The organism is Rhizobium sp. 16-488-2b (assembly GCF_017741815.1).
GTDB lineage: Bacteria > Pseudomonadota > Alphaproteobacteria > Rhizobiales > Rhizobiaceae > Rhizobium.
In genome coordinates this window covers 446,832-494,537 of record NZ_JAGHMF010000007.1, presented here as the reverse complement: position 1 = coordinate 494,537, position 47,706 = coordinate 446,832, and the positions used below count along the sequence as shown (strand labels likewise).

The 47,706-nt window shown below is 62.2% G+C and carries 43 protein-coding genes and 1 tRNA gene (1 of these 44 cut by a window edge); 15 read left to right on the top strand and 29 right to left on the bottom strand.

The annotated features are described in order from the left end of the window. The first annotated feature begins 379 nt into the window (after positions 1–379). The 7 genes from J5286_RS08700 (at position 380) to J5286_RS08670 (ending at position 7,343) form a co-directional block, all read left to right on the top strand. Positions 380–850, top strand: coding sequence for a hypothetical protein (locus J5286_RS08700; protein WP_209189951.1), 471 nt, complete (start codon positions 380–382; stop codon positions 848–850). Between the two features lie 113 nt (positions 851–963). Continuing rightward, positions 964–1,167, top strand: a complete 204-nt coding sequence (locus J5286_RS08695; protein WP_209189950.1) for a hypothetical protein — start codon at positions 964–966, stop codon at positions 1,165–1,167. Between the two features lie 470 nt (positions 1,168–1,637). Further along, positions 1,638–1,850 (top strand): cold-shock protein, encoded by a 213-nt coding sequence (locus J5286_RS08690; protein ID WP_018900054.1) that lies wholly within the window; start codon positions 1,638–1,640, stop codon positions 1,848–1,850. 219 nt (positions 1,851–2,069) lie between these two features. Continuing rightward, the gene (map, locus tag J5286_RS08685; RefSeq protein WP_018900055.1) at positions 2,070–2,906 is read left to right on the top strand and encodes a type I methionyl aminopeptidase; all 837 of its coding nucleotides are present in this window, start codon (positions 2,070–2,072) and stop codon (positions 2,904–2,906) included. Positions 2,907–2,913: 7 nt separating this feature from the next. Beyond that, positions 2,914–3,723, top strand: coding sequence for a RadC family protein (gene radC, locus J5286_RS08680; protein WP_112983095.1), 810 nt, complete (start codon positions 2,914–2,916; stop codon positions 3,721–3,723). A gap of 244 nt (positions 3,724–3,967) precedes the next feature. Then, a complete protein-coding gene (gene sthA / locus J5286_RS08675) occupies positions 3,968–5,374 on the top strand; it encodes a Si-specific NAD(P)(+) transhydrogenase (RefSeq protein ID WP_112941440.1) in 1,407 nt (468 codons plus the stop codon). Between the two features lie 187 nt (positions 5,375–5,561). Then, entirely contained in the window at positions 5,562–7,343 is a 1,782-nt protein-coding gene (locus tag J5286_RS08670) for a B12-binding domain-containing radical SAM protein (RefSeq protein ID WP_209189949.1), read from the top strand. Positions 7,344–7,425: 82 nt separating this feature from the next. On the opposite strand, the gene tig is transcribed toward J5286_RS08670, so the two are convergent. From tig to J5286_RS08650, 4 genes are all read right to left on the bottom strand, one after another. Continuing rightward, positions 7,426–8,904 (bottom strand): trigger factor, encoded by a 1,479-nt coding sequence (tig, locus tag J5286_RS08665; protein WP_209189948.1) that lies wholly within the window; start codon positions 8,902–8,904, stop codon positions 7,426–7,428. A 182-nt stretch (positions 8,905–9,086) separates the two neighbouring features. Next, positions 9,087–9,171, bottom strand: a tRNA-Leu gene (locus tag J5286_RS08660). 156 nt (positions 9,172–9,327) lie between these two features. Beyond that, on the bottom strand, positions 9,328–9,921 hold the full coding sequence (locus J5286_RS08655) for a GDYXXLXY domain-containing protein (protein ID WP_209189947.1): 594 nt from the start codon (positions 9,919–9,921) through the stop codon (positions 9,328–9,330). Further along, complete coding sequence (locus tag J5286_RS08650; RefSeq protein ID WP_209189946.1) at positions 9,918–11,021, bottom strand: DUF2157 domain-containing protein; 1,104 nt, start codon at positions 11,019–11,021, stop codon at positions 9,918–9,920. The genes J5286_RS08655 and J5286_RS08650 overlap by 4 nt, the downstream gene beginning before the upstream one ends. A 677-nt stretch (positions 11,022–11,698) precedes the next feature. On the opposite strand from J5286_RS08650, the gene J5286_RS08645 reads away from it, so the two are divergent. After that, positions 11,699–11,842 carry a DUF1127 domain-containing protein gene (locus J5286_RS08645; RefSeq protein ID WP_018900062.1) on the top strand — a complete coding sequence of 48 codons (144 nt, stop codon included), beginning with the start codon at positions 11,699–11,701 and terminating at the stop codon, positions 11,840–11,842. 308 nt (positions 11,843–12,150) lie between these two features. Beyond that, positions 12,151–12,294, top strand: a complete 144-nt coding sequence (locus J5286_RS08640; protein WP_018900063.1) for a DUF1127 domain-containing protein — start codon at positions 12,151–12,153, stop codon at positions 12,292–12,294. 74 nt (positions 12,295–12,368) lie between these two features. On the opposite strand, the gene J5286_RS08635 is transcribed toward J5286_RS08640, so the two are convergent. Then, positions 12,369–13,256: a LysR family transcriptional regulator gene (locus tag J5286_RS08635; protein ID WP_209189945.1), complete on the bottom strand. Its 888-nt coding sequence runs from the start codon at positions 13,254–13,256 to the stop codon at positions 12,369–12,371. A 109-nt stretch (positions 13,257–13,365) separates the two neighbouring features. On the opposite strand from J5286_RS08635, the gene J5286_RS08630 reads away from it, so the two are divergent. The 3 genes from J5286_RS08630 (at position 13,366) to trmFO (ending at position 17,658) form a co-directional block, all read left to right on the top strand. After that, a complete protein-coding gene (locus J5286_RS08630) occupies positions 13,366–13,980 on the top strand; it encodes a glutathione S-transferase family protein (RefSeq protein ID WP_209189944.1) in 615 nt (204 codons plus the stop codon). A gap of 51 nt (positions 13,981–14,031) precedes the next feature. After that, a complete protein-coding gene (locus tag J5286_RS08625; protein WP_209189943.1) occupies positions 14,032–16,104 on the top strand; it encodes a 2Fe-2S iron-sulfur cluster-binding protein in 2,073 nt (690 codons plus the stop codon). 120 nt (positions 16,105–16,224) lie between these two features. Beyond that, positions 16,225–17,658, top strand: a complete 1,434-nt coding sequence (gene trmFO / locus J5286_RS08620) for a methylenetetrahydrofolate--tRNA-(uracil(54)-C(5))-methyltransferase (FADH(2)-oxidizing) TrmFO (protein WP_209189942.1) — start codon at positions 16,225–16,227, stop codon at positions 17,656–17,658. Positions 17,659–17,689: 31 nt separating this feature from the next. Here trmFO and J5286_RS08615 read toward each other — a convergent pair whose 3' ends face one another. The 7 genes from J5286_RS08615 to yajC all read right to left on the bottom strand — a co-directional run bounded on the left by J5286_RS08615 (position 17,690) and on the right by yajC (position 24,287). Beyond that, complete coding sequence (locus J5286_RS08615) at positions 17,690–18,727, bottom strand: MBL fold metallo-hydrolase (RefSeq protein ID WP_209189941.1); 1,038 nt, start codon at positions 18,725–18,727, stop codon at positions 17,690–17,692. A gap of 15 nt (positions 18,728–18,742) precedes the next feature. Then, entirely contained in the window at positions 18,743–19,402 is a 660-nt protein-coding gene (locus J5286_RS08610) for a peroxiredoxin (protein ID WP_112941449.1), read from the bottom strand. Positions 19,403–19,571: 169 nt separating this feature from the next. After that, complete coding sequence (locus J5286_RS08605; RefSeq protein ID WP_026283291.1) at positions 19,572–20,039, bottom strand: hypothetical protein; 468 nt, start codon at positions 20,037–20,039, stop codon at positions 19,572–19,574. 71 nt (positions 20,040–20,110) lie between these two features. Further along, positions 20,111–20,962, bottom strand: a complete 852-nt coding sequence (locus J5286_RS08600; protein ID WP_209189940.1) for a phytoene/squalene synthase family protein — start codon at positions 20,960–20,962, stop codon at positions 20,111–20,113. 3 nt (positions 20,963–20,965) lie between these two features. Beyond that, complete coding sequence (locus J5286_RS08595; RefSeq protein WP_018900073.1) at positions 20,966–21,352, bottom strand: Mth938-like domain-containing protein; 387 nt, start codon at positions 21,350–21,352, stop codon at positions 20,966–20,968. 4 nt (positions 21,353–21,356) lie between these two features. Further along, positions 21,357–23,888, bottom strand: a complete 2,532-nt coding sequence (gene secDF, locus J5286_RS08590; RefSeq protein WP_209189939.1) for a protein translocase subunit SecDF — start codon at positions 23,886–23,888, stop codon at positions 21,357–21,359. 54 nt (positions 23,889–23,942) lie between these two features. Next, on the bottom strand, positions 23,943–24,287 hold the full coding sequence (gene yajC / locus J5286_RS08585) for a preprotein translocase subunit YajC (protein WP_209189938.1): 345 nt from the start codon (positions 24,285–24,287) through the stop codon (positions 23,943–23,945). A 209-nt stretch (positions 24,288–24,496) separates the two neighbouring features. Here yajC and J5286_RS08580 point away from each other — a divergent pair, with 209 nt between their 5' ends. Continuing rightward, the gene (locus J5286_RS08580) at positions 24,497–25,369 is read left to right on the top strand and encodes an ATP-binding protein (protein ID WP_209189937.1); all 873 of its coding nucleotides are present in this window, start codon (positions 24,497–24,499) and stop codon (positions 25,367–25,369) included. A 130-nt stretch (positions 25,370–25,499) separates the two neighbouring features. On the opposite strand, the gene J5286_RS08575 is transcribed toward J5286_RS08580, so the two are convergent. The 13 genes from J5286_RS08575 to J5286_RS08515 form a co-directional block, all read right to left on the bottom strand. After that, positions 25,500–27,089, bottom strand: coding sequence for a peptidoglycan DD-metalloendopeptidase family protein (locus J5286_RS08575; RefSeq protein WP_209189936.1), 1,590 nt, complete (start codon positions 27,087–27,089; stop codon positions 25,500–25,502). A gap of 129 nt (positions 27,090–27,218) precedes the next feature. Next, positions 27,219–27,872, bottom strand: a complete 654-nt coding sequence (locus J5286_RS08570; RefSeq protein WP_113199541.1) for a protein-L-isoaspartate(D-aspartate) O-methyltransferase — start codon at positions 27,870–27,872, stop codon at positions 27,219–27,221. A 6-nt stretch (positions 27,873–27,878) separates the two neighbouring features. Continuing rightward, complete coding sequence (gene surE, locus J5286_RS08565) at positions 27,879–28,646, bottom strand: 5'/3'-nucleotidase SurE (RefSeq protein ID WP_111561384.1); 768 nt, start codon at positions 28,644–28,646, stop codon at positions 27,879–27,881. Between the two features lie 4 nt (positions 28,647–28,650). Continuing rightward, positions 28,651–29,934: a serine--tRNA ligase gene (gene serS / locus J5286_RS08560; protein WP_047510179.1), complete on the bottom strand. Its 1,284-nt coding sequence runs from the start codon at positions 29,932–29,934 to the stop codon at positions 28,651–28,653. 97 nt (positions 29,935–30,031) lie between these two features. Then, a complete protein-coding gene (gene tatC / locus J5286_RS08555; RefSeq protein WP_209189935.1) occupies positions 30,032–30,859 on the bottom strand; it encodes a twin-arginine translocase subunit TatC in 828 nt (275 codons plus the stop codon). Further along, positions 30,856–31,530, bottom strand: coding sequence for a Sec-independent protein translocase protein TatB (tatB, locus tag J5286_RS08550; protein ID WP_209189934.1), 675 nt, complete (start codon positions 31,528–31,530; stop codon positions 30,856–30,858). The genes tatC and tatB overlap by 4 nt, the downstream gene beginning before the upstream one ends. 48 nt (positions 31,531–31,578) lie before the next feature. After that, on the bottom strand, positions 31,579–31,788 hold the full coding sequence (locus tag J5286_RS08545) for a twin-arginine translocase TatA/TatE family subunit (RefSeq protein WP_209189933.1): 210 nt from the start codon (positions 31,786–31,788) through the stop codon (positions 31,579–31,581). 185 nt (positions 31,789–31,973) lie between these two features. Further along, entirely contained in the window at positions 31,974–32,681 is a 708-nt protein-coding gene (gene scpB / locus J5286_RS08540) for an SMC-Scp complex subunit ScpB (RefSeq protein ID WP_209189969.1), read from the bottom strand. A 20-nt stretch (positions 32,682–32,701) separates the two neighbouring features. After that, on the bottom strand, positions 32,702–33,514 hold the full coding sequence (locus tag J5286_RS08535; RefSeq protein WP_209189968.1) for a segregation and condensation protein A: 813 nt from the start codon (positions 33,512–33,514) through the stop codon (positions 32,702–32,704). Between the two features lie 72 nt (positions 33,515–33,586). Next, the gene (nagZ, locus tag J5286_RS08530) at positions 33,587–34,600 is read right to left on the bottom strand and encodes a beta-N-acetylhexosaminidase (RefSeq protein ID WP_209189932.1); all 1,014 of its coding nucleotides are present in this window, start codon (positions 34,598–34,600) and stop codon (positions 33,587–33,589) included. A gap of 140 nt (positions 34,601–34,740) precedes the next feature. Beyond that, a complete protein-coding gene (locus J5286_RS08525) occupies positions 34,741–37,836 on the bottom strand; it encodes an SPOR domain-containing protein (RefSeq protein ID WP_209189931.1) in 3,096 nt (1,031 codons plus the stop codon). A 59-nt stretch (positions 37,837–37,895) separates the two neighbouring features. Further along, entirely contained in the window at positions 37,896–39,653 is a 1,758-nt protein-coding gene (argS, locus tag J5286_RS08520) for an arginine--tRNA ligase (protein ID WP_209189930.1), read from the bottom strand. A gap of 65 nt (positions 39,654–39,718) precedes the next feature. Next, positions 39,719–40,936, bottom strand: a complete 1,218-nt coding sequence (locus tag J5286_RS08515) for a deoxyguanosinetriphosphate triphosphohydrolase (RefSeq protein ID WP_209189929.1) — start codon at positions 40,934–40,936, stop codon at positions 39,719–39,721. Between the two features lie 219 nt (positions 40,937–41,155). On the opposite strand from J5286_RS08515, the gene erpA reads away from it, so the two are divergent. After that, positions 41,156–41,488: an iron-sulfur cluster insertion protein ErpA gene (erpA, locus tag J5286_RS08510; protein ID WP_113199549.1), complete on the top strand. Its 333-nt coding sequence runs from the start codon at positions 41,156–41,158 to the stop codon at positions 41,486–41,488. Positions 41,489–41,609: 121 nt separating this feature from the next. Next, complete coding sequence (gene xth / locus J5286_RS08505) at positions 41,610–42,401, top strand: exodeoxyribonuclease III (RefSeq protein ID WP_112979587.1); 792 nt, start codon at positions 41,610–41,612, stop codon at positions 42,399–42,401. A gap of 53 nt (positions 42,402–42,454) precedes the next feature. Here the strand turns inward: xth and exoR are convergent, their stop codons facing one another. The 4 genes from exoR to J5286_RS08485 form a co-directional block, all read right to left on the bottom strand. Then, positions 42,455–43,258 carry an exopolysaccharide production regulator ExoR gene (gene exoR, locus J5286_RS08500; protein WP_018900092.1) on the bottom strand — a complete coding sequence of 268 codons (804 nt, stop codon included), beginning with the start codon at positions 43,256–43,258 and terminating at the stop codon, positions 42,455–42,457. After that, positions 43,252–43,749 (bottom strand): hypothetical protein, encoded by a 498-nt coding sequence (locus J5286_RS08495; RefSeq protein ID WP_209189928.1) that lies wholly within the window; start codon positions 43,747–43,749, stop codon positions 43,252–43,254. Before J5286_RS08495 ends, exoR begins: the two co-directional genes overlap by 7 nt. Positions 43,750–43,984: 235 nt before the next feature. Then, complete coding sequence (locus J5286_RS08490) at positions 43,985–45,238, bottom strand: OmpP1/FadL family transporter (RefSeq protein ID WP_449089389.1); 1,254 nt, start codon at positions 45,236–45,238, stop codon at positions 43,985–43,987. 393 nt (positions 45,239–45,631) lie between these two features. Next, positions 45,632–47,706: the 3' portion of a valine--tRNA ligase gene (locus J5286_RS08485; protein WP_209189927.1), read on the bottom strand. Its footprint extends 769 nt past the window's final position; only the last 2,075 of its 2,844 coding nucleotides appear in the window; its start codon lies off the right edge, out of view; the stop codon is at positions 45,632–45,634.

Genomic DNA, 47,706 nt, shown 5'->3' with positions numbered 1-47,706 from the left:
CGTCATCGGATACACCGGCAGGCGTGCCGGCGAGGTGGGGTCGGCGCTGGGTGTTTGAGGAGGACGCAAGCTCTCTCATCCGGGGTTCGCAGAAAATGGTCTCCCTCCGGTGACGGCGGGTTCCGTCGCAAGATGGGCCCGAGTTGAGCCCGGACGTGCCTGTGAGGCACACATGGTTCCGCCGCGAAGTTGGGCGGAAAGGCAGAGAGACCGGAGTTGCGTTCATAAACCGCTGAACGGGGTGCCGGAAAGCACCATATTTTTTACTCTATCGAGGTGATTTCCAGCACCCCGTCCGAGTGAAGCCTGAACCAGCAAACCACGGGTGAAACCAGCCGCGTGACGGCGTCGCCGCGCGCCGGAGCCGAAGAGGACCGCAATGCCGCAGCACCCTCATGATAATCCCGGCAAGGACCTTAAGGACCGCCTCGGTCTCGAGTTGATCATTGCGCTGGCGGCGAGGACATCGGAGCTGCTGTCCATGCCGGTCGTAACCTGCCCGATCAACCGCTGCCGCCGCGCTCGCGCCTGCCAGCGCATCGCCGTCAAGGGATGCAAGCTCGCCTGCGTCCATACGCTGCCCTCGGAATACACACCCTGCTTCAGCGACTATCTCGGCTGGGCCGGGATGGCCTGCGCCGATGCTCGCGATGGAGAGCACGGCGCGATGTTCCGGCTCCTTGACCTCCTGCCGCCGGACCTGCGCGGCCATACGGTGTCGGTCGTCCGTGATTGCCTTGCCGGCGACGCCCGGGCGCTCGCCTGCCTTGATGAGACACTTGCCCTTATCGCCGAGAAAGCGCCACCGGTCTTCGAGCACCCGCAGGAGGAAGCGCAGGCCACACCCTGATGCGATCGCGATCGCTACCGCCCCCGGCGCCCCGCCCTGCCCGCCGACATCGCGTTAAACTTGCGTCAACGCCCGCGTGGCATATCTCTGCAGGCGACAGGTAGGAGACTTTTATGGCATTCGTCGGCTTCAAGAACACCCACAATCACACGATCTACGTCAATCCGGCCCAGGTGCTCTATGTCTCGACCTATGAGGAAGACTTGACGATCATCGCCTACGCGGCCGCCGATGCCGCCGGCAAGCCTGCCGTCTCCTATGTGCGTGGGAGTGCCGACATGGTGCAGCACAAACTCAGCGCCGGCGCCGCCCGCTGATCGCACTCGCGCCTACCGGGAATTCCGCTCGCGTTTAGCGGGCAGTCGCCCAACAGTTGGGCATTCGCACGAATTGGGGATGTGAACGTGCCGTTCCGGTACGCATTCCCGGAATGGGGCAGCGATACCGGCTCAGCGTTACCAATCGTCAAGTGTTTGAATCTTTGGCCATTCCCGCTTTGGAGCGGCTGGTGTCAGAATAATGTCGCTTGCATTTTGCTCCGTTTACTGGCACCAATTGTGTACTCGGGCATTTGCATGCCGGTGACTGGACTGATGTGGCTGAGCCCTTCTTTGAGGGGCGGCGTGGGGGGACCTTCACGCGCGTAGACGTTCTTTCCCCGTTCGTGAACTACTCGACTGACCCTTCGCGTTCTGAGTTAAGATGAGGGAGCGCGAAAGTGAAAGCCGTCCATTTCCTCTCGGGGGGATGGATACCAGACAGACTACAGGGAAAAGGACCTATCCCAATGGCCACCAAAGGCGTCGTAAAATTCTTCAACCAGGACAAGGGTTTTGGTTTCATCACTCCTGATGGCGGTGCGAAGGACGTATTCGTTCACATCTCCGCTCTCCAGGCTTCCGGCATCCAGTCGCTCCGCGAAGGCCAGCAGGTTACCTTCGACACCGAGCCGGATCGCATGGGCAAGGGCCCGAAGGCCGTCAACATCTCGGCCAACTAATACTGGTTTCTGCCTCGGCAGGACTGCGAACGGCGCTCCGCAAGGGCGCCGTTTTCGTTTTCCGGCTTGCTGGTGCCGGGCGGCTCGATCGGGTGCCGATGAGATGGCAGCGTGCGATGAAGGCGTGACAGCTTAAATGCGCTTCCCCCATTGATCGCAATGGACGAACCCGGCATAGCTGCATTATGAATGACGACAATTTCCGCTAAGGCCCCCGCAATGGTAAACTATATCGAAGCCTCCTCCGCGCCATCCAAGAATACGGGCGCCATCAGGCTCTACGGCGCCGATGCCTTCGCGGGCATGCGCAAGGCGTGCCAGGTCACCGCGCGGTGTCTCGATGCGCTTGATGATATCGTCAAGCCGGGTGTGACGACCGATGCGATCGATCGCTTCGTTTTCGATTTTGGGCTTGAGAATGGCGCTGTTCCAGCGACGCTCAATTACCGCGGCTATACGAAATCCACCTGCACCTCGATCAACCATGTCGTGTGCCACGGCATTCCGGATGCCAAGCCGCTGCGCGAAGGCGACATCGTCAATATCGACGTCACCTATGTGGTCGATGGCTGGCATGGCGATTCCAGCCGCATGTACACCGTCGGCACGGTCAAGCGCGCCGCCGAGCGGCTGCTCGAGGTGACCTATGAATCGCTGATGCGCGGGATTGCGGCCGTGCGCCCCGGTGCCCGCACCGGCGCCATCGGCGAGGCGATCCAGACCTATGCCGAGGCCGAACGCTGCTCCGTCGTGCGCGATTTCTGCGGCCATGGGGTCGGCGCGCTGTTTCACGACAGCCCGAATATCCTGCATTACGGCCGCGCCAGCGAAGGGCCGGAGCTGCGCGAAGGCATGATCTTCACGATCGAGCCGATGATCAATCTCGGCCGCCCGCATGTGAAGGTGCTGGCCGATGGCTGGACCGCCGTCACCCGCGACCGGTCGCTGTCTGCGCAATACGAGCACACGGTCGGCGTCACGGCCGATGGCTGCGAGATCTTCACGCTGTCGCCCGGCGGGCTCGACCGCCCGGGCCTGCCACCCCTCACAAAATGAGCCGCTGATGGCAAAAGGACCGGTTCCCCATTCCGAAGACCTGGAGCTGCCTTTCGCGGCGGATGAGGACGATGGCATGGACGAGCGGTCCTTCTTCGCCGAGCAGGCCGGCAAGCCCGCCGCACTCCGGCCCTCGCCTGCCAAGGAAGAGCATTACCACGGCCACCGCGAGCGGCTGCGCCAACGCTTCCGCGATCACGGCGATACCGCGCTTGCCGATTACGAAATGCTGGAGCTGATGCTGTTCCGGCTGATCCCGCGCCGCGATACCAAGCCGATCGCCAAGGCGCTGCTCGACCGCTTCGGCTCGCTCGCCGCCGTCTTCGGCGCGCCGATCGCGCTGCTGCAGGAAGTGAAGGGCGTCGGCGAGGCGGTGGCGCTCGATCTGAAGCTGATCTCGACCATCGCGCATCGGACGCTGAAGAGCGAGCTGCGCGGCAAGCAGGTGCTGTCGTCGTGGTCGTCTGTCATTGAATACTGCCACGCCGCCATGGCGCATGAGACCCGCGAGCAGTTCCGCATCCTGTTCCTCGACAAGCGCAACGCACTGATCGCCGACGAAGTCCAGGGACATGGCACGGTCGATCATACGCCAGTCTATCCGCGCGAGGTTGTGCGCCGGGCACTGGAGCTTTCAGCCACCGCGATCATTCTGGTGCACAACCACCCGTCAGGCGACCCTACCCCGTCGCGTGCCGATATCGACATGACGAAGATGATCATTGACACGGCCAAGCCGCTCGGGATCACGGTGCACGACCACATCATCATCGGCAAGGACGGGCATGCCAGCCTGAAGGGGTTGCGGTTGATCTGAAATCGCCGCCGCGATTTTCCCCGCGCAGGTCGGATCCGCTATTCTGGAGTTACCCGTTCCTTCTGATGATCGGTGACCGCCCATATGGCAAGTTATCCTGCAGCACCGACACCGCCGCCCTTATTTCGTCTCGCTCATTCCTAATATTGGGCCGTAAATCAATCTGCAACATTGACCGGATACCTGTGAACGCGCCATTTTGCGTCGCAATATGATTCCAGCTTTTCAACCGGGGCCCGCTTCCATGTTTCAATACGATCTCGTTGTTGTGGGGAGCGGCCCGGCCGGTCGCCGTGGTGCTATTCAGGCCGCCAAGCTCGGCAAGAAGGTGCTCGTCATCGAGCAGGGCAAGCGCGTCGGCGGCGTCTCCGTCCATACCGGCACCATCCCCTCGAAGACGCTGCGCGAGACGGCGCTCAATCTCTCCGGCTGGCGCGAGCGCGGCTTCTACGGCAAGGCCTACCGGGTGAAGCAGGAGATCAGCGCCGAGGACCTGCGCCGCCGCCTGCTGATCACGCTCGACCATGAAGTCGAGGTACTCGAGCACCAGTTCGCGCGTAACCGCGTGCAGCACCTGCGCGGCAAGGCGAGCTTCATCGATGCCTCGACGCTCGAGATCGTCAAGGATGACGGCGAAGTCATGCGCGTCTCTGCCGCCAGCATCCTGCTTGCCGTCGGCACCAAGCCGTTCCGCCCGGATTATATCCCCTTCGACAACAGAACGGTTCTCGATAGCGATGAGCTTCTCGACATCGAGGAACTGCCGCGCTCCATGGTCGTGATCGGCGCCGGCGTCATCGGCATCGAATATGCGACGATCTTCAGCGCGCTCGATACCGCTGTTACGCTGATCGACCCGAAGTCGACGATGCTCGACTTCATCGACAAGGAAATCGTCGAGGACTTCACCTACCAGCTGCGCGACCGCAACATGAAGATCATGCTCGGCACCAAGGCGGAGAAGGTCACCAAGCTCGATGACGGCAAGGTCGAGCTCATCCTCGACAATGGTCGCCGACTGGTGACCGACATGGTTCTCTTCGCGGCCGGCCGCATGGGCGCCACCGATGCGCTGAACCTGAAGGCTGCGGGCCTGGAGGCCGACAGCCGTGGCCGCCTAAAGGTCAATCCCGAGACGTTCGAAACATCGGTGCCCGGCATTTACGCCGCCGGCGACGTCGTCGGCTTCCCGAGCCTCGCTTCCACCTCGATGGAACAGGGCCGTATCGCGGCGCGCGTTGCCGTCGGCGCCGTCGCCAAAGAGCCGCCGAAATACTTCCCTTACGGGATCTATGCCGTACCGGAAATTTCGACCTGCGGCCTGACGGAAGAAGAGATGAAGGAACGCGGCATTCCCTATGAATGCGGCATTGCCCGTTTCCGCGAGACCTCGCGCGGCCATATCATGGGTCTCGATACCGGTCTCCTGAAGCTGATCTTCTCGCTCAAGACACGCCGCCTGCTCGGCGTCCACATCGTCGGCGAAGGCGCGACGGAGCTGGTGCATATTGGTCAGGCCGTATTGAACCTCAAGGGAACGGTCGAGTATTTCGTCGAGAACACGTTCAACTACCCGACTCTCGCCGAAGCCTACAAGATCGCCGGCCTCGATGCCTGGAACCGGATGGGCGATATCAAGTCGGAGCTCTGAGATTTTCGCTTGACGCCGCGCTGATCCGCCGTGGCCTTAAGCACAATCAAGCACATCAGCTCGTTTGTTGACGGGCTCCACGAGGGCGTTTCGACGCCTGACAACCTCGTAATAGGCGCAGCTTGTATAATCGGCTGCGTCTGATAGCGTTTACGTCACTGGGGGGCTCTCTAATCAGCGAGTGACCGTGCGCGAACTATCCGAGAAGACTGACCGGAATTTCCAGCTCATCCTCATCAAGCCGTCGCACTATGACGACGACGGCTACGTCATCCGCTGGTGGCGGGCGATGATCCCCTCCAACTCGCTGGCGGCTCTCTACGGAATTGCCGCCGATTGCGCCGAGCGGCAAGTGCTCGGACCCGGTGTCGACATCGACATCACTGTCATCGACGAGACCAATACGCGGGTGAACACATCCGCATTGTTGCGGCAGCTGAAAGCCAACGGCAATTTCGGCATGGTCGCGCTGGTCGGCGTGCAATCGAACCAGTATCCGCGCGCGCTCGACATCGCCCGGCCTTTCCGCGATGCCGGCATTCCTGTTGCGATGGGCGGCTTTCACGTTTCCGGCTGTCTCTCGATGCTCGACGGCCACGCCGTGGGGCTCGACGAATGCCGCGAGATGGGCATTTCGATGTTCGCCGGCGAAGTCGAGGGGCGACTGGACAAGGTGCTGCAGGACGCGGCATCCGGTGCGCTGGCGCCGCTCTACAATTTCATGAACGACCTGCCGAGCATCGAGGGTGCCGCCGTTCCGTTCCTGCCGAAGATCAATGTCGCGCAGACGCTGGGCTTGAGCACCAGCTTCGATGCCGGTCGCGGCTGTCCCTACCAATGCTCCTTCTGCACCATCATCAACGTGCAGGGCCGCAAGTCGCGCTTCCGCACGGCCGATGACGTCGAAAAGCTGGTGCGGATGAACTGGGCGCAGGGCATCCACAAGTTCTTCATCACCGACGACAACTTCGCCCGCAACAAGGATTGGGAAGCGATCTTCGACCGGTTGATCCAGCTGCGTGAAAAGGATGGCATTCCGCTCGGCCTGATGATCCAGGTCGATACGCTGTGCCACAAGATCCCCAACTTCATCGAGAAATCGAAGCGCGCCGGCGTCACCCGCGTGTTCATCGGGCTTGAGAACGTCAACCCCGACAATCTGACGGCGGCGAAGAAGAACCAGAACAAGATCACCGAATATCGCAAGATGCTGCTTGCCTGGAAGGCGCAGGGCATCATGACATTAGCCGGCTACATTCTCGGCTTCCCGGCCGACACGCCGGAGTCGATCCGTCGCGATATCGCGATCATCCAGCACGAGCTGCCGCTCGACGTGATCGAGTTCTTCGTGCTGACCCCACTGCCCGGCTCGGAAGATCACCAGACGCTGTTCCGCAAGGGCGTGGCGATGGATCCCGACCTAAACATCTACGATGTCGAACATGTCTGCACCGATCATCCGAAGATGAGCAAGCGGGAGTGGGAGAGCATCTATCAGGAGGCGTGGTCGCTCTATTATTCGCCTGATCATATGAAGACGCTGTTGCGCCGGGCGATGGCGACGGGCGTCCCGCTGGCGCGGCTGGTCAAGGTGCTGGTGTCCTTCGCCACCACCGTGCCGCTCGAAAACGTGCATCCGCTGCAGAGCGGCCTGTTGCGCTTGAAGCATCCCTCGGAGCGCCGGCCCGACTTGCCGCGCGAGAGCGCCATGGTCTTCTGGCCGCGCTTCGTGGGCGAGACGATCACCAAGCATCTGAAGCTCGGCGGCACGATCGCGCGGCTGGCGGTCACCGCCTTCATGATTTCACGCGACAGGAACGCCAAGACCTATATGGACCAAGCATTGACACCTGTTGGTGACCACGAGGACGAGACGCTGGAGCTCTTCACCAAGACGGCGGGCGGACAGGCGGCGGTCTCGCATATCAAGAAGGTCAACGAGCTCACGCATGCGCATCGGGCGGGCTGAGCCGGCGTTGCCTGACCTCAAATTTTGAGCACAAAAAACCCCGCTTGAAGCGGGGTTTTTCGTTGGATCGATTGGCCGGAGATTACTCGGCGCCTTCCTCGGAAGCCTTCTTCTTCGGAGCGGCCTTCTTCTTCGGAGCAGCTTCTTCGCCTTCAGCGGCTTCAGCCTTGGCAGCAGCCTTCTTCTTCGGAGCGGCCTTCTTGGCTTCCTTCTCGGAGCCTTCGCCTTCTTCGTCGGCGAGCAGCTCTTCCTTGGTGACCTTCTTGTCGGTGACGTCGAGTTCGGTCAGCAGATGATCGATGACCTTCTCTTCGAAGATCGGCGCGCGGATCGAAGCGGCCGCACCCGGCTGGCTGCGGAAGAATTCGAGGATCTGCTTTTCCTGGCCCGGATACTGACGCAGCTGTTCGTAGATGGCGCGCTGCATTTCGTCTTCGCTCACTTCGACGCCGGCCTTTTCGCCGATTTCGGAGAGAACGAGGCCGAGGCGGACTCGGCGCTCAGCGAGCTTCTTGTACTCTTCGCGAGCCTGCTCTTCCGTCGTGTCTTCATCTTCGAAGGTCTTGCCGGACTGTGCGAGGTCGTTGGCGACCTGGTTCCAGATGCCGTTGTACTCGGCGTCGACGAGCGAGGTCGGGGTCTCGAACTTGTACATTTCGTCGAGCTGGTCGAGGATCTGACGCTTGACCTTCTGGCGGGTCATCGAGCCGTACTGCGATTCGATCTGGCCGCGAACGATTTCCTTCAGACGGTCAGCCGATTCCAGGCCGAGCTTCTTGGCCAGTTCGTCGTTGATTTCAACGTCGGCAGGAGCAGCAACGTCCTTGACGGTAACGTCGAAGGTGGCTTCAGCGCCAGCGAGGTTCTTGGCCGGGTAGTCAGCCGGGAACGTGACGTTGATGGTCTTTTCGTCGCCAGCCTTGGTGCCGACGAGCTGTTCTTCGAAGCCCGGGATGAAACGGCCCGAACCGAGAACCAGTTCGGCGCCCTGGTCGGTGCCGCCTTCGAAGGCAACGCCGTCGACCTTGCCGACGTAGTCCATGGTGATGCGGTCGCCGTCAGCGGCCTTGCCCTTCTTGGTCTCGTAGGAACGGGCGCTTTCAGCGACCTTGAGAACCTGCTCGTTGACTTCCTCGTCGGAGATATCAACGACTTCGCGGGTGATCTTGACGCCCTTGACGGACTTCAGTTCGATCGGGGGCAGAACTTCGTAGGAGAGCGTGAACTCGAAATCCTTCTGAGCCGACAGGATCAGTTCTGCTTCGTCCTTGTCTTCCGTCATCGCGATTTCAGGCTGCGTGGCGGACTTTTCGCCGCGCTCGGCGAGAATGGAGGTCGGCTGTTCGCGGACGATCTCGTTGACGAGGTCGGCCATGATGGACTTGCCGTAAACCTTCTTGAGGTGAGCGGCCGGAACCTTGCCCGGACGGAAGCCGTTGATCCGGACCTTGTCCTTCACGTCGGCAAGACGCTCGTTCATCTTGGTTTCCATGTCCTTGGCCGGGATAACGACCTTGATTTCGCGCTTCAGCCCTTCAGCGAGCGTTTCGATAACCTGCATGTCTTCCTACCTTCAATTCGTGGCGGCCGTGCCCAGACGCCGTTCGTTTCGATGAGCACGACGCCGGAAAGTGCCGGGCGTGGCTTGTTCTCAATTCTTCTTCGTTCTGCGTGAGCGGAACGGCGCTTGGCTCCGGGCAATCGAGGGGCACCGTTTTCGGTCCCTCGCCTGCAAGCCAGCTTTGGTGCGGGTAGAGAGACTTGAACTCCCACGCCTTGCGGCACCAGAACCTAAATCTGGCGTGTCTACCAATTTCACCATACCCGCGTTCTCAAAAACCGCATGCATATGCCTGCACATGAGGCCTTCCGGAGCGCGGCGTCTCTATATCACCCGATTTGGAGGAGGCAAAGGAAAAATGAAGGTCAAATGACAGCGATTTTTCCCGCCGCCGCGCGGACTTGCGCCCGCAACCGGTCAAACTCAGTAAAGCGGCTCCTCATAGGCCGGCTTGCCGTCCACCAGCAGGCTTTTGATCTGCGCCATGCCATTGGCGCCAACGCTTGCAGCAATCGACACCTGACCGTCGCGGCGCGCCTCTTCCAGCGCATGTCCGGCGCCTTCCGGAACGTAATAGCGCTCGATACCGTATTCGACACGGATGGTTTCGGCCTGCGATGTCTCGCCGTAGCTATAGAAGGGCTGGGTGTGGAGCACGGCCGTACCGTCGGCTGGCGGGAGCTTGTCGAAGGATGATTCGGCGATCTGCCAGAAACCGCCGTCGCCCGGCTTGATGCGCACCCAAAGGCTGCGCTCGGCCGCCTCCTTCGGCATGGCGCCCGATATCGAGGAGACCGGCACGGAGGAGATGTCGTAGTTCAGCACCACGTAATCGCCGCGCAGGAAGTCGCGCGGATCGACGGGCGCGGTCTTCAACAGAACCTGCGTTCCATTGCGAAGCACGGATGCGCGGCTCTGGACGATATAGCCGAGCACGGCCGTCTGCAGCAGCGCCACGGTGACGGCGGCGGTGACGCAGCGGCGTTTCGAATAGCCCTTGAAGGAGAATATGCTCATCGGACCGCCTCCCTGGCCTTGCCGGCAAATCGTCGTTCGAGACGGATGACGATCCACGCCACGGCGGCGACGAAGAGGCCGGAGCAGAGGAAGAGCCCCGAGGTGCCGAGGATGGAACCAACGGTCACCGAGCCGAGATAGAGGATTTCGACGGCGAAGACCGTGTAGGCCAGATAGCGGACGGCGCCGTTGTCACGCCCCTGCAAGGCGATCGCCAGCACGGAGGCGGCGAGCGTGACGATGCCGAGCGGGAGAACCCATTTGCTGGCATCGAGCTCGACATGCAGCAGGAACAGGCCGATGACGGCAAGCAGGAAGGAATAGAAGGCGGGTGCGGCACCGGCGCCCTTGATCAGCGATGACAGGCGCGCAACCGGCAGGCTGACCAGCACGAAGACCGCCATGCCGCCAATGACATAGATCAGCGCCAGCCACAGGTCGGAATTCAGCGTGTACAGCCAGGCGAGCCAGCCAAGCAGCAGCAGATAGGCCAGATGGCGCACGCGGCCGGCGCCGGTGTAGCGCACCAAGGCCACGACGATCGCCGCCATGACGGGTGCTGCCCATGAATCGAGCGTCATCAGGCGCATGTCGGAGCCGCTGAGATAAAGGCCGAAGCTGCCCCAGGCGAGGAAGCCCGCCACGCCCGACACCACGCCTGAGCGAAAGAGCACGGCCGAGACCACCGCCATGGCGAACCAGAGATACATGACCGTCTGCTCGTCGCCCGACAGATGATACATCTGCCCGACCAGCGAGATGGCGCCGCCGAAGGTGAGCGTCCCTATGACGAGCAGCGCGTTGGCGGCGGCGATCTGGCCGCGGACAAGGGCGGCACCGGCGCCGAGATGGACCGACCAGATCAGCGCAAGAATGAAGAACATCCTGACCAGACGCGGTATCGCCTCCCAGTTGGAAGCGACGACAAGAAGAATGGCGGCGCCGAGCAGGATGGCGGCGAGGATCATCAGCACATTGCCGAGGCTGAAGCTTGCCGGACGCCCGTCATATTCCTTGAGCAGCGCATCGGCGGTCTGCTCGGTGAGCAACCCCTTGCCGACCCACTGCGACAAATCCCTCTCCAGACGTCCGCGATACATGCCCTACCCCGCAAATCGCGCGCAAACAGCCCTCCGGCGCGCCTCATTTTCAACCTTATAGACGCGGTTTAGCGATTGAGGAAACGGCTCCTGGTTATTTCCTTCACAGACCCTTTCGGCACAGACATTCGGAGCTACCGTTAATCGCCCGGCAAGACTTTGCGCATAGGCTTCTTCATGCCATGCATATTGCGCATGGAGACGGCCAAGATACTGCATCGCACTCTTACTCAAAACCATTGAGCATGCGCGCAGCCGGGATGTACCCGGACCGGATTACCGGACGCCTTCGGATATGATTTCCGCCGACATGATCGGGATTTGGATCTATCCTCCCTTCCAAACAACCCGATCGACCTGCAACATCCTCCTCCCCGTTGCCGGTCATACGTATGGACGCCCGCCGGATTGCGCATCCGGTGGGCGTCTTCGTTTTATCCTCCGCAGGGCAGCTCACACGCCCCGCCGCCGCTGGATTGCTCATTTTGCCTATTGATTGACCAGAACGTGGCCAAATCGTGCGATTTACAGCTTGAGAAATGCAGCGGCTGCATATGTGCGTTGAATTCTTGTCTCTGTTAGCTCTTCGCAGTGCAATATATATTCAGCTCATCAAATAGAGGTCAGCGCCGATAGGCGGCAGCTGGCAGACGCAAGCCCTCGGAAAGGGGATCGACATGAACATTTCTCGCTCTTTCAACAACTGGCGCAAGTATCGTCAGACCGTGACCGAACTTGGCCGCATGACCAACCGCGAATTGCACGACCTCGGCATCGACCGCGCCGACATCCAGCGCGTTGCTCGCGACGCCGTTCGCTAATATCTTCACTGATCTCAGGGCGGTTCGCTTCCTCCCAAGCCGATCGCCTCACCAAGACGCCCGCTGCCACCAGGCAACGGGCGTTTTCTTTTGTCTTAACCTCTCATTAACGCCTGGGTTGCGCCACAGCCCAGCATCCCGCCTGCTCAAAAAGTGACACTTGCGCTTTATCTGTGCATCGTATTGCACAATTGCATGGCAGGAGCCTAATAAATGCACTGCACAATATGACCGGGATCACCTATATCAGCGTCAACCACTGAGATGGCAATCGCGCCGCTCACTGAACTGATCTTGAGGAACTACCCATGAACCCGATCCGCATTGCAAAGAGCTGGATTAGCTACCGCCGTACCCTGAGCGAACTCGGCAGCCTCTCCAACCAGGCCCTGGCCGACATCGGCGTAAGCCGCTACCAGATCCACAACATCGCTTCGCGCGCTTTCCGCTAATAGCGGAACGCCTGAAGTACCCAAAACGGCGCCCACAAGGCGCCGTTTTCGCGTTTGGGGCTATGCTTGCCCACCTACATCTCCAACGCCCGCAACTTCGCCACCGCGAAGTCCACGAAGGCCCGTGTCTTGGCCGAGACGTGGCGGCCCTCGGCATGGACGACATGGATCGGCACCGGCGGTTCCTCGTAATCTCCGAGCGTCAACCGCAGCTGGCCGGCTGCAACGTACCGGCTGACCTGGTAGGAGAGCGGGCGCGATAGTCCCCAGCCGGTGACCGAGGCGGCTATCGCGGCGTCGACAGTGTTGCAATAGAGGCGCGGATGGAGCGTTGCGGCGGCGCCGTCGGGGGCGAAGTGCCAGTCGAGCGGTGCCGATGATCCAGTGTTGACGATCGTGGCGTGGTTGGCGAGATCGGCGGGTGTCTTGGGTTCGCCGTGGCGCTCGAAATAGGAGGGCGCGCCGCAGACGACGCGGCGGACGGTTCCCACCTTGATCGCCGTCTGGTCGGAATCCTGCAGGCGGCCGATGCGGATCGCAACGTCGATCCCCTCCTCCACAAGGCTGACGATCCTGTCGAAGAGCAGAACACGGCCGGTCACGCCCTTATGGATACCGAGAAACTCGGTCATGACAGGCATGATGTGCAACTGCCCGAACTGCACCGGCGCGGTAATCGTCAGCATGCCTGATGGTGTCGCGTGCGAGCCGCCGGCGGAGGCCTCGGCTTCGTCGATCTCGGCCAGAATGCGCTTGCAGTCATCGGCATAGCGGCGGCCGGCCTCGGTCAGATTGACCGATCGTGTCGACCGCACGAAGAGGCGCGCGCCGGTGGCATCCTCGAGAAAGGCCACCGCGCGGGTGACAGCGGGCGGGCTCATGTGCAGCTGACGTGCCGCTTCCGCGAAGCTTGCCGTCTCGGAGACCCGCACCAGGACTTTCATGCATTGAAGCCGATCCATATCGCCGCCTTTATTCCATCCAGAGAAACAGTCACTTTCTCATAATCGAAATTCCATACGAAATCAGGAACAATTATTCTCCCTGGCAACATCAACGGAGACCAGTTCCATGAAGCTCTACTCGCACCCGCTTTCCGGCCACGCCCACCGCGCCTGCCTGTTCATCTCGCTTGCCGGGATCGACGCCGAGATTGTCGACATCGATCTCGCCGGTGGCGAGCACAAGAAGCCCGCTTTCCTGGCGCTCAACCCGTTCGGGCAGATCCCCGTGCTCGATGACAATGGGCTGGTGCTTGCGGATTCGAATGCGATCCTGGTTTACCTCGCCAAGAAGCACGCGTCGGACTGGCTGCCTGAAGATGCCGTGGGCGCCGCTTCCGTTCAGCGCTGGCTTTCGGTCGCTGCCGGCGAAATCGCCTATGGTCCGGCCGCCGCGCGGCTGGTGACGGTGTTCGGCGCGAGCTTCGACACAGAAGAGGTGATCGGTCGCGCGCACCGCATTCTGGCGCTGATCGATGCGGAGCTGGCCAGCAAGGCATGGATTGCGGCGGATCGACCGACGATCGCCGACGTCGCGCTCTACAGCTACATCGCCCGCGCGCCGGAGGGGAATGTCGATCGCTTCCGCTACGGCAATGTCAGCGCCTGGCTGAAGCGTATCGAGGCGCTGCCCGGATTCCGCCCATTCCAGAAGACAGCGATCGGTATTCCCGACGCGGCCTGAGACAGGCCACGCGCCGCCGCCGATCCTCACAAATCCGCGAAGGAGAATGTCATGCTTGCCTTGAAGCAGACTGAAAAGCCTTCCCCGTGGCATGACGGGGAGATTGCCCTGCAGGAAAAGGCCGGCGTCGCGGCGCGCATGAAGGATGTGGGCGCGCGCGTGCTGCGCGACCACCTGATCGAGCAACACCGCCAGTTCTACCCGCAGCTCCCCTTCATCGTGCTCGGCACGGTGGATAGAGATGGTGACGCCTGGGCGACGCTGCGGGCGAACTATCCTGGGTTCCTCGACAGCCCGGATGTGCACACGCTGAGCGTCAAGCTTGCGCGCGAGCCCGGCGATCCGGCCGACCGCGGGATGGAGGACGGCGACGCGATCGGCATGCTCGGGATCGAGCTGCAGACGCGCCGGCGCAACCGGCTGAACGGCACGATCGCACGCAGCACTGGCGATCGCTTTGATGTCACCGTTGGGCAGTCCTACGGCAACTGCCCGCAATATATCCAGCTGCGCGATTTCGGCTTCAGCCGCGAGCCTGAAATCTTTTCGGCCGTGCCGCCCGTCGTTTCGGAAGCGCTGGATGCGCGGGCGGTGGCGCTGGTCTCGAGGTCGGATACGTTCTTCGTGGCGTCCTATGCCGATCGTGACGATGGCGAGCGGCAGGTGGATGTTTCGCACCGGGGCGGCAAGCCGGGCTTCGTGCGGATCGGCGAGGATGGGGTTCTGACGATCCCCGACTTCGCCGGCAATCTGTTCTTCAACACGCTCGGCAATATTCTCATCAATGGCCGCGCCGGGCTTGTCTTCGTCGATTTCGACAGCGGCGACCTGCTGCAACTGTCTGGTGATGCCGAAGTCGTTCTGGATTCGCCCGAGATCGCCGCATTCCAGGGTGCGGAGCGTCTGTGGCGCTTCCGCCCGCGTCGGGTCGTCTACCGGGCGGATGCGCTGCCGCTTCGGTGGAATTCGCGCGCTGATGGGCAATCGCCGAACGCGCTAATGACCGGCGACTGGAATGCCGCCGCCGGGCGTATCAGCGCCGCGGAGATGGCGGGCCGCTGGCGGCCGTTGCGGGTGGCACGGATTGTCGATGAGAGTGCCGGCATCCGCTCGTTTCACCTGGAGCCCGTCGATGGCGGCGGGCTGATCGCGCATGCGGCCGGGCAATATCTGCCGATACGCGTGACTGTCCCCGGCGAAGATCGGCCGCTGATCCGGACCTACACGCTGTCGGTCGCGCCGTCCGATATCAGGTACCGCATCAGCGTGAAGCGGGAGGGCGTCGTCTCGCGCCATCTGCACGACCACATCGGTGTCGGCGATATCATCGAGGCGCGCGCCCCGGGTGGTGCGTTCGGCATCGATGCGGCGGAGCCGCGGCCGGCGGTGATGCTGGCGGCCGGTATCGGCATCACGCCGCTGCTCGCCATGCTCAGGCACGTCGTCTACGAGGGGTTTCGCAAGCGCGGGATGCGGCCGGTGTGGCTGTTCTATTCCGCGCACAGCAAGGGCGAGCGTGCCTTCGACGAAGAGATCGGTGCGCTCGTCGCGGCCTCAGGCGGGGCGGTCAGGCTGGTCCGGCTGCTTGGTGATGTCTCGGGCGCGGTCGAGGGGCGAGACTATGACGCGCAGGGGCGGATCGACATGGCGTTGCTGCGCGCCGTGCTGCCGTTCAACGATTACGACTTCTACCTTTGCGGCCCGCCGGGCTTCATGCAATCGGTCTATGACGGGCTGCGTGGGCTTAACGTCGCCGATGGCAGGATCCATGCCGAGGCGTTTGGCGTGGCATCGGTTGCGCGATCGGGCGGCGTGTCGGCCGAGGCTGCCTCGGTGCAGGCTCGGGCGGCGGCGGATGTGTCGGTGCCGGTTTATTTCACGCAATCGGCCAAAGAGGCGCGGTGGGCGCCTGAGGGCGGGACGTTGCTGGAACTTGCCGAGGCGCGCGGGTTGCAGCCGGAGTTCAGCTGCCGGCTCGGCAATTGCGGCAGTTGCCGGACCAAGGTGTTGGCGGGCGCGGTCTCCTATGTGAGGGAGCCGACGGCCGAGGTTGCCGAAGACGAGGCGTTGATCTGCTGCGCGGTTCCGGCCAAGGGCGAGACGCGGCTGGAGCTCGATCTCTAGAGAATGTCGGGGCGACCGAGGTACGACAGGTGCTGCTCAAATATCCGGTTTCCTGCCAATATCCAGTTTGCTGACAATATCCAGTTTGCTGTGATGGCGCGGCGTGATAATCAGCCGCGCATGACAAAGACCTCTTCCCATTCTCCCATCCACGTCGTCGGCGGCGGGCTCGCGGGCTCCGAAGCCGCGTGGCAGATCGCAAACGCCGGTGTTCCCGTCATCCTGCACGAGATGCGCGGCGTGCGCGGCACCGATGCTCACAAGACGGACCATCTGGCCGAGCTCGTCTGTTCCAACTCTTTCCGCTCGGACGACGCGACCGCCAATGCCGTCGGCGTCATTCATGCGGAAATGCGCATGGCGGGATCGCTGATTATGGCCTGCGCCGACAAGCACCAGGTGCCGGCCGGCGGCGCGCTGGCTGTCGATCGCGACGGGTTTTCGGAAGCCGTCACCCGGGCGGTGCATGGTCATCCGCTCATCACCGTCGTGCGCGAGGAGATCACCGGTCTTCCGCCAAAGGAGTGGGATCTGGCGATCGTCGCCACCGGCCCGCTGACGGCGCCGTCGCTTGCGAGCGCCATCCAGGCCGAGACTGGTGCCGATGCGCTCGCCTTCTTCGATGCCATCGCGCCGATCGTCTATCGCGAGAGCATCGACATGGATATCTGCTGGTATCAGTCGCGCTACGACAAGGTCGGCCCCGGCGGCACGGGCAAGGACTACATCAACTGCCCGATGGACGAAGCGCAGTACAATGCCTTCGTCGACGCGCTGATCGCCGGCGACACGGTCGGGTTCAAGGAATGGGAAGGCACGCCCTATTTCGACGGCTGCCTGCCGATCGAGATCATGGCCGAGCGCGGCCGCGAGACGCTGCGCCATGGACCGATGAAGCCGATGGGGCTCACCAATGCGCATAATCCGACGGTCAAGGCCTATGCCGTCGTGCAGCTGCGCCAGGACAACGCGCTCGGCACGCTCTACAACATGGTCGGCTTCCAGACGAAGCTGAAATACGGCGCGCAAACCGAGATCCTCAAGATGATCCCGGGGCTGCAGAACGCGGAGTTCGCGCGTCTCGGCGGCCTGCACCGCAACACCTACATCAACTCGCCGACGCTCCTCGACGGTTCGCTGACGCTGAAGTCGCGTCCGGGCCTGCGCTTCGCGGGCCAGATCACCGGCTGCGAGGGCTATGTCGAAAGCGCCAGCGTCGGCTTGCTCGCGGGTCGGTTCGCGGCTGCCGAACGCAAGGGCGAGACGGTATCGTTGCCACCTGTCACGACGGCGCTCGGCTCGCTGCTCGGCCATATCACCGGCGGGCATATCAGTAACGACGAGGAACCGGGCAAGCGCTCCTTCCAGCCGATGAACATCAATTTCGGCCTGTTTCCGGAACTCGAGCCGGGCTCGATCGTCAAGCCGGAGGGCGTAAAGCGCTTTCGCGGCAAGGACAAGACGATCATGAAGCGTCAGTTGATTGCCAAGCGGGCGCTGAGCGACTGCGCGACGTGGCTCGGCGATACGGTGCCGGTGGCGAAGACGGCCTGATCGGGCCGCTTTGTTCACAAGCTAAGACAGGTCAGTGGGTGACCGGCCCATTGGCCTTCTTCCAGGCGTCGATGCCGCCTTCGATGTGGCATGCGGATGCGATGCCGGCGTCGTGCGCGGCCTGGACGGCCATGGCGGAGCGTTCGCCGAAGGCGCAGTAGAAGACCAGGCGCTTGGTGGTGGATACGCCGAGTTCATGCAGAACGCCGCCGGCGCTGATGCTTTCAGCGAGCGCCGGATAGGGAAAATGCAGCGATGACGGGATGACGCCGTGGCGCTGGCGTTCGCTGTCCTCGCGCAGGTCGATCAGCGCGACATCGGGCCGGCCCATCAGATCGAAGACCTGCCCGACGCTCAATGACCATCCGTGGCTATCGACGTCGTGGTGATCCATGCCGATCTTCATGTTGGCCGGTACCGCCACGTCCATCATCTTCGGATTGGCAAGCTTCAGATTGTTCATCAGATCAGCATATTCATCGGCCGAGCGCACCTGCAGACGCGGGTTGAAGGCCTTCTCCTCGCCGATCGTCGACACCGTGTCGCCCTTGTAGTCGTGGGCAGGATAGACCAGCGTCGTATCGGGCAGCTTCAGCAGGCGGCCGAAGATAGACTCGAACTGGGCGCGCGGATCGCCGTTCTGGAAATCGGTGCGGCCGGTGCCGCGGATCAGCAGCGTGTCTCCGGTGAAGACACGGTCGGGAAGGACGAAGCTGTAGCTATCGTCGGTATGACCGGGCGTATAGATGACATCAAGCGACAGGCCCTCGATGGTCAGCCTGTCATTGTCGGATAGGCGCATCGAGACGACATCGGCCTTGGTCTGCTCGCCCATAACCGTGGTGCAGTGGGTCTTGTCGCGCAAGGCGCCAAGACCGGTGATGTGATCGGCATGCAGATGCGTGTCCACGGCCTTGACCAGCTTCAGGTCGAGTTCGTGGATGAGCTGCAGGTAACGATCGACCTTTTCAAGCACAGGATCGATGATCAGCGCCTCCCCGCCCCGCCTGCTTGCCATCAGGTAGGAGTAGGTGCTGGATGCGGGGTCGAAAAGCTGACGGAAGATCATCTTCGCCTCCTGTGCTTAGCCCTTCGGCTGCGGCACGATGCGGATGTAGGGCTTGGGCGACACCCAGCCGTCAGGGTACTGCTTCTTAGCGTCTTCGTCGGAGACCGAGCCGGCGATGATGACGTCGCCGCCGTTCTGCCAATTCGCCGGCGTCGCGACCTTGTGCTTGGCGGTCAGCTGCAGCGAGTCGATGACGCGGATGACTTCGTCGAAGTTGCGGCCCGTCGTCATCGGGTAGACGAGGATCAGCTTGATCTTCTTGTCGGGACCGATGACGAAGACGTTGCGAACGGTCTGGTTGTCGGCTGCGGTGCGGACGGTCGGATCACCCGACACGGCTGCCGGCAGCATGTGATAGAGCTTGGAGACGTTGAAATCGACGTCGGCGATCATCGGGTAGTTGGGGCGCGTGCCTTGCGTTTCCTCGATGTCGTTCATCCAGCCGTCGTGGCGATCCAGCGGATCGACGGAGAGGCCGATGATCTTGACGCCGCGCCGGTCGAACTCCGGCTTGATCTTCGCCATGTAACCGAGTTCCGTGGTGCAGACCGGCGTGAAATCCTTGGGATGCGAAAACAGGACCGCCCAGGAGCTGCCGATCCAATCGTGAAAATTGATCGTGCCTTCGGTCGTCTGCGCCTCGAAATCTGGAGCAATGTCGTTGATGGCAAGCATAATTACCTCCAATAAGTTGTAGGAAAATTCACAAGGTTTCGCTGAGTGCGCGAAACATGCTCCACTTTGAGGACTAAGGCAATATGACACGAAAGAGGTAGCGCGGTCGGAAAAACGTCAAAAGCCCGGCGCATGGCCGGGCATTGCTCGATTGGAAATCGGGCGCGCTTTAGCGGTGGTTTGCGGCGGTCGGGTCGGCCAGCGGCAGTTCGCGATCGGGTTCGGCGACGTAGTTGCCGAGCAGCCAGAGGGCGACTTCGGAGGCTTCCTTCGGCGAGGCGAATTCGAAGGTGCCGTTCTGGTGCGGCGTATCGAGGAAATCGACAGTCAGCCCCTTGCCGCTATCGGAGCTCTGAACGCGCACCCTGCCCGGCTGGATGACCTGGCAGGAGTAATGGCGCTGCATGCTGCGCATGAAGCCGGCCTTGTTGTCGTGCAGGCGAACGAAGACCACCTGGCCGTTGGCCGTCGCCTGCAGCGAGCGTATCGCTTCGGTCGGGAAGGCGCGGTTGAACTCGATGATGGCAAGGCCGGTATCGTGCAGGCCCTGCTCCTCATGCTTCGCCGACATGCGCACGGCGATGAAGGCCACGATGACGAGCATCACGAAAAGAGTGGCCCAGATCATTATGCTCACGTCACACTCCATTCAAAGCAAGCGATGATGACAGCTATAACGCGCGAGGCTTGCGCGAGTTTGAACGAGCCTCAGATTTTCTTGCGCATCAGCGCCACGGTCATGCCGATCTGGCGGCGCCATTGCGGCTGCTGCGCGGAGCGATCGAACAGCCCCGCCCCCAGCTTCTGCGCTTTCGACAACACTGGCGCTGCGAGAGATGCGGGCAGGAAGGCCGGGAAGACCGGTTGCGGGATCGCGACCTTGCGCGCTTTCGCGAGATGGTCGCGGCCGAGGCCGGCGAAGGCCTCGACGGCGGCCGAGATGCGCGCCTTGTCTTCGCCAGCCAGAAAGCTGTCACGGTCAAGTCCGGTCGCGGCAAGGATCTCGAGCGGGATGTAGATCTGGCCGCGGTGTCGATGGAGCGGCATCAAGAGCAGCAATCCCGCGATCGCCTGGGCGACACCGGCATGGCCGGCGGCTTCGGCCGACTGCGCCGCTTCCTCGGGCGACAGGATCAGGCTTGCGAGTTGGATCAGCGCCGAGGCGGTTTCGCCGGCATAGCCTTCCAGCGCGCCGCGCGATTCCATCGGATCGTCGTAGAGGTCGAAGATGCGGGCGTCGATCATATCCGACAATGTCTTGCGCGGCAGGCGATGCGCCTCGATTGCGGCCAGCAACGCGGCAGCCAGCGGGTTGGCCTCGGTGGAGCCGTGCGCGGTTCCCTCCAGAAGATCGCGCCAGTATTGCATGCGCACTTCACCGGGAAGCGGCTCGTGCACGAGATCGCGGATGCGGGCGAGTTCGGCGTTGAAGGCATAAAGCGCCGCCAGCGCGCCGCGTTTGTCTTCGGGAGACAGGAGGCAGGCGAGATAGCGGTCGCGATCGCTGTCGCGCAGCATCGCCAGGCAGATGTCCTGGTTCGTCGAGGATTGATCGGCCATGCGTCAGACCGCGATCAGCGCCGCTGCGACGGCACGCGATTCCATCAGCATGATGTTGAAGGTGCGCACCGCCGCACCCGTGCTCATCGAATCCGAGGAAATGCCGGCGCCCTTCAGCGCAGCCTTGAGGTCAGCCGGGATCGGGCGCATGTCGACGCCGGTGCCGAGCAGCAGGAATTCGATCTCGGACGCCTCGTTCAGGACGCGCTGCAGGTTTTCGATCGACAGCGGCATGGTCGCGTCCATGTTCCAGCCGTGGATGCCCGACGGCAGGCAGAGGATGGAGCCGCGATGCGACATGTCGGCGAAGCGGAAGCCGCCGTTCCCGTAGGTATCGATCGGAGCGCGACCGGGAAAATGCGCTTCGCGTATTTCAATGCCTCTTGCCATATTCTCACACTGCCGGCTTGCCGGTCTGGGCGGCCGGTTCCGGTACTTTCTTGTCGTTATCGTTATCGAGCGCATCCGGGCGGAGCTTGAAGACGATCAGCACCGGTGCAGCAATGTAGATGGAGGAAAACGTGCCGATGGCAACGCCAGCCAACATGATGAAGGCGAAGGAGCGGATGACCTCGCCGCCGAAGATCGCCAGCGCGAGCAGGGCCAGCATGGTGGTGGCGGCGGTCAGCACGGTGCGCGACAGCGTCTGGTTGATCGACGCATCGATCAGGATCGGCAGCGGCATCTTGCGGTAACGCTTCAGGTTTTCGCGCATACGGTCGTAGACCACGACGGTATCGTTGAGCGAATAGCCAATGATGGTCAAAAGGGCGGCGACGCTGGTCAGGTTGAACTCGATGCCCGTCAGCACGAAGAGCCCGAGGATCAGGATGATGTCGTGCAGCGTGGCGACGATGGCGCCGACGGCGAACTGCCACTCGAAGCGCATCCAGATATAGACGAGGATGACGAGGAGCGACGCGAGCACGCCGAGCGAGGCGGCGCGCGTGAGTTCGCCGGAGATGGCGGGGCCGACCACTTCGACGCGGCGGAAATCATAATCGTTGGCGAGTTCGTCGCGTACCAGCGTGACCGCCGACTGTTCGGCATTCTCGCCGCCGCCCTGCGCTTCCAATTGGATCAGCGCGCCGGCAGGATCGGCCAGCCTGCGGGCAAGGATGTCGCCGATCGGCAGATCGCCTAAGCGAGCCTGGATATCCTCAAGGTCGGCAGGGCCTTGTTTGGCCTTCACTTCGATGATCGAACCGCCGGCGAAATCGATGCCGAGATGCATTCCGACCGCCGCGAAGCCCAGCATGGCCGCGACGCAAAGGGCGGCCGATGCGGTGAACACGTAGCGGCGGATGCCCATGAAGCGGATGTTGGCGCGGTCGAAGATGCCGGTGTGGACATCCTTCGGCAGATGCCGGGGATGACGGCGATGCAGCCAGGTGACGACGATCCAGCGGGTGAGCGTGACGGCCGTGAAGATGGTGGTTAGGATGCCGGCGGCGAGCGTGACGGCAAAGCCGCGCACGGCGTCGTTGCCGAGGAAATAGAGGATGACGGCGGCGATGAAGATGGTGACGTTAGCGTCGAGGATCGTCATGATGGCGCGGGAGAAACCGTAGTCGATCGCCTCGAAGAACGGCCGGCCGGTTTTCGCCTCGTCGCGGATGCGCTCGTAGATCAGGACATTGGCGTCAACCGCCATGCCCATGATGAGCACGATGCCGGCGATCCCCGGCAAGGTGAGCGTGGCGCCGATGAGGCTCATCACCGCGAGGATGAGGATGAGGTTCAGGAGCAGCGACAAAGCGGCGATCAGGCCGAGGCCGCGATAGAAGCCAAACATCAGGCCGATGACCAGGATGGCCGCGACGATGCCGGCGACGAGCCCTGCCCGCGCCGATTCCGCGCCGAGCGCCGGGCTTACCGTGCGCTCCTCGACCGTCGTCAGTGTCGCCGGAAGAGCGCCGGCGCGCAGCATGAGGGCGAGATCGCTCGCCCCTTGCTCAGTGTAGCTGACCGGGATCTCGCCCTTGCCGTCGAGGATCGGCGCGCTGATCGGGAGCGATGCCATGACCTGATCGTCGAAGATGATGGCGAGGTGGCCGCCGGCGTGCTGCTGCGTCTTCTCCGCCAGGCGCTTGGTGCCTTCGGCGTCGAGCGCGTAGCGGATCGCCACCGTGTCGGCCTGCGCATCCGCGAAGGATTGGACATCGACAATATTGGCGCTGGTGATGAAATCGGTACGGTCCACGAGATAGGGAACCGGCGGATCATCCAGCGAATAGAGAACCTCGGAGCTCGCCGGCCAGCGGCCGTTGACCGCGTCCTGCCCCGACATGGTTTCGTCGAGCATGCGCACGGAGAGCTTGGCGGGCTCGTTGAGAATGTTCTTCAGACGCTCGGCATCGATGACGCCGAAGACCTGGACATCAAGACGATCGGCGCCCTCGGGCTTGATCGCGAAATCCGGGTTGCCAAGGCCGGCGATGCGGCGGCCGACGATGTCGACGGATTGGGCCTGCGCCTTTGAAATGGCTGCGTCGATGGCGGCATCCGCGATCTCGATCGTGAGGTCGCCGCTATTGCTCTGTTTGAGCGTGACACCTTGTGTCGAGGTTAGATTTTTCAGCGCGGCGACGGCGGCGTCGACCTGCGCGGGATCGGTGATCTTGACGGTGACCGTCTGGTCGTTGCCCGTAAGCCCGGTGTAACGGATATTGGCCTGGCGCAAGGAGCGGCTGATCTCGCCGACGGTGGCAACCAGCTTCTGCCGCGCGACATCGGCGCGGTCGACCTCGAAGACGACGTGCGTGCCGCCGCGAAGATCGGAGCCCAGCACGACGCGGTGCTTGGACAGCCAGGAAGACAGCAGGCCGGACTGGCCGACCGGCAGAAAATTGGGGGCCGCTATCAACACGGCCACCAGCACCACAAACCAGATCAGAAGGGTCTTCCAGCGGGAAAAATGAAGCATTTTCTCTCGACTATGTCAGATCCGGGTGATCCGGTTCGTGGGATATGCGTGTGATTATGCGGCGTCTGCCTTTACGGGCTCGCCCTTGACGCGGATCTCGGTGACGCCGGTGCGGACGATGCGAACGCGCACGCCATCAGCAATTTCGACTTCGATTTCTTTTTCGTCAATCACCTTGGTGACCTTGCCGACGAGACCGCCTGATGTGACGACCTGATCGCCGCGACGGATCGCCTTCAGGGCTTCGTCGCGCTTCTTGGCCTGGGCGCGCTGCGGACGGATGAGCAGGAAATACCAGACGACCATCAGCGGCACGAACAGGATGATCATTTCGAAGCCGGAACCGAACGGCGACGCCGCGGTGTCAGTGGCCTGGGCGAATGCCGGGGTGATGAACATGCTAATCTCCTCAAACTTTTCCGGAGGCGGATTGTCGCCTTTTTTCTCGGTGGCCGGACTATAATTATGGTCTTTGCGATTGCAACTGAAACAGCCGAAAACCGTACCGATTCCGCTGCCTAATAACCTTTCCGCGTATAAAAGGCCATGCTACCCGACTACGAAAAGCAATTGCCACACAGCCGCATACGCCCCAAGGAGAAAAGGCCATGGCCGAAGACGTCAACAGCATCATTCTCGGCGAACTGCGCCGCCTTGCCGATGCCGTGGAACGGCTGGCGGGACCGCCGCCCGCCATCAACGACTGGAACGCGGCCGACTGTTTTGTCTGGGCCCCTGCCCGCCAGCATCTGCAGCCTGTTGCCCGCCCCAACCGCGTGGCGCTGGCGCTGATCCGCGGCGTCGATCGCGTACGCGATATCCTGCATGAAAACACGGTGCGCTTCGCCGAGGGCTATGCAGCCAACAACGTGCTTCTGTGGGGCGCGCGGGGCATGGGCAAGTCGTCGCTGGTGAAGGCCGTTCACGAAGATGTCAGACGCGACAGCGGCGTCTCGCTGAAGCTGGTCGAGGTGCACCGCGAGGATATCGCCAGCCTGCCCACACTGCTCGACCTCCTGAAGGACACGCCGCACCGGGTCATCGTCTTCTGCGACGACCTTTCCTTCGACCACGACGACACGGCCTACAAGTCGCTGAAGGCGGCGCTCGATGGCGGTGTCGAGGGACGGCCGGAAAATGTGCTGTTCTATGCGACCTCCAACCGTCGCCACCTCCTTCCGCGCCACATGATGGAGAACGAGCAGTCGACGGCGATCAACCCGTCGGAGGCTGTCGAGGAGAAGGTGTCGCTGTCAGACCGTTTCGGGCTGTGGCTCGGCTTCCACAAGTGCAGCCAGGACGACTATCTGACGATGATCGACGGCTATGCCGCCCACTTCAAGCTGCCGCTCGACCGCGAGACGCTGCATGCGGAAGCGTTGGAATGGGCAACGACGCGCGGCGCCCGCTCGGGCCGCGTCGCCTGGCAGTATATCCAGGACCTCGCGGGCCGGAAGCGGATCGCGCTCGACAGAGCCTGATGGCTGTTTCACGATTGCCTGAAACGACAAAAGCCCGGCATCTGCCGGGCTTTTGCATTGTCCTCGATACACAATACCTATTCGAGGAAACTCTTGACCTACTCGAGGCCTACCCTACTCGAGGCCCAACCTACTCGAGGAAAGTCATCGGGTTCACTGGCGTCGCGTCCTTGCGGACTTCGAAGTGAACCTGCGGCTGCTTGACGTTGCCGCTCATGCCTGACACCGCGACCGTCTGGCCGCGCTGGATCTTTTGGCCGCGCGTCACGCTCAGCGTGTCGGCATTGCCGTAGACGGTGACGGTGCCGTCGTCGTGGCGAACGAGGACGGTGTTGCCGAGTTCCTTGAGGCCGTTGCCGGCGTAGATGACGACGCCGTTTTCAGCTGCCTTGATGGCCGTGCCCTGCGGAACCGAGATGTCGATACCATCGTTGCGGCTGCCGTTGACGTTGGCGCCGTAGGCGGCGATCACGGCACCACGGACCGGCCAGCGATACTTGCCGATGCCGGTGGCTTCAGGTGCTGCCGATGCCACTTCCTTCTTGGCGGCGTCGCTGACGCTTTCGGTGGCGACCGGCGCCTTGTAGGTGGCGGGCTGGGCTGCGGCCGTTTCCGGCGCGGATGCCGGCTGTGCGGCGGGCTTTGGCTCGGCCTTCGGCTGGATCGACGCCGTCTTAATGGTGTCGGCTGAGCCGCTGCCGTTCGGGATGTTCAGTTCCTGACCGATGCGGATCGAGCCGGCCGTGAGGTTGTTGGCGGCCTTGATGTCGTCGATGCTGTTGCCGGTCGCCTTGGCGATCTTGGCAAGCGAGTCACCCGACTTGACGACGTAGGTGCCGCCCGCGCCCTTCGGGCCGGCGCCGACGGGCGCCTTGCCGGACTGGTCGGCACTTGCCATCGACTTGTCACGCGAGGCGTTCGAGCCATTCGGAATTACCGCGAGGTTCTGTTCCTGGCCACGAGCCGGCTGCGGCGCCTGACCACCCTTCGCAAGGTCGTTCGACTGCGCGGCGGCCTTGGCGGCGTTGCCGCCGTTGAAGGTCGGGATCAGGATGGTCTGGCCGGGCCTTGCGGCGGCGGCACTCTTCAAGCCGTTGGCGCGCAGGATTTCCTTTTCAGGAACGCCGTAGCGGTTGGCGAGGATCGCGACGCTCTCGCCGGGACGCATGGTGACCGAGGGAGCGTTGGTCGAGGACCAGCCGGAGACCTTCGGCGTCGAGCCCGTGACGATGTTGTCGGCGTTGCGCTTCGGCGGAACGATGACCTGGCTGGAATGCTGCGGCGCGTTGGCGGCCGGGAACGGCTGAGCGAGGGCAACCTGCTTTTCGCGAGCAGCGGATACGGGGGCCTGCGACACGGCGCCGGGAGCGGCAAGCTCGGAGCGCTGAACGGAAACCGGCGCGGATGCCATGCGAGCGCTCGAGCCGTAGGTCGACTGCTGGCTCGGATAGGGCTGGTTCATCGCCTGATTGTTGTTGGCATAGTTGGGCTGCATCGCGCCGCCCTGCATGTCCGCCTGCGGCACTGGGTCAGCCTGAAGGCCGCTCATGCTCCGACGAGGAATGGAATTTGTCGTCATCTGGTCCTGACCGGACGAAGAAAACAGACCGCCGAAACGTGTCACATCGGAACTGCAACCTGATGCAGCACTCGCCAGGAGAGCCACGATCAGGGCATTACCGGCAGACTTCCCGAACTTAGGCGAAACGCTGAAACGCATGACACTCGACCCACTGAATAACGCAACCATTTGTGGGTATGATTAAAGCGCGTTAGCATTACCAACCGGTTAAGGCGGAAACATCAGCTTGCGTTTTTTGACAAATCGCTAACCATAGCGACGACGCAATCAGAGTTGCGAGGCGACGCGCGGAACAATCGGCAGGTATGGGGAGTTGAATAACTCTTCCCGCTCGAAGCGACTTCCGGTCTTGGTCAGGCGAACGAGGCGACATTCGGTCTCGGAGATGATCAGCGGCGCGATCATCGAACCGCCGGAAACCAGCTGGTCGGCATAGAAGCGCGGCATGCTCTCGAAGGCGGCGGTGACCAGGATACGGTCGAAGGTGCCCTCGCCCTGCAGGCCGGCGCTGCCATCGGCTTGGCGAACGATGATGTTGCGGATGCCGAGCGTTTCGAAACGCTTCTGGGCGTTCGAGGTCAGCGTCTTGTACCGGTCTATGGTGAGCACGCGCTCGGCCATGCGGGCGATCACAGCGGTCATGAAACCGCTGCCGGTGCCTACTTCCAGCACACGCTGGCCGGGCTTCACTCTCAGGTGATGCAGGACGCGGACGGCGAAATCGACGCCTTCGAGGAAGGAGCCGCATTCAATGGGGATCGTGCGGCTGGAATAGGCCTGTTGGGCGAACTGCGGCGGCACGAAGAGCGAGCGCGGCGCCTGCTCGACCGCCGTCAGCAGATCAAGATCGGACACGCCTTCGGCCCGCAGCCTCAAAACGAGTGCCGCAAACTCTTCCTTCTCCACCAGACGTGCCGCCAATGCGATTTACTCCGTACCCGAAAGCGCCCGCGCCACGCGGTCCTGTACGGAATAATCGGTCAGATCCAGTTTCAAAGGCGTTACCGAAATCTTTCTATTCTTGAGCGCGTTGACATCGGTGCCGTCAACGAAGGCGCCGGCGCGCTCGCCGAACTTCAGCCAGTAATAGGGGAAGCCACGACCATCGGCGCGGGCATCGACCTCCAGATTGAAGGCGAGCTTGCCCTGCGCGGTCACCTCAGTGCCCTCGACTTCGTCTGGCGCGCAGTTCGGGAAATTGAGATTGAGGAAAGTGCCCTCGGGCAGATCGACCGACATCAGCTTGTTGAGCAGCGCCGGCGCATGCGTCTCGCAGACTTCCCAGGGAAGGATGCGCTGGTCGCCTTCGCGAATGTAAGCCTGGCTCAACGCAAAGGAGCGTACGCCCTGCATCGTGCCTTCGATGGCGCCGGCGATCGTGCCCGAATAGGTGACGTCGTCAGCCACGTTCGAACCGGCGTTGACGCCTGACAGTACGAGATCGGGCTTGATCTCCATCACCTGCTTGATGCCCATGATGACGCAATCGGTCGGCGTGCCGCGCAGCGCGAAGTGCTTGTCGGAGATCTTGCGCAGACGCAGCGGCTCCGACAGGCTCAGCGAATGCGCAAGACCGCTCTGGTCGGTCTCGGGCGCGACGATCCAGACATCGTCGGAGAGTGTGCGCGCAATCCGCTCCAGCGCCGCAAGGCCTTCCGCGTGAATGCCGTCGTCGTTGGTAAGCAGAATGCGCATGGTCTCAGGCCGCCTTTTCGATCTTCGTCAGGCCGCCCATGTAGGGTACCAGCACGTCGGGGATGGTCACAGAACCATCCTCGTTCAGATAGTTTTCCAGAACCGCGATCAGGCAGCGGCCGACGGCAGTGCCGGAGCCGTTCAGCGTGTGAACGAAGCGGTTGGTCTTGTCTTCCTTGCCGCGATAACGCGTGTTCATGCGCCGCGCCTGGAAATCGCCGCAGACCGAGCAGGACGAGATTTCGCGGTAGGTGTTCTGGCCGGGCAGCCAGACCTCGAGATCGTAGGTCTTGCGCGAGCCGAAGCCCATGTCGCCGGTGCAGAGCGTCAGCGTGCGGAAATGCAGGCCAAGGCGCTTCAAGACCTCCTCGGCGCAAGCCGTCATGCGCTCATGCTCGGCGATCGAGCTTTCGGCGTCGGTGATCGAGACCAGCTCGCACTTCCAGAACTGATGCTGGCGCAGCATGCCGCGCGTGTCGCGGCCGGCCGAACCTGCTTCCGAGCGGAAGGACGGGGTGAGCGCGGTGAAGCGCAGCGGAAGCTTGTCATGCTCGAGGATTTCCTCACGCACGAGGTTGGTGAGCGTGACCTCGGCGGTCGGGATCATGTAGCGGCCGTCGGTCGTCTTGAAGAGGTCTTCCTCGAACTTCGGCAGGTTGCCGGTGCCGAACAGTGCTTCGGCGCGCACCATCAGCGGCGAGCTCACTTCGGTGTAGCCGTGCTCGCTTGTGTGCAGGTCGATCATGAACTGGCCGAGCGCCCGCTCCAGCCTTGCCAGCGGGCCGGTCAGGACGGTGAAGCGCGAGCCGGAGAGCTTGGCGGCGGTTTCGAAATCCATGTAGCCGAGGGCTTCGCCGATTTCGTAGTGTTCCTTCGGCGTATGGTTCCAACGCGGCTTTTCGCCGGTGACGCGGGTGACGACGTTGTCGGCCTCGTCCTTGCCGACGGGGACGTCGTCATGGGGGACGTTGGGGATGCGCGAGAGGGCGTCGTTCAGCTCTTCGGAGAAAGCGCGATCGTCTTCTTCGGCGGCCGGCAGCAAGACCTTGAGATCGGCGACCTCGGCCTTCAGCTTCTCGGCGAGCTCGGTGTTCTTCTGCGCCATGGCAGCACCGATCTCCTTGGAGGCGGCGTTGCGGCGGGACAGCATGTCCTGGACCTTCTGAACGGCCGTGCGGCGCTTCTCGTCCAGCGCGATCAGGCTTTCGGACAGGGGCTCGGCACCACGCTTGGCAAGTGCCGCGTCGAGGGCTTCGGGATTCTCACGGATCCATTTGATATCGAGCATCGTCGTTCCAGGTCGTTACAAAAAGGATGACCCGGCCAAAGCCTGACCGGGCCCCGACCGGATATTGGAAAGCGCTCATCGAGGAATTGCGGTGACGCTAGACGTTGTCCGTCTTGGCAACGTCCTGGGACCCTTCAGCCTCGGTGGCCGCATCGCGAGCACGCTGGCGTTCCACGAGTCGCGCCGCGTAGATGGCAATCTCGTAGAGAATGATGGTCGGCAGCGCAAGGCCGATCTGGGACATCGGATCGGGCGGGGTCAGCACCGCTGCGACGATGAAGGCAAGCACGATCGCGAACTTGCGCTTCTCGCGCAGCCAGTCCGACGTCAGCAGGCCGACACGGGCGAGCAGCGTGGTGATGACGGGAAGCTGGAAAACCAGGCCGAAGGAGAAGACCAGCGTCATGATGAGGCTGAGATATTCAGAGACCTTCGGGAGGAGCGAGATGGCGACGTCGCCCTCACCCGGCGCCTGCTGCATGGTCAGGAAGAACCACATGACCATCGGCGTGAAGAAGAAATAGACGAGTGCCGCGCCCATCAGGAACAGGATCGGAGAGGCGATCAGGAACGGCAGGAAGGCCGAACGCTCGTTCTTGTAGAGGCCGGGGGCCACGAACTTGTAGATCTGTGCGGCGATGATCGGAAAGGCGATCACGAGACCACCGAACATCGCGACCTTCACCTGCGTGAAGAAAAACTCCTGCGGCGCCGTGTAGATCAGCTGCGCCTTGGAGACATCGAGATGCGCCCACTGGACCGCCCATTTGTAAGGGAAGACCAGCGCATTGAAGAGATGCTTGGCGAAAATGAAGCAGACGATGAAGGCAGCGAAGAAGGCGCCGATCGACCACATGAGCCGCGTGCGCAGCTCCATCAGGTGCTCGATCAACGGCTGCGGCTTGTCTTCGATATCACCGCTCATGCTTCATCTTTCTTTTTCTTCGCCGCCGGCTTCTTCGGCGCGGCCGTGGCGACAGCTGCCGGCTTGGCGGCGGCCGTCTTCTTTGCGGGAGCAGCCTTGGCTGGCGCAGCGCTTGCAGGAGCCGGAGCCGCCTTGGCAGCCGCACGCTTCGGCTTTTCGGCCGGCGTCACCGCGGCAGCGGCAACAGCGTCCGCCTTGTCGGCGGCCTTGGCGCGGGGCTTGCGAGCGGGCTTTGCCGCGGCAGCCTCGGGCACGGCGGCCGACGCAGCAGGTACCGGCGTCGGAGCCGGCATGACTGCAGGCGTCTCGGTCGGTGCAACCTCAGGCGCCGGCATAAGACCAAGCGGCGCTTCCGTCTTGCTATCGACCGTTGTCGAGCGCTGGAGATCGGCCTTGATCTCGTTGCCCATCTGGCGAAGCGGGTTCATTGCCTCGCGCAGCGTGTTGACGGGATTGAGCTTCTGCGCGTCGCTCAGCGTCTGGCGCACGTCGTCCATATCGGCTTCGCGCAGCGCCTCGTCGAACTGGGCACGGAATTCGCCGGCGACCTTGCGGGCGCGCTGCGTCATCTTGCCGAAAGCACGAAGCATCGGGGGCAGATCCTTGGGACCCACCACGACAATCAATACGACCGCGATGACAAGCAGCTCGGTCCAGCCAATATCGAACATTCAAGGCTCCTGAACGGGAAACGCGGGGGCGGCGCTGCCCGGACGTGGTTACTTCGTTTCGTCGGCCTTGTGATCGACGGTCTTGCCTGCAGTGGTCGTGCTCGAAGTTTCGGGCGCGTCCTCGTCGGTCATGCCCTTCTTGAAGCTCTTGATGCCCTTGGCAACATCGCCCATCAGTTCCGGAATCTTGCCGCGACCGAAAAGCAACAGCACGATGACCAGAACGATCAGCCAGTGCCACATGCTAAAAGAACCCATTACGCTAACTCCTGTTGTGATGCCCTATTGATGTAAGAATACCCGACACCAAATCCAACATCTATTCCCCGTAGATAGACGCTTAATGTCACGGTATCGACCATCGTGACAAGATAGTCCCCGGTCGAAAAGTCGTGAAGACAATTGTTTTCGCTTCCAGTGGCGAAACAAAGACACGGAGCCGGCTATTCCTCGGTCGCGCCGCCGGGCGCAAGAAGGCCCAGTTCCTCGAGATCCATCTGCGTGATGGGGTCCTCGTCCTCTGTCAGCTCATCGTTCATCGACGGCGACGGAATGTTGAAATTGGCCGGGATGCGGCCCGAGAGCAGCCCTGCCCCCTTCAATTCCTCGATACCCGGCAAGTCGCGCAGTTCTTCCAGCCCGAAATGATCGAGGAAGTCGCGCGTCGTGCCGAGGGTAACAGGACGCCCCGGCGTGCGGCGGCGACCGCGAAAACGCACCCAACCGGCTTCCATCAAGACATCGAGCGTGCCGCGCGATGTCTGCACGCCTCGGATATCCTCGATCTCGGCGCGCGTCACCGGCTGGTGATAGGCGATGATGGCGAGAACCTCGAGTGCGGCGCGCGAGAGCTTGCGCACCTCGTTTTCATCGCGGCGGATGACGAAGGAGAGGTCCGCGGCCGTGCGGAACGCCCAGGCATCGTCGACCCTGACCAGATTGACGCCGCGATGGGCGTATTCCTGCTGCAGCCGCAGCATGATGGCGCGCACGTCGAATGCCCTAGGCAGGCGATCACTGATGAAGGCTTCCGACACGGGCTGAGCCGAAGCGAAAACGAGAGCCTCGGCGATGCGCGCGGCCTCGCTCTCGTCGTGGACGGTGTCATCGCCGGTACGGTCGGTGTCGCGCTCGGCGTCGCCATTTTCCAGATCGGTGTCTTCCAGATCGCTCACGCCGGCAGCTCCTGTTCGACGACCTGCACCGTGGCATGGTTGGGTCCACGCCGCATGTAGATCGGTTCGAAAACGCCTTCCTGACGGATTTCGATCTTGCCTTCGCGTGCGAGCTCGAGCGACGCGGCAAAGGCGCTGGCGATCGCCGTCACCCGGTCTTCGGGCGAAACCATGTAGGTCAGGATATGCTGCTCGAGCGCCGTCCAGTCGCCGATCTCACCGATAAGGCGGGTCAGCAATTCACGCGCTTCAGTGAGCGACCAGACCGTGCGGCGCGCGATCGTGACCTGCGTCACTGCCTGACGCTGGCGCAGCGACGCGTAGGCGGTCAGCAGATCGTAGAGGCTGGCGTCGTAGGCGGATTGGTGGCGATCGGGGATATGCTCGGGCGCGCCACGGGCAAGCACGTCGCGACCGAGACGGTTGCGGTTGACGAGGCTGCCGGCCGCCTCACGCATCGCTTCCAGGCGCTTCAGGCGAAACGCCAGCGACGCCGCCATTTCCTCGCCCGAGGGGCCGTCGTCCTTCACTTGCTGCGGAATGAGCAGGCGCGACTTCAGGTAGGCGAGCCATGCCGCCATGACGAGATAATCCGCCGCAAGCTCGATGCGGATGCGGCGGGCGCTGTCGATGAACAATAGATATTGCTCGGCGAGCGCCAGCACGGAAATGCGGGACAGATCGACCTTCTGGGTGCGGGCCAGATGGAGAAGCAGGTCGAGCGGGCCTTCGAAGCCGGCGACATCGATCAACAGCGCAGGATCCGTCGAGGCGCGGTCGACGCCACCGTCCTGCCACAGCTTGTCCATCGGCGTTGCCGATGTCTGCGGGCGCTCCTGAGCCTTTGTCGTCGTCGTCACGTCGTCTCGTTCCTTTCGCGATCAGACCGTCGCAAACATCGCATCGAATTCGGCGCGGATCGCGGCCTCATCCGCGCCATCGGCCGTCGGGAACCCCTGCTCTACGCGCTTGGCACGTTCGAGCGCTCCACCTTGCAGCAGCGGCACGTTGGCGACCACCTCAAGCATCTCGTCCATATGGCCATTGCAATGCAGCACGATATCGCACCCACCCGCAATGATATTCGCCGCCCGCTCGCCAAGCGTGCCGCTCAGCGCGTTCATCGAACTATCATCGGAAAGCAACAGGCCTTTGAAGCCGATATGTTCGCGGATGATGCCGTCGATGACCTTGCGCGAGGTGGTGGCCGGATTTTCCGGGTCGATCGCGGTGAAGACGAGATGGCAAGTCATTGCCATCAGTTCGTCCTTCATGGCGATGAATGGCGGGAAGTCATGGGCTTCCAACTCTTCGCGCGAGACGCGGACGACCGGGAGCTCGTGGTGGGAATCGGCAAAGCCGCGGCCGTGGCCGGGCATGTGCTTCATCACGGAGAGAACGCCGCCGGCCTTCAGGCCCTCGGATGCGGCAATGCCCATGTCGGTCACCGTCCTCGGGTCCATGCCGTAGGCACGGTTACCGATGACATTGCTGCTGCCTTCGACAGGGACATCCAGCACAGGCAGGCAATCGACGTTGATGCCGAATTTCGAAAGATCGAAGGCATGCAGGCGCGACATCAGCCAGGCCGCGCGCTTGCCCTTTTCCGGGGCCTCTCTGTAGAGGTCGCCCAATTGCTGGCCGGAAGGATAGTGCGGCAGGATCGGTGGGCGAATGCGCTGGACGCGGCCGCCTTCCTGATCGATCAGCACCGGCGCGTGCCAGCCAACGCTTTCGCGCATCTCGGCCACGAGGTCGGCGATCTGCTGCGGTCCGGAAATATTGCGGCCAAACAGGATGAAGCCCCAGGGGCGCTCGCCCGCGTAGAAGGCCTTCTCTTCGGGCGTCAGGGAAAGGCCGCTACAGCCAAGGATCATCGCTTTTGATTCGGTCATACCCGAATCATAGAGACGCCTTGGCGAAATGCGAGCAGCGTCAACTGCCATTCACAAAAAAGAAGAGCACAAAAGAGAGCCCACAAACGAAAAGAGCGGCGGGTGGGCCCCGCCGCTCTCAATCAATTCGGTTTCGAGACTTACTTCGAAATCAGGCAGGAGCCGCCGGCTGCGCGATACTTTTCGCAGATCGCGGCTGCTTCGTCCTTGGAACCGGCAGTGATGCGCAGGCGGTAATAGGTGCCCTTGCCTGCGATGTCGGCCTTGCGGATTTCGTAAGGCATGCCAGCCAGTACGCCGCCGAACTTCTTCGACAGGCTTGCATAGGACTTCTTGGCTTCGGCTTCAGACGGCAGGGAGGCGATCTGAACGCCGTAGCTGCCAGGAGCGGCAGTCGTCGGCTGGGCCTGTGCCGCTGCCGGCGGAACGGCCGCGACTTCCTTCGGTGCCTGGGCAGCTGGTGCCGGTGCTGCAGTTGCAGGTGCGAGAGCCGAAGCACCAGGACGCGATGCCGGGGTCGGCGCGGTGTCGGTCTTGGTGCTGGTGACGGCACGGACCGGCGGGTTGACGCTGTCAGGCGTTGCCGCCGCGGCCTTGGCAAGCACGTTCTCGGAAGTCTGCTTTGCAGTCGGCGTAGCACCTTCGACCGGTGTCGAGCGGATGTCGGCGGACGCCAGCTGTTCGATGGTCGGGGCGGAAGCCGATGCACCACCTGCGGCGATCTTCTGCGTCTGCACCGAGGTGGGCTTCGGCAGCGAGGATGCTGCAGGCTCCGGTGCCGGCTCGTCGCGGGCGACCAGCGTGCCATCCGGCTTGACGATCATGGTGCGGACCTTGCGGGCCGAGACCGACGGCGAACGATCGGCATCCGACGGAGCGGCAGCAGCCGTATCGGTGGCGCTATCGTTCGGCAGCAGGCGCGGATCCTCGGTGTCGCCGACGGGCGTCGCCATGGATGGCATCGGCGCGTCGTTGTCTTCAGGCAGCGTTTCCGGCGTCAGCGTGCGCTGAACGACGTCAACCGGCTGCTCGTCGCTTGATACCAGCGACTTCTGCTTCGGGGCCTCCGTGGCCGCGCCACCAACGCTGTCATAGACAGCCTTGTCCTGGTTCGGAACGGTCTTGCCACCCGGGTTTTCCGGAACGACCTTGACCGGATCCTTGTCGGCCACGATGACGCGCGGTTCGCCGGTGGCGATACCGAGGCCGCCGTCGCGCGCCAAAAAGGAATAGCCGGCATAGGCGACGCCGCCGAAAATGACGATGGCAGCGGCTGCCGCCAGCATGCGCTTCATCGAGCGGGCGCGGCTCATATCCTCGGCGTCGCTCGCCGACTGGATCTGAACTTCCGACACCGTCTCGCGACGCTGCTGCACGGGCTCGTTGACGCTGCGGCGGAAATCTTCCTCCAGCGCGCGCTCGAATTCATCGAAGCTCTGGGCCTGCGGCTGCGACGGCTGCGGCCGTGCAACGGATGCCACGGCGGCAACAGACGCCTGGGCGCGGGCACGGATGTCCTGAGCCGGCTTTGCGGGTGCTTCGACCGGCTTGGCCGGGGTCAGAAGGTTGGCGATTTCCGAATCCACGTCGAAATCGAAATCCGACATCGCGGGAACGGGTTCGTGCTTTTCGACCGGCGGCAGCGTCGGGACATGCATCTCGACCGCTTCCATCTGATACTCCGCATCGGAGATCATCGACGGATCGAAGGGCAGCTCTTCCGTCGTGTCGACGGCAGGTGCCGGCGCGCGGTAGGACGGCGCCGCGGGCTCAGGCGAACGGTAGACCGGGGCGGCTGCCTGGTAAGCGGGCGCCTGGTAGGCCGGTGCCTGATAAGCTTGTGCCGGGGCGGATGGCTGATACGGTGCGGGTGCCGGCTGCGCGACAGGCTCCGGCTGGCGGACTGCCGGCTGGTAGGCCACCGGTGCTGCTACAGGCTGCGGCTTCGGCTGCTCGATCTCCTCGGCCAAGACGGGCTCGACGAAATCCAGGTCGGCGAGCTCAAGCTCGATGCCTTCGAGATCCAGTTCGAAGTCGTGGCCGGCGAACGGGTCTTCCGCGTCAGGTGCTGCCTTGGCGGCGACCGGTTGCGGCTCGGGTGCATAGCGAGGCGCTACGGGTGCTGCCGCTACAGGAGCGACGGCGACGGGCAGCTCGGGCACATAGGCCGGTGCAGGGATCGACGCGTGGACAACCGGGACGACCGGCTGGGCTTCCACGGGTGCCGCTTCGCGAGCGGTAACCGGATACTGCGAAACATCGGCCAGGAGGTCATCGATATCGAAGGCGATATCGTCGACCTCGGTGACGGCTTCCGTCAGTGCGGCATCGGCCTTGACGTCGCCATCCTTGGCTGCAGCAGCCAGATCGAAGGCACTGTGATCGACGACAGCTTCGACGATCGGCTCGGCAACCGGCTGCTCGACGACGAACGACGGCTCATGACGATCGATCTCGGCGGGGAAGCTGGCGGCAGCCGGCGCTTCGAAGCGCGGCGCGGCTGGCACGGGCTCGGCGGCAGCAACAGGTGCCGGAGCGGCAACAGGCGCTGCGACCGGCTCTTCGCGGCGAGACGGATGAAAATTGGCGATCGGCAAGCGGATGCTTGCGGCCGACCACTGAGGGGCCTTGGCAGGCTGAACCGGCGTCGGCGCGGCGCTGATCGAAAGCTCGAGTTCCTCGATCAGATCGCGAGCGCCGCCGGAGACAGGCTCGGCGGGACGCGAGACGCTGGCCGCCCAATCGGCGGATGAGAGAATCGCGCGGGCATCGGGCTGTTCGATGACAGACGACTGCTCGATGACAGGCAAGGCCTCGTCTTCGACCCGTTCCGAGACAACTGGCGCTTCGTAATGAACCGGCTCGGCCTCGTAGCGCGGCGCCTGCTCGTAGTGCTGCGCAGGCTCGTAGTGCTGTGCGGGCTCGTAGTGCGGCTCGGGCTCGTCGTAAGTAACGGGCTCCGGCTCGGCGTAGAGTACAGGTTCAGGCTGAGCGTAGGCCGTCTCGATCGGATGATCGACGACTGCAGGCGCGGTCGGAGCGTCGTAACGCTCGAACTCGCGCAGCAGTTCGTCTTCGAGATTGAAGGCAGGCTCCTGCCTTGGCGCCGCTTCGACGGTGTTTGCCGCTACACGGGGCTCAAAACCGACGATACGCGCAAGCTCCGCAAGGGGATCGTCGTCAGCAAAGAGGTTCGCATCGTTACGCGTGTCATACGCCCGCTGTTTATCTGCCATACTCATCCACTCGCAAATGCAAAGGTTTCGTGCCAGCGCATTGTGGGTAAATGGTGACGCTACCGCATCTCTTCCGGCGCAGCCGTTCCTGCGATGGCAAGACCCGACTTCAAAACGGACGCAACGGCGTACACCAGCCCTAGTCTGGTAATACTAGACTCTCGGCTCTTATCGTTAATAAATCGTAAGTCTACCTGATCCTTGCCCTTATTCCAATGTGCATGGAAAGAACTGGCAAGATCATAGAGGTAGAATACGACACGATGCGGCTCTTGCGATTGAGCCGCCGCCTCGACCAGCCGAGGGAACTCGGCAACCTTCGCAACCAATTGTAATTCCGCAGGATCCGAGATTCCGGACACGGCTTTGGCGAGGATCTCAGGCGACACGTCGAGATCCGGAAACGCCTCCTTGGCCTGCCTGAAGACAGACATGCAACGGGCGTGCGCGTACTGTACGTAAAAGACCGGATTGTCTTTCGACTGTTCCGTTACTTTGGCGAAATCGAAGTCCAACGGCTCCGAGCTCTTTCTATACAGCATCATGAACCGCACCGAATCGCGGCCGACTTCCTCGACCACATCGCGGAGCGTCACGAAGTCGCCCGAGCGCTTCGACATCTTGACCGGCTCGCCATCGCGGAACAGCTTGACCAGTTGGCACAGCAGAACGGTAAGCTTGGCCTTGCCTTCCGACACGCCGCGCGCGACCGCTTCGAGGCGCTTGACATAGCCGCCATGGTCGGCGCCGAGCACGTAGATCATCTCGCTGAAGCCGCGATCGAACTTGTTCTTGAAGTAGGCGACGTCGGCGGCGAAGTAAGTGTAGGAGCCGTCGGACTTGATCAGCGGACGGTCCATGTCGTCGCCGACTTCGGTCGAGCGGAACAGCGTCTGCTCGCGGTCTTCCCAATCTTCCGGCAGCTGGCCCTTCGGCGGCGGCAGCGTGCCCTTGTAGACGTGGCCCTTGAAGGTCAGGTCGTTGATGGCCGTGCGGATGGCGGCAGCGCCATTGGCGTGCAGCGTGCGCTCGGAGAAGAACACGTCGTGGTGGACGTTCAACGCCTCCAGATCCTCGCGGATCATCACCATCATCGCATCGATGGTGCGATCCTTGACCAGCGGCATCCACTGATCCTCGGGCATGTTGTGCAGCTTGACGCCGTAATCACGCGCCAGCGCTTCGCCGACGGGCACGAGATAGTCGCCCGGATAGAGGCCCGCCGGAATCTCGCCGATCTTTTCGCCGAGCGCCTCGCGGTAGCGCAGGAAGACGGAGCGCGCCAAGACGTCGATCTGCGAGCCGGCGTCATTGATGTAGTATTCCTTGGTGACGTCGAAGCCGGCGAAGGACAAGAGGTTGGCCAGCGCGTCGCCGACGACGGCGCCACGGCAATGGCCGACGTGCATCGGGCCGGTCGGGTTGGCCGAGACGTATTCGACGTTGACCTTGCGGCCCTCACCCATCGTCGAGCGACCGTAGTCTGTGCCAGCAGTGATCATCGAGGCCAGCAGGCGCTGCCAGTAGCCGACGGCGATCCTGACGTTGATGAAGCCGGGACCCGCGACCGACACTTCGGCGACGTCTGGATCTTCCTTCAACTTTTCGGTGATGATTTCGGCCAGCGCGCGCGGATTGGTGCCGAGCGGCTTGGCAAGCACCATCGCCGCATTGGTCGCGACATCGCCGTGGCTCGCGTCACGCGGCGGCTCGACGGCAATGCGTCCGAAATCCAGCTCGGATCGCTTTTCCTTGACCAGATCGATCTGTTCAAGGGCGGTTTTAATCCTGGCTTCGAAATCGGTAAAAAGGTTCATCGCACTCTTCCATGCATAGGCTGTGCCACACGGCATCCGCCCGGCCTTTGCCGAGCGACCGCTGCCTAGCGCAAATCCGGAGTCTGGTCAAACAATCGCCTGTGGGCGCTGATGGCGTAGGTATCGGTCATGCCGGCGAGATAATCGCCAACATGGCGCGCCTTCGGCGCCTCGGCGAGCCCCGCGATGTGATCCACCCAATAGTGGCTCTGCATCTCCTTGGGGTTGGCCATGTAGGCCGAAAACAGGTCGGTGACGATCTGGGCCGCGCCGGCGCGGATGCGCATGATCTCGGGATGGCGGTAGATGCGCTTGAAGAGCATCGCCTTGATCTGCCTATCCGTCTCGGCCATCCCCTCGGAGAACGTCGCGATCACGCGGTTGGCGTGCCTGACGTCGTCGGCGCTCTCGGGGCGGATTTCAGCAAGACGCTCCTGGGCGACGGAAATCACATCCTCGACCATGCGGGTGATCTGGCGGCGCATGATTTCGTGGGTGAAGCGGCTCGGCTCCAGAGTGGGATAGCGCTCCCTCACCTCGGCCATCAGGCCGGCCAGGAACGGAATATCCTCCAGCATGCCGAAAGTGAGATAGCCCGAGCGCAGGCCGTCATCGATGTCGTGGGTATTGTAGGCGATATCGTCGGCGATCGCGGCAACCTGGGCTTCCAGGCTGGCGTAGGTGTCGAGCTGGAGATCGTGGATCTCGCAGTAATCGAGGATCGGCTGCGGCACGGGGCCGCGCGTGCCGGTTCCGTCCTTGGTCAAAAGCGGGCCGTTGTGTTTGACCAGGCCTTCCAGGCTCTCCCACGTCAGGTTGATGCCGTCGAAATCGGCGTAGCGGCGCTCGAGCTTGGTGACGATGCGCAGCGACTGGGCATTGTGGTCGAAGCCGCCATAGGGCAACAGCACCTCGTGTAGCGCGTCCTCGCCGGTGTGGCCGAAGGGCGTGTGGCCGAAATCGTGCACGAGGGCGACGCCTTCGGCCAGATCCTCGTCGAGCTTCAGCGCTCTTGCGAGCGCGCGGGCGATCTGTGCGACCTCGATCGTGTGCGTGAGACGCGTGCGATAGTGATCGCCATCCTGGGCGATGAAGACCTGGGTCTTGTGCTTGAGGCGCCGGAAGGCGGTCGTGTGGACGATGCGGTCGCGGTCGCGCTGGAAGTCCGAGCGCGTCGGGCTGGAATTCTCGGGATAAAGCCGCCCACGCGTCGTCCACGGGTCAGCCGCGTAGATTGCCCTGTCGCTGTTACCGAAGCCTAATGCACGTCTGTCGATCGTCATTCTTCACCGTCACTCGCCATGTCCAGGCTCACGCCCATTGACGCCGCCATATGCTCTTCATACCTATAGAGAGCATAAACGGCAAAGAGACGACGTATCGCCCACTTTGCCGCGGGCCTCGCTTTCATGATATAAGGCGCGATAGCATTGAAAAACAGCCGTTTATATTGATGGCTGGACCACTATTCTCTCCGGATCTTGACCCCGGCAGGAGCAGACATGACCGAAGCAAGTGTAACCCTTTCCGACGCGGCTGCGAAGCGAATCGCCACCATTGTCGGCAGCGACCCCGGCAAGAGCGCGCTGCGCGTCTCCGTCGAAGGCGGCGGCTGTTCGGGTTTTTCCTACAAGTTCGACCTGACCGACGGCATCCAGGATGACGACATCATCGTCGAGAAGAACGACGCGAAGGTGCTGATCGACAGCATGTCGCTGATCTACATGGCCGGCTCGGAGATCGATTTCGTCGATAACCTGCTCGGCCAGTCCTTCCAGATCAAGAACCCGAACGCGGTCGCCAGCTGCGGCTGCGGCACCAGCTTCTCGATCTGACCACCCTCTCCCGCTATCCACACAGAACCGGCCGAAGATTGCCTTCCGGCCGGTTTAACGTCTTGTCGCTTGTCTCAAGACCACGCTAGAAGAAGACGTCAACGCGGAACGGGACAAAAGAATGAAGATCGCGACCTGGAACATCAACGGCGTCAAGGCGCGCATCGACAATCTCACGCAGTGGCTGAAGGATTCGAACCCTGACATCGCCTGCCTGCAGGAGATCAAGACCGTCGACGAAGGCTTTCCACGGCTGGAGATCGAGGCTCTCGGCTATCATGTGGAAACGCATGGGCAGAAGGGTTTCAATGGCGTCGCCATTCTCTCCAAGACCAAGCCGGACGAAGTGACGCGCGGACTGCCGGGCGATCCGCTGGACGAGCAGGCGCGTTTTCTCGAAGCGGTGTTCTCGATCCCCGGCAATCGCGTTGCACGCGTCTGCTGCCTCTATCTGCCGAACGGCAATCCCGTCGAGACCGAGAAGTACAGCTACAAGCTTGCCTGGATGGAGCGGCTACGCACGTTCGCGGCCGAGCGGCTGGCTTACGAGGAAATCCTGATCCTTGCCGGCGACTACAACGTCATCCCCGAGCCGCATGATTGCTTCGACCCGAAGGTTTGGGAAAACGACGCGCTGTTCCTGCCGCAGACGCGGGAGGCGTTTCGCAGGCTCGAGAGCCTGGGGCTGACGGATGCGGTGCGCGCGACGACGGATGCGGTGCCCGCCTATACGTTCTGGGATTATCAGGCCGGCGCATGGCCGAAGAACAACGGCATTCGCATCGATCACCTGATGCTGTCGCCGGAGGCAGCCGACCGGATGACCTCGACGGCCATCGAAAAACATGTGCGTGCGTGGGAGAAGCCTTCCGACCACGTGCCTGTGGTCGCCTATTTCGATTTCGCGGCCTAAGAGCTAGGCGGAACCAATCGAGGCCGGATCTCGGCGATCCGGTCTTACATCGCTCAGTCGGTGTTACTGCTGGCGATCTTGTGCGAGAGGGCGATGGCGTTGCGGCGGTCGCTTTCGCTGGCAACCGAGAAGGCCTGCTCCTGCAGCGATTCCATCCAGTTGCAATCCTTCGGCTTGCAGCGATCGAGTGCCGCCGTCATCAGCGCCAGGCCGTTGGCCGACTGGCCTTCCTGGAACAGGATATTGCCGAAGACCGACATGGCGCCCGGGTGACCGGCCTTGCGGGCCTGGTTCAGCCACTTCTTGGCCTGCTGCGTGCTGGTGGCGCCGCCATCGCCGGCAAGCATCATCTGCGCCAGCTGGAACTGCGCTTCGGGAACGCCGAAGGTGGAGGCAACCTGGAAATAGATCTGGCGCGCCTGCGTGAGATCGGTCTTCACGGGGCTGCCCGGAATGCCGTGCTTGTAATAGCCGGCGAGCGACAACAGCGCGTTGACGAAGAAGCCGGTATCCTCGGAGCCGGGCTCGACACCCTGCTGGGCAATCTCACTATAGATTTTGAAAGCTTCGAAATCGTCCTGCGCAACACCGTCGCCATCGGCATACATGTTGGCGAGCGCCCAGCGCGAGCCGGTGTGGCCCTTTTCGGCGGCGTATTTGTAGGCTTCGACAGCCTCTTCCTTCTGGCCGTTCTTGTAGGCCTTGAAACCGAACTTGAAGAGATCGAAAGGACCGGATTCCTTGTTGACGCCCGACTTGATGTCGAACGCGCTTGCCGGACAACTCATCGCCGCGCAGCAGGCGACGGAGAGCCCCATAAGCATCAATCTGAAAGGTCTGAACTCGAACGTCAGCATTTCACTCGATTTCTTTCGTTTCCACCCATACGCGCCATCTCGAACATCCCGCCCGTTCGGCCCGCAGATAAAGTCCCTTCGGCGAGCGATCCCGCGGTGGGTTCCAAGACCCGCTTGCCCGCGTCGCATCCAGCCTTCTGCTCTTCAGAGAGAGCCTTCATTCCCTTCGCACCGACCTTATCCGCCCGCTTTCCGGCGCGAACTGACGACGATGCCTTCAACCTCATTTCAGCGAGCCCGCGGAGCGGCATTTCGCCTTCAGAAATGTCGTAGTCACCAATTGTGACAAAACGCGAGACGTCGTTACCGAAAGCCAGTTCGGAAAGCGGCAACACCGTCGAACGTGAGGAAGATGAAAGGCTTGAGAAGGCTGCGATCGAACGGCGCTTTCCGGCTGAAACACCCTGTAAAACAGGCGAAACAAGCGAAGCGGCGGCAACTGCGCCACACCTCATGTCCGTCTCTTTCACACTCACCGAAAAACGACCCATCTTACTCTTTTACGCGCACCCTATGCCTGTCATTCCCTCGCCCGAGATTACCGCTGCGCCTAGTTTGTGGCGGGAAATGGACAATTCGTGATGGAGCCCATCATACGCCAACACTCAAAAAAAACTGTTGCTGAATCGTCACAAAATGACACGTGACGAGAGCATGCTTAATGGCGCGAAGACAAAGAAAAGCCCGACACTTTGCCGGGCTTTCACTTGCACTGATCTTGGCTGGTCAGAACTTGACCTTGATGCTGGTGGAGATGGCCGCCACGAGATCGTTGCCGTAGTCGTAGGTTGCGTCGTCACCGTAGGTTACGCCATCCTTGACGATGGTGCCTGACGATCCGCTGGTCATCACGCCAAGCGCTCCAGCGAGCCGCCACTCGATGTTCTCAGTCGGGCTGTATGAGGCGCCGACGCCGAGCGTCCATACATCGGCCTGCGCACCATAGCCATCGCTCGTTCCGCGATCCCAGGTGAGGCTGACTGCCCCGCTCCACTGATCATTGAACTTGTGACCGACGCCGCCCGTAAGGGTCCAACCGTCACGGTAGCCGAGATCGAGCGATGTCAGCTGGTTCGACTGGCCGCAGGCAGTGCCGCGCGTCGAGGTGGGGCAAAGAGACACGGACTGAAGGACACTCCAGTTCGTCCACTTCACTGAGCCGAAAGCCAGCCAGTCGGGCGCGATGCCGCTCTGCAACTTGAGCTCAAGCGAATCCGGAGCTTCCGCCTCGCCGTAAACATTGGTGATCCTCCCGCCGTATACCGGCACCACGGGAACCTGCGTCAGGTCGACCGTGCCGCTCAAACCGTCATACTTGACGCGGCTGTTGTACACCAAGCTGGCGCGCATGGCGTATTCGGGAATCTCATAGGCGACGCCGAGGCGCCAGCCCCATGCATTGTCACTCAAATCGAGGCGACCGACACCAGTGCCAATACCAAGTGCCAACGGCGCGGTGCTGACCAGCTTTTCCTGGAAGCCTTCGATCTCCTGATAGAACGCACCACCGATGATGCGCGCCTGGCCTTGGCCGAGATCAAACTTGTAGGAACAGGTCGCCCCGTAATTGTGGCTGTCGATCTTCGTCTCGACATTGTTGTTCGCGCCCGCCCAGTTCACACCTGGGTTCGTATGCGCACCAAACGGCTCCGAATAATCAACAAGGCAGTCAACATCGCCGACGCCACCCTTGAGGCCCAAATAGGGAATGGCATAGTTCTCTGTGTCATCAGCATGGTTGGGCCGCGAATTCAGATTTCCGCCGCCTGTGGTGTTCGAAGTATTCACGTCACGCGCATTCTTCAGCTTGCGCTGCGGCATGACGTAGATCACGCCGGACTGAATCGAAAACTGCGATGCATCGAACAACTGATCGATATTATAGCCGCCACGTTCCAGACCACCCGCGAGGGCAGGCTGGGTGAGCGCCGAAATCATAACAAGCGGCAGGGCTGCCGCCAGAACCTTACGAGATGCCAAGGTGTCTCCCCCACTGAGGCAATTGCGATGGTGGGACTGTGACGGCGAGAGGTTAAAATGGCAACTTCGTGACCGGGCGCGATTGAAAAGTGAGCTAATGGATGCTTTACGTAAAAAATTGACGAGCACGTCAAAATTTCCTCATATTAGAAAATGTATCTCAAAAAATCCCGGAATCGATCGAACGATAGGGTGATCGTTCTATACGAGCACAGATATGTTACCTTCTGACAACAGTTTGATTTTTAGGAAAAACTTCGTGGAAAAGCTGAAAAATGCTGCCGCTCCGACCAAGTTGTGGCGGCGAAAGGCCTGATTACGGTTAATTTTTCGAAAAAAGGCGCCCGATTCTTCATCGGGCGCCTTGGAATGAAATACTATTGAAAGTTGATTTTACGAAGCTTCATCTACACGCGAGAGCGCGATCTTGAGGCTCGCGAGCTGGACCGTCAGCTCTTCCAGACGCTCCCGTTCGGCCGCGACGACCTCCGGGTTGGCGTTGGCGACGAACTTCTCGTTGGAGAGCTTGCCGTTGATCCTGGCCATTTCTGCCTCGGTCTTGGCGATCGCCTTTTCAAGGCGGGCCTTCTCAGCGCCGAGATCGATCAGCGCGCCGAGCGGCAGGCAGACCGTCGCTTCGCCGGCCACGATCTGGGCCGCACCCTTCGGCGCCTGGTCGGCCAGCGAAATGCCGTCGACACGCGCGAGGCGCTTGATCGCCGCATCGTGGCGCGACAGGCGGTCACGCGTCAGACTGTTGGCGTTGACGAAGACGAGCGGGGCTACGGCCGACGGCGGTACGTTCATTTCGGAGCGAACCGAGCGGATGTCGGAGACGAGGTCGATCAGCCAGTTGATCTCGTCGGCTGCCGCGTCGTCGGCGTAGGACGGCGACGGCCATTCGGCGTGGCATACCAGGCCATCACGCTCGCGGCCCTCGCCTGCCGTATGCGCCCAGAGCTCTTCGGTCATGAAGGGCATGAAGGGATGCAGCAGCTTGTAGATCTCTTCGAGCACGTAGGCGACGCAGGACTGCGCCTCCTTCTTGGCGCCCTCGTCCGTGCCGCCGAAGATCGGCTTCAGCAGTTCGAGATACCAATCGCAGACCTGGTTCCAGACGAAGCGATAGAGCACGCCGGCGGCATCGTTGAAGCGATAGGCTTCGATCGCCTCGGTGAGGTCGCGTTCGGTGCGGGACAGTTCCGTCAGAATCCAGCGGTTGACCGTGAGCTCGGCTGCCTCGGGAATGAAATGCGGGTCGTTGACGACGCCGTTCATCTCGGCGAAGCGCGTCGCATTCCACAGCTTGGTGCCGAAGTTGCGGTAGCCGGCGATGCGGGCCGGATCGAGCTTCACGTCGCGGCCCTGGGCTGCCATGATCGCCAGCGTAAAGCGCAGCGCGTCGGCGCCGTACTCGTCGATGAGTTCCAGCGGGTCGATGACGTTGCCCTTCGACTTCGACATCTTCTGGCCGTTCTTGTCGCGAACCAGCGCGTGGATATAGACCGTGTGGAACGGCTCAACCGGAACGCCGTCCTCGTCCTTCATGAAGTGCAGACCCATCTGCATCATGCGAACAACCCAGAACGGGATGATATCGAAACCGGTGACGAGCACGTTGGTTGGATAATAGCGTGCAAGCTCGGGCGTCTTTTCCGGCCAGCCAAGGGTCGAGAACGGCCAGAGAGCGGAAGAGAACCATGTGTCGAGCACGTCTTCGTCGCGCGTCAGGATTTCGCCCGGCTGGAAGTTCTCGAGCTTTTCCTCGACCCAGGCCTTCCACGGTCCCTCATGGGCGATGTAGTGCTGGATGGCGGCCTGCAGCGCCTCTTCCTCGGTCTTCTCGACGAAGACCTGGCCATCGGGACCGTACCAGGCGGGAATCTGGTGACCCCACCACAGCTGACGCGAAATGCACCAAGGCTGGATGTTTTCCATCCATTGGAAATAGGTGTTTTCCCAGTTCTTCGGTACGAAATTGGTGCGGCCTTCACGGACGGACGCGATCGCCGGCTGGGCCAGCGTCTTGTTGTCGACCCACCATTGGTCGGTCAGGCGAGGCTCGATCGGCACGCCGCCGCGGTCGCCATGCGGGACCACATGCTTGTGCGGCTCGATCTTGTCGAGCAGGCCGGCCTCTTCGAAAATCTCGACGATGATCTTGCGGGCGGTGAAACGGTCCTGGCCCTCCAGACGGTCCCAGGCGCCATGAAGTGCTGCCGGATGATCGAGACCTTCGAGGAAGTCCTCGTTCTCCTTGATCGAGATCGAGGCATCGATGTTCATGACGTTGATGGCGCGCAAACCGGCGCGCTTGCCGACCTCGAAGTCATTGAAGTCATGCGCAGGCGTGATCTTGACGGCGCCGGTGCCGGCTGTCGGATCGGCGTAGTCATCGGCGACGATCGGGACCTTGCGGCCGACGATCGGCAAGATGACATGCTTGCCGACGATCGACTTGTAGCGCT

Bases quoted from the DNA above. Each gene is read 5' to 3' on its own strand.
- map (WP_018900055.1), top strand. From the start codon at position 2,070: ATGGTAAACTATATCGAAGCCTCCTCCGCGCCATCCAAGAATACGGGC.
- J5286_RS08645 (WP_018900062.1), top strand. From the start codon at position 11,699: ATGAACATTTCTCGCTCTTTCAACAACTGGCGCAAGTATCGTCAGACC.
- J5286_RS08615 (WP_209189941.1), bottom strand. From the start codon at position 18,727: ATGATCTTCCGTCAGCTTTTCGACCCCGCATCCAGCACCTACTCCTAC.
- xth (WP_112979587.1), top strand. From the start codon at position 41,610: ATGAAGATCGCGACCTGGAACATCAACGGCGTCAAGGCGCGCATCGAC.
- tatC (WP_209189935.1), bottom strand. From the start codon at position 30,859: ATGAGCGGTGATATCGAAGACAAGCCGCAGCCGTTGATCGAGCACCTG.
- J5286_RS08580 (WP_209189937.1), top strand. From the start codon at position 24,497: ATGGCCGAAGACGTCAACAGCATCATTCTCGGCGAACTGCGCCGCCTT.
- J5286_RS08640 (WP_018900063.1), top strand. From the start codon at position 12,151: ATGAACCCGATCCGCATTGCAAAGAGCTGGATTAGCTACCGCCGTACC.
- J5286_RS08655 (WP_209189947.1), bottom strand. From the start codon at position 9,921: ATGAGCATATTCTCCTTCAAGGGCTATTCGAAACGCCGCTGCGTCACC.
- J5286_RS08495 (WP_209189928.1), bottom strand. From the start codon at position 43,749: ATGGGTCGTTTTTCGGTGAGTGTGAAAGAGACGGACATGAGGTGTGGC.
- J5286_RS08600 (WP_209189940.1), bottom strand. From the start codon at position 20,962: ATGGCCGATCAATCCTCGACGAACCAGGACATCTGCCTGGCGATGCTG.
- surE (WP_111561384.1), bottom strand. From the start codon at position 28,646: ATGCGCATTCTGCTTACCAACGACGACGGCATTCACGCGGAAGGCCTT.
- radC (WP_112983095.1), top strand. From the start codon at position 2,914: ATGGCAAAAGGACCGGTTCCCCATTCCGAAGACCTGGAGCTGCCTTTC.
- sthA (WP_112941440.1), top strand. From the start codon at position 3,968: ATGTTTCAATACGATCTCGTTGTTGTGGGGAGCGGCCCGGCCGGTCGC.
- yajC (WP_209189938.1), bottom strand. From the start codon at position 24,287: ATGTTCATCACCCCGGCATTCGCCCAGGCCACTGACACCGCGGCGTCG.
- tig (WP_209189948.1), bottom strand. From the start codon at position 8,904: ATGCAGGTTATCGAAACGCTCGCTGAAGGGCTGAAGCGCGAAATCAAG.
- J5286_RS08535 (WP_209189968.1), bottom strand. From the start codon at position 33,514: ATGGACAAGCTGTGGCAGGACGGTGGCGTCGACCGCGCCTCGACGGAT.
- J5286_RS08545 (WP_209189933.1), bottom strand. From the start codon at position 31,788: ATGGGTTCTTTTAGCATGTGGCACTGGCTGATCGTTCTGGTCATCGTG.
- J5286_RS08595 (WP_018900073.1), bottom strand. From the start codon at position 21,352: ATGGCAAGAGGCATTGAAATACGCGAAGCGCATTTTCCCGGTCGCGCT.
- erpA (WP_113199549.1), top strand. From the start codon at position 41,156: ATGACCGAAGCAAGTGTAACCCTTTCCGACGCGGCTGCGAAGCGAATC.
- J5286_RS08635 (WP_209189945.1), bottom strand. From the start codon at position 13,256: ATGGATCGGCTTCAATGCATGAAAGTCCTGGTGCGGGTCTCCGAGACG.
- J5286_RS08610 (WP_112941449.1), bottom strand. From the start codon at position 19,402: ATGCTTGCCATCAACGACATTGCTCCAGATTTCGAGGCGCAGACGACC.
- exoR (WP_018900092.1), bottom strand. From the start codon at position 43,258: ATGCTGACGTTCGAGTTCAGACCTTTCAGATTGATGCTTATGGGGCTC.
- J5286_RS08650 (WP_209189946.1), bottom strand. From the start codon at position 11,021: ATGTATCGCGGACGTCTGGAGAGGGATTTGTCGCAGTGGGTCGGCAAG.
- nagZ (WP_209189932.1), bottom strand. From the start codon at position 34,600: ATGACCGAATCAAAAGCGATGATCCTTGGCTGTAGCGGCCTTTCCCTG.
- secDF (WP_209189939.1), bottom strand. From the start codon at position 23,888: ATGCTTCATTTTTCCCGCTGGAAGACCCTTCTGATCTGGTTTGTGGTG.
- tatB (WP_209189934.1), bottom strand. From the start codon at position 31,530: ATGTTCGATATTGGCTGGACCGAGCTGCTTGTCATCGCGGTCGTATTG.
- trmFO (WP_209189942.1), top strand. From the start codon at position 16,225: ATGACAAAGACCTCTTCCCATTCTCCCATCCACGTCGTCGGCGGCGGG.
- argS (WP_209189930.1), bottom strand. From the start codon at position 39,653: ATGAACCTTTTTACCGATTTCGAAGCCAGGATTAAAACCGCCCTTGAA.
- J5286_RS08700 (WP_209189951.1), top strand. From the start codon at position 380: ATGCCGCAGCACCCTCATGATAATCCCGGCAAGGACCTTAAGGACCGC.
- J5286_RS08690 (WP_018900054.1), top strand. From the start codon at position 1,638: ATGGCCACCAAAGGCGTCGTAAAATTCTTCAACCAGGACAAGGGTTTT.
- J5286_RS08695 (WP_209189950.1), top strand. From the start codon at position 964: ATGGCATTCGTCGGCTTCAAGAACACCCACAATCACACGATCTACGTC.
- J5286_RS08625 (WP_209189943.1), top strand. From the start codon at position 14,032: ATGCTTGCCTTGAAGCAGACTGAAAAGCCTTCCCCGTGGCATGACGGG.
- J5286_RS08630 (WP_209189944.1), top strand. From the start codon at position 13,366: ATGAAGCTCTACTCGCACCCGCTTTCCGGCCACGCCCACCGCGCCTGC.
- J5286_RS08525 (WP_209189931.1), bottom strand. From the start codon at position 37,836: ATGGCAGATAAACAGCGGGCGTATGACACGCGTAACGATGCGAACCTC.
- J5286_RS08515 (WP_209189929.1), bottom strand. From the start codon at position 40,936: ATGACGATCGACAGACGTGCATTAGGCTTCGGTAACAGCGACAGGGCA.
- serS (WP_047510179.1), bottom strand. From the start codon at position 29,934: ATGCTCGATATCAAATGGATCCGTGAGAATCCCGAAGCCCTCGACGCG.
- J5286_RS08575 (WP_209189936.1), bottom strand. From the start codon at position 27,089: ATGCGTTTCAGCGTTTCGCCTAAGTTCGGGAAGTCTGCCGGTAATGCC.